The organism is Rhodopseudomonas rhenobacensis (assembly GCF_014203125.1).
GTDB lineage: Bacteria > Pseudomonadota > Alphaproteobacteria > Rhizobiales > Xanthobacteraceae > Rhodopseudomonas_A > Rhodopseudomonas_A rhenobacensis.
Genome location: NZ_JACHIH010000002.1, coordinates 168,638 through 224,312, shown reverse-complemented (window position 1 = coordinate 224,312; position 55,675 = coordinate 168,638). Strand labels below are relative to the sequence as shown.

Genomic DNA, 55,675 nt, shown 5'->3' with positions numbered 1-55,675 from the left:
CGCTGAAGAATCTGTCGCGGCGCGGTCCGCCGATTCCCGACGACGGCCTTGCGGTCAACATCGTGGCGACCGGGGCGATGATCCATCCGGTCGACGACATGCCGTCGATCCGCGACGGCGATCTCAAGGCCCGGGTCACCGGCCGCACCGCGACGGTGACGATCGGGCAGGCGGTCGCCGACACCCCGCAGGCGCGCCGCTTCAACCTCTCCGATATCGTGTTCGAGGTGCCGGACATGGCGCCGAAGCCGGCGCCGGCGCGGGTCAGGTTCAAGATCGACGGCCCGGTGGCGGCGGTCGCGGAAATCCTGGCGTCGGATCGGCTGAGCGAATTCGCCGTGCCGATCGATCCGAATTCCGCCAAGGGCAATGTCACCGCGCAGGTCGCGCTCGGCATGCCGATCAAGCGCGAACTGACCAAGGCCGACACCAGCTACAACATCAGCGCCGACCTCAGCGGCTTTGTCGCCGACAAGCTGGTGATGAACCAGAAGCTCGAGGCCGCCGCGCTGAAGGTGAGCGCCAACAATCAGGGCTATCAGGTCAAGGGCGACGTCAAGATCAACGGCCAGGCGGCGTCGCTCGACTATCGCAAGCCATCTGACGGCGACGCCGACATCAAGCTGCAGGCGACGCTCGACGACGCCAGCCGCGCCAAGCTCGGCTTCGATCTCGGCACCGCGGTGACCGGCGCGATGCCGATCAAGCTCTCCGGCAAGATCGGCGGACCGGACAAAGAAAACCGGCTCGGCATCGAGGCGGACCTCACCGCGATGAAGCTCGACAACATCCTGCCGGGCTGGGTCAAGCTATCGGGCAAGGCCGGCCGCGCGGTGTTCAATCTGGTGCAGAAGCCGCAGTCGACGCGGCTGGAAGACATCGTCATCGAGGGCAGCGGCGCCAGCATCAAGGGCTCGATCGAAATCGATCAGAACGGCGATCTGCTGAATGCCACATTCCCGAACTACGCGCCGTCCGACGGCGACAAGGCCTCGCTGAAGGCCGAGCGCGCGCCCGATGGGGTGATGAAGGTGACGGTGCGCGGCGACGTGTTCGACGGCCGCGGCTTCATCAAATCCGCGATGTCCGGCAAGGAGACCGACCCCAAGAGCAAGACCAAGTCGATCGACTACGACATCGACGTCAAGCTCGGCGCGGTCGCCGGCTATTTCGGCGAGGCGGTGCGCAGCGTCGACGCCAAATTGTCGCGCCGCAACGGCGCGATCCGCACGTTCTCGCTGAGCGGCAAGCTCGGCCGCGATACGGCATTGACCGGCGACCTGCGCGGCCGCGGCCAGGGCCGCGAAGTGCTCTATCTGGAAACCAACGACGCCGGCGCGTTCTTCCGCTTCACCGACACCTACGCCAAGATGTTCGGCGGGCAGTTGTCGCTGGCGATGGACCCGCCGATCGCCGAACCGCGCGAGCGCGAAGGGCTGCTCAACGTCCGCGATTTCACCATCAAGGGCGAGTCCGCGCTGGAGCGCGTCGCCGCCAGCGGCACCAACGGGGCGCCGTCCAACGTGGCGTTCTCGCGGATGCGGGCGGAGTTTACCCGGCAGAACGGCCAGCTCACGATCCGCGAAGGCGTGGTCAAGGGGCCGATGGTCGGCGCCACCATCGAAGGCAACATCGATTATCCGGCCAACCAGGTGCGGATGAGCGGCACCTTCGTGCCGATGTACGGGCTGAACAACATGTTCGGCCAGATCCCGATCGTCGGGCTGTTCCTCGGCGGCGGCAACGAGGGGCTGATCGGCATCACCTACGAGATCGTCGGCTCGCCGGGCCAGCCGGTGTGGCGCATCAACCCTATCTCGGCGATGGCGCCGGGCGTGCTGCGCAAGATCTTCGAGTTCGGCACCGGCAAGCAGAACAACAACAACGATTTCCCGATGCCGAACAACTGACGCCCGGCCGACCGGCCGGGCGCAGTGATCAGCTAGAGACTGTTCGAGTTTGATTGATGCGCTTCAATATTCCCAGGCTGTCATTCCGGGGCGCGAGCAGCGATAGCTGCGAGCGAGCCCGGAATCCATAACCCCTGCAGGGGATATGGATTCCGGACTTGCTCGTTCTTGCGAACTCGCAATCCGGAATGACGACAGCATTTGTATTGGATGCTTCAATCCCAACCGAAAGTGCTCTAGGCAGCGCGGACGCCGGCCAGGAAGGTGTTGACCTCGCCGGAGAGCTGCCCGGCCTGCTTCGACAGGTTGGCGGCCGAGCTCAGCACCAGATTGGCGGCGCCGCCGGTCTCGTTGGCCGCGCTGCTGACGCCGCCGATATTGGTGGTGACGGCCTGGGTCGCCTGCGCGGTCTGGGTGACGTTGCGGGCGATCTCGGCGGTCGCGGCGCCTTGTTCCTCGATCGCCGAGGCGATGGTGGTGGCGATCGCGCTGACCTCTTCGATGGTGGCGGTGATGCCTTCGATGGCGCTGACGGCCTCCTTGGTGGCGGCCTGGATCTGTGCGATCCGGTTGCCGATCTCCTTGGTGGCCTCCGCGGTCTGTCCGGCCAGGCTTTTGACTTCGGAGGCGACCACCGCAAAGCCGCGGCCGGCGTCGCCGGCGCGCGCCGCTTCGATGGTGGCGTTCAGCGCCAGCAAATTGGTCTGACCGGCGATGTTGGAGATCAATTCGGCGACGTGCTCGATCTGCTGCGCGCCGTCCGACAGCGCGCGCACGATGGTGTCGGTGCGCCGCGCGCTTTCCACGGCGTGGCCGCTGATCTTGGCGGATTGCGCGACCTGACGGCTGATCTCGGTGATCGACGAGGTGAGTTCTTCGGCGGCCGAGGCCACGGTTTGCACCCGCGTGCTGGCTTCTTCGGCGGCCGAGGACACCACGGTGGCCTGCTGATTGGTGCGTTCGGCGGTGCCGGTCATCGACCGCGCGGTGGTCTCCAGGTCCGACGAGCTCGAAGCCATCAGCCCGACCAATTGTCCGACCGAGGCGTCGAAACGATCGGCCAGCGCCAGCAGCGCTTCGCGCTTTTCGGCTTCGCTGCGCTCTTTGTGGACCGCCTGTTCGCTCTCCAAAGTGCGCGCGGTGAGGGCGGTCTTGCGCAGCATCTCCAGGGTCTCGGCCATCCGGCCGATCTCGTCGCCGCGATCGGTCTCGCCGACCACCTCGTCGAGCGAGCCGTTGGCGATGTTCTGCATCCGGGTCTGCTGCCGCTTCAACGCGCCCAGCACATCTCGGGCGATCAGCCAGGACAACAGCCCGATCAGCGCCAGCACGCCGGCGCCGATCGAGCTGAGCTTGATCAGCAGCGCACGGACGTCGGCCTCGAGATCGTCGACATAGAGGCCCCCGGCAATCGCGATATTCCACGGCTGAAACACCCGTGTGAACACCAATTTCGGGATCGGCGTGGCCTGGCCCGGACGCGGCCACAGATAGGTCGTGGTGCCGCCCTCGCTGTTGGATCGCGCGGCGTCCACGATGGCTCGGGTGATTTCGACGCCGTTGGCATCCTTCGTGCCGGTGATCTTGTCTTCGAGTTTCGCGTCGGAGGCGTTCATCATCACGCTGAAATCAGACACCCGGTAAGCGGCCGGATAGCCCTGGCCGTTGCTGAACCGCATGCCCGCGGCGCGGGCGCGAAACTGCAGTTCCGCTTCCGCCCGCGTCAGCTTGCCGGCGACAACCTCGTTCTGCAGCGACTGCGCCATGCCGGTCACGATGTCCACCGCGGTCTGCAGCTGCGCCATGCGGTCGTGCAGCATGCGACTCTGGTTGAGCGAAGCCGCCACGGCGACGGTGGCACAAACGGCCGCAGCCGACAGCGCCACCATGCTGGAGATCTTGGTGCGAATAGTGAAGCGGCTGAGCAAGTTCATCGTGACCTCAAATCCAGAACTTGCGGAAACTACGTGGTGAGTTCCTTCCGAATCGTGAAATTACCGCTGCAACTCATCGGCATCCGTGATTGTACGGAGGCGGACCCACGACGCGGCGTCGTGTGGAGCGGATAATGCAGCGCTTAGTTGTGCGTCGTGGCCACTGTTGGCGAGAAAGTATTAAGCATTGCGCGGCTCGCGTGCATGGCGTCCTGAGAGCCTGACCGAAAAAGCACCGAGCAAAACCAGGGGTCTTTTGTCATTGCGAGCCGAGGACGGCGCGTAGCGCCGGCCGAAGGGCGAAGCAATCCAGGGCTTCTTGCGTGGCCCTGGATTGCTTCGTCGCAAGAGCTCCTCGCAATGACGCGTTGAATGCCTGATTTCATTGATCGCTTTTTGAGTCAGACTCTGAGGCGGCGCTTCGTCACGCCGGCTCGCGCCCGCGCGGGACGTCCAACGTGAAGCGATCGTCCAGCAGCGGGCGCCGCGCAATCGTTGGTGCTGGCCGCGGCGTTACGCCGGGCGCAGCAGCACGTGCTTCTTCTTGCCCATCGACAATTTGATCACGCCGTCGGCGGTGAGGTCGGCCGCGGTCAGCGCCATCTTCTCGTCGGTCACCGCGATGTCGTTGACCTTGAGGCCGCCGGCCTTGATCTGGCGCCGCGCCTCGCCGTTGGAGGCAACCAAGCCGGTCTTCTCGGCGAACGCCACCAGCACGCCGAGCCCGGCGTCGAGTTCGGCGCGCGGCAGTTCGACGGTCGGCAGGTCGCTGGCGGTGCCGCCTTGCTCGAACGTGGTGCGGGCAGTGGCTTCAGCCTTGTCGGCGGCGTCGCGGCCATGGATCAGCGCGGTGGCTTCGGTCGCCAAGATCTTCTTGGCTTCGTTGATGTCCTGGCCCTTCAGCGCCGCGAGCCGCGCCACTTCGTCGAGCGGCAGCAGCGTGAACAGCTTGAGAAAGCGCTCGACGTCGGCGTCCTCGGTGTTGCGCCAGTACTGCCAGTAGTCATAGGCCGACAGCATGTCGCCGTTGAGCCAGACCGCGCCGGCGGCGGTCTTGCCCATCTTGGCGCCCGACGAGGTGGTGAGCAGCGGGCAGGTCAGCGCGTGCAGCTGATGCGTGCCCATGCGGCGGCCGAGATCGACGCCGTTGACGATGTTGCCCCATTGGTCGGAGCCGCCCATCTGCAGATTGCAGCCGTAGCGCCGCGCCAATTCGACGAAATCGTAGGACTGCAGGATCATGTAGTTGAATTCGATGAACGACAGTTCCTGCTCGCGCTCGAGCCGCATCTTCACCGAGTCCATGGTGAGCATGCGGTTGATCGAGAAATGCCGGCCGACGTCGCGCAGCATTTCGATGTAGTTGAGTTTGGTCAGCCATTCGGCATTGTCGGCCATGACGGCGTCGCTCTTGCCGTCACCGAACTCGATGAACTTGGCGAAGGTGCCCTTGATCGAGTCCTTGTTGGCGTCGATCTGCTCGTAGGTCAGGATCTTGCGGGTTTCGTCGCGGCCCGACGGGTCGCCGACCCTTGTGGTGCCGCCGCCCATCAGCGCGATCGGCTTGTTGCCGGTGGCCTGCAGCCAATGCAGCATCATGATCGACAACAGATGGCCGACGTGCAGCGAGGCCGCGGTGCAGTCGTAGCCGACATAGGACACCACTTCGCCGCGCGCCGCCAAGGCGTCCAGCGATTCCGGATCCGAAATCTGATGGATGAAGCCGCGGCTTTGCAGAACATTCAGAAAATCTGATTTAAATGCAGTCATCGCTGTGGGACCCGGCTCATTCTTAGTTCACGTTGTCGGCAATGAATCGCGGCGCGTGTCGGGAGGAAGACTGCCGAATGGCGGCGCCCCGTGGCATTATAAGATGTGGTTGCGCGACACAAGTTGGACGTTGGCGCGCGACAGCGCCACTGCCGGGAGGTGCCCATGCTGATGACCGCGATCGGACTGATGAGCGGCACCTCGCTCGACGGGGTCGACGTCGCTTTGGTCAAGACCGACGGCCGGCGGGTGGCCGCGCTCGGCCCCTCGGGCTACCGGCCCTACAGCGAGGTCGAACGCGCGCTGCTGCGCCAGGCGCTGGCCGAGGCGGTGCATCTCACGCGGCGCGAGGACCGGCCAGGCGTGCTGTTCGAGGCCGAACGGGTGGTCACGCTCGCCCATGCGGAGGCGGTGGCCAGCTTCACCGCGCAACACGGCATCGCCCGCGAGGACGTCGATATTGTCGGATTTCACGGCCAGACCGTGCTGCACCGCCCGGCGCAGCGGCTCACCGTGCAGATCGGCGACGCCGCGGCGCTCGCCAAGGCAATTCGGGTTCCGGTGATGCATGATTTCCGCGCCGCCGACGTCGCGGCCGGCGGCCAGGGCGCGCCGTTCGTGCCGGTCTATCATCGGGCGCTGGCGCAGTCGCTGGACCGCGCGGGCCCGATCGTGGTGGTGAATATCGGCGGGGTCTCCAACATCAGCTATATCGACGGCGATGTGCTGATCGCCTGCGACACCGGCCCGGGCAATGCGCTGCTCGACGACTTCGTGTTCCGGACGACCGGCCAGCCGTTCGACAGCGAGGGAAGGCTGGCGGCGCAGGGCGCGATCGATCAGGCCTTCGTCGCCGCCGCGCTGCAGCTGCCGTTCTTCGCCGCGCCGCCGCCGAAGTCGCTGGACCGTAACGAGTTTGCGGCTCTGGCCTTGCCGAAGCTGGCGCCGGCCGATGGCGCCGCGACGCTGACCGCGTTCACCGCGGCGGCGATCGCCGCGGTCGTGCCGCTGTTGCCGAAGCCGCCGCTGAGCGTCGTCGTCACCGGCGGCGGCGCGCGCAATCTGACCTTGCTGCGGATGTTGCGCGAGCAGCTTTCGCCGGCGAGCGTGGAGAACGCCGACGCGCTCGGCTGGTCGGCCGACGCCATGGAGGCGCAGGCATTCGGCTTTCTCGCCGCGCGCGGGCTGAAAGGCCTGCCGCTGACCTATCCGCAGACCACCGGGGTGGCGATCCCGATGACCGGCGGGCTAATCGCGCGGCCGTAGATTTGCGAGGCGTAACGTAGGGTGGGGCAAAGCGAAGCGTGCCCACCGCGGATGCGGCTGGTGGGCACGGCGCAAGAGCGCCTTTGCCCACCCTACACGTCGTCCGAACTCAGCGGACGTTGGCGAGGCGCATGTCGAGATAGCCGGTGACCGACTCCATCAGCGGCTGCAGCTTGCCGTCGAAGAAATGGTTGGCGCCGGGAATGATGTGCTGGTCGATGACGATGCCCTTCTGGGTCTTCAGCTTTTCGACCAGGGTGTTGACGTCCTTCGGCGGCACCACCGCGTCCTTCTCGCCATGCACGATCAGGCCCGAGGACGGGCAGGGTGCCAAGAACGAGAAGTCGTAGAGATTGGCTGGCGGCGCGATCGAGATGAAGCCTTCGACCTCGGGCCGGCGCATCAACAGCTGCATGCCGATCCAGGCGCCGAACGAGAAGCCGGCGACCCAGCAGGCGCGGGCTTCGGGATTGATGGTCTGCGCCCAGTCCAGCGCCGAGGCGGCATCGGACAATTCGCCGGTGCCGTGGTCGAACGAGCCCTGGCTGCGGCCGACGCCGCGGAAGTTGAAGCGCAGCACCGAAAAACCACGATGCACGAAGGCGTAATAGCATTGGTAGATGATCTGGTGATTCATGGTGCCGTGGAACTGCGGATGCGGATGCAGCACCATGGCGATCGGCGCATTCTTCTGCTTGGCCGGATGATAGCGGCCTTCCAATCGACCTGCGGGACCGGTGAAAATGACTTCAGGCATTGATTTTCCTTGGCAGACTCAGCCGACGTGGGGCGGGCTCTTAAGGCTCTGCGCAGACCAGGCCGTGCGAATAAGGTGCGATCAGCGCCATGACAGCGGGCCAAAGGCGATGGAACGGAGGCCGCGTTCTAGCATGGGGCCAGGGGCCAATTGCAAGCATATTGAGCACGGCGGCCGCCAACCGCCGGGTTCCGTTGGCATCTTCCGCGCGGCTGCCTAGATGTGGGGAAGCCATTGACCGGAGTCTGATTTGACGGGACGGGTTTATCTCGACTGGAATGCGACGACGCCGCTGCGCGAGGAAGCCCGCGCGGCGATGGCGGCGGCTTTCGAGCTCGGCAATCCGTCGGCGGTTCACGCCGAGGGCCGCCGCGCGCGCGGCGCTGTCGAAGAAGCTCGCGCCGCCGTCGCAGCCGCTGTCGGCGCCCGGCCGCAGGACGTGATTTTCACCTCCGGCGGCACCGAGGCGAATGCCCTGGCGCTCACGCCGGGGTTGAAGACTTTCGGCAAGCCCCTTGATCGCTTGATCATTTCGTCGATCGAGCATGCCTCTGTGCTGGCTGGTGGGCGGTTCGCCACCGATCGCATCAGCGCGATGGCGGTCGACCGCAGCGGCGTCGTCGACCTGGAACATCTCAAGCTGCTGCTGGAAGCTGACGGACCGGCGCTGGTGTCGGTGATGCTGGCCAATAACGAGACCGGCGCAATCCAGCCGATCGCCGCGGTGGCTGAGCTGGTGCATCGGGCGGGGGGCTTGCTGCATGTCGATGCGGTGCAGGCATTCGGAAAAATTCCGATCGATATCAAACAATTAGGCGCCGATCTGGTCTCGGTCTCGGCGCACAAGATCGGCGGTCCGAAGGGTGTCGGCGCCTTGATTCTCGCCGAGGGGGTCGCGATCTCCGAGCCGCTGCTGCGCGGCGGCGGGCAGGAGCAGGGCCGCCGCGCCGGAACCGAGAACGTCGCCGGCATCGTCGGCTTTGGCGCCGCGGTCAAGGCGGCGATCGCGGCGCTTCCGGGCGACGCCGAGCGGATGCAAAAGCTGCGTCAAAAGCTGGAAAAAATCTTGCGGCAAACCCAAGGCAGCGTGATTTTCGCAAGCGACGTGCCGCGGCTGCCCAACACCACGCTGGTCGGGCTGCCCGGGCTGAAGGCGGAGACCGCGGTGATCGGCTTCGACCTCGCCGGGATCGCGGTGTCGTCGGGCTCGGCGTGTTCGTCGGGCAAAGTGCAACCCTCGCATGTGCTGCGGGCGATGCAGGTCGACGAGGCGCTCACCCGCAGCGCGATTCGCATCAGTTTGGGTTGGACCACCACAGAAGGCGACGTCGAACGCTGCGCCGAGGCTTGGCGAAAGCTGATCGGATCATTAATTACAAGGGATGATGAAACAGAGCTTGAACGGTTCCAAACTAGCTGATTTCATGCTCGCAGTTGCGTAATACACTTTAACCATTCCACCGCGGTCCTTGAAACCGCGAGCGGAGGATAGAATGCCGGCTGAACAAGAGACGGTCGAACGGGTGCGCCGTGTCGACGTCGATCAGTATAAGTATGGTTTCGAGACCGACATCGAATCCGACAAGGCCCCAAAGGGTCTCTCGGAAGACACCGTCCGGTTCATCTCAGCCAAGAAGAACGAACCCGACTGGATGCTGCAGTGGCGGCTGGAAGCCTACCGCCGCTGGCTGACCATGACCGAGCCGACCTGGGCGCGGGTCGACTATCCGAAGATCGACTACCAGGATCTGTATTACTACTCAGCGCCGAAGAAGAAGCCGCAGCTGTCCTCGATCGACGAGATCGATCCGCAGATCCTCGACACCTACAAGAAGCTCGGGATTCCGCTGCGCGAAGTCGAGGTGCTGGAAGGCGTGGTGCGGCCCGAGGGCGAGCGCCGCGTCGCCGTCGACGCGGTGTTCGATTCGGTCTCCGTCGCCACCACCTTCCAGAAAGAGCTGAAGGCGGCCGGCGTGATCTTCATGCCGATCTCGGAGGCGATCCGCGAACATCCCGATCTGGTGAAGAAATATCTCGGCACCGTGGTGCCGACCACCGACAATTACTTCGCGACGCTGAACTCCGCGGTGTTCTCCGACGGCTCGTTCGTGTATGTGCCGCCGGGCGTGCGCTGCCCGATGGAGCTATCGACCTATTTCCGGATCAACGAGCGCAACACCGGACAGTTCGAACGCACGCTGATCATCGCCGACCAGGGCGCCTATGTCAGTTATCTGGAAGGCTGTACCGCGCCGCAGCGCGACGAGAACCAGCTGCACGCGGCGGTGGTCGAACTCGTCACCCACGACGACGCCGAGATCAAATATTCGACGGTGCAGAATTGGTACCCCGGCAATTCCGAGGGCGTCGGCGGCATCTACAACTTCGTCACCAAGCGCGGCGATTGCCGCGGCAAGAACTCGAAGATCTCGTGGACGCAGGTCGAGACCGGCTCGGCGATCACCTGGAAATATCCCAGCTGCATTCTGCGCGGCGACGGCTCGCGCGGCGAGTTCTACTCGATCGCGATCTCCAACGGCTATCAGCAGGTCGATAGCGGCACCAAGATGATCCATCTCGGCAAGAACACCACCAGCCGGATCATCTCCAAGGGCATCGCGGCGGGCAAATCGCAGAACACCTATCGCGGCCTCGTCACCGCGCACCGCAAGGCCACCGGCGCGCGCAACTTCACCGCCTGCGATTCGCTACTGATCGGCGATCAGTGCGGCGCGCACACCGTGCCTTACGTCGAGGCGAAGAACTCCTCGGCGCTGTTCGAGCACGAAGCCACCACCTCGAAGATCTCCGAGGACGTGCTGTTCTACTGCGTGCAGCGCGGGCTCAGCCAGGAGGAGGCGGTCGGCCTGGTGGTCAACGGCTTCGTCAAGGACGTGCTGCAGCAATTGCCGATGGAGTTCGCCGTCGAGGCGCAGAAGCTGATCTCGATCTCGCTGGAGGGGAGCGTGGGATGAGCGGTTCGGACGACGTCATGCAGGTTTGGCTTGATGTTGGTCTGGACGGCAGCGTGACTCTGCCGGCCGCGTGTCTCGCTGCGGCGCAGTTGGAGCCGGGCGGTCGGGTCATGGTTCGTGTCGTTGACGGTGTCGTCCAGATTCTATCGCACATGACTCTGGCGATGGAAATTCAGCGCATGATCGAAAAGGGGATCGACCCCGGTCCGGTGCTGAAGGATCTGCCCGGCGTTGACGGACTGATCGTGGAACGTCGACTTGAATTTTTGCGAGAGAAACCGGAGTTCGGCGCACAACATCATGCCGCGGAGTAGCAAGCCGATCGTGTTGGATGCCTCTGCGGTGCTGGCGGTCGCGCTGCAGGAGCCCGGGTACCGCGCGCTTCGTGGGCTTGAAAGTGTGGGCCTGGTCTCCGCGGTCAATCTCGCTGAAGTGCGAACACGGCTCTGGGATAAGGCGGGTTCGGCGAGCGCGATCGACGGGATGTTGGCGGGGATCGAAATGTCGATCGTCGCCTTCGACGAGAAGCAGGCGAGACTTTCCGCGGAATTGCGGCCGGCGACGCGGGCGCTGGGATTGTCGCTGGGTGATCGGGCCTGCCTCGCACTGGCGATGCAGACCGGCGCGGTGGCCTACACGGCGGATCGGGCATGGGCAAAGATCGATCTGCCCATCGAAGTTCGCGTCATAAGGTAACGGAATGAATTGTGGCACTGCGCAACTTGAGAACAAGGCCACGAGTTAGTTGGAGAAATGGTGCAAGACTTGCAACGTCACAACTTACGATAGCTCATCGCCCGGGATGGTCGCAAAGCGGACATTCCGGACCATGAACGACGAACTTAGACGAACTCAGACCAAGCCGAACTCGAACTAAGACGAACTAAGTGAGCGACGGAATCTACGATCATCCCGTGGGGGCGTTGAGGCGCACCGCGGAATGGCGCCGAGCATAAAGGACGGACGACACCATGGCATTGCTTGAAGTCAAAAATCTCCAGGTCCGGGTCGAGGAACGCGAGATCCTTCACGGCCTGACGCTCTCCGTCAACGCCGGCGAGGTGCACGCCATCATGGGGCCGAACGGCTCCGGCAAATCGACGCTCAGCCACGTCATCGCCGGCAAGCCGGGCTACGAAGTCACCGGCGGCGAAATCCTGTTCAAAGGCGAGGACCTGTTGGAGATGGCGCCGGATATGCGCGCCGCCAAGGGCGTGTTCCTGGCGTTCCAATATCCGGTCGAAATCCCCGGCGTCGCCACCATGACCTTCCTGCGCACCGCGCTGAATGCGCAGCGCAAGGCGCGCGGCGAGGGCGAATTCTCCACTCCGGACTTTCTGAAGAAGGTGCGCGAAGTCGCGGCCTCGCTCGGCATTCCGCAGGAGATGCTGCGCCGTGGCGTCAATGTGGGGTTTTCCGGCGGCGAGAAGAAGCGCAACGAGGTGCTGCAGATGGCGCTGTTCCAGCCGAGCCTGTGCATCCTCGACGAGATGGATTCCGGGCTCGACATCGATGCGCTCAGGGTCGCCGCCGACGGCGTCAACAAGCTGCGCTCGCCGGACCGCGCCATGGTGGTGATCACGCATTATCAGCGGCTGCTCGACTACATCGTGCCCGACGTCGTGCACGTGATGTCGAAGGGCCGCGTGGTGAAGAGCGGCGGCAAGGAACTGGCGCTCGAACTCGAAGCCACCGGCTACGCGCAATACGCCGATGCCGCGGCCTGACCTTGGTCGACTGAAACGGATTTTGTAATGAATGTTGCAGCGACACAGATAGATCCCGCCCCGGTGGCCAGCGCGTTCGACGCGGTGCGCGCCCGGCTGCCGGGAACCGAATCGGTGACCGAGCGGCGCCAGGCGTCGTTCGACGCCTATGCCAGCAAGGGCTTGCCGAACCGCCGGATCGAGGACTGGAAGTACACCGATCTGCGCGTCCTGATGCGCGAGGTGCTGCCGCTGGCGGCGGCGCCGGATCAGGCCGCACTGCAGCGCGCCGGCACGGCGCTGGCGCATCTTGCGACGCGCGACACCACCAAGCTGGTGCTGGTCGACGGCGTGTTCGCGCCGTCCTTGTCCGACCTCGCCGGGCACGAGGCCGCGGTCGAGATCCGCTCGCTGGCCGAGGTGCTGCGCGACGACGGCAACGGCAACCGCGCCGATCTGTTGAATATCAATGCCAGCGCCGACGCGATGATTTCGCTGAACGCGGCGATGGCGACCGACGGCGTGCTGATCACCGTCGCCGACGGCGCGAGCGTCGGCAGGCCGATCCACATCGTCCATGTGGCGACGCAGTCGAAGGCGGCAACTTACAGCCGGTCGTTCCTCAAGCTCGGCAGCGCGGCCCGCGCCACCTTCGTCGAGAGCTTTGTCGCAGCCGAAGGTGCCGCGGCCTATCAGGCCAACGACGCGGTGGTGATCTGGCTCGGCGACGGCGCCGAACTCCAACACGTCCGGCTGATGGAAGACGCGCTGGATGCGATCAACATTTCCACCGCGGTGTTCACGGTCGGCGCCAAGGCCAAGCTCAACACCTTCAACCTGACCTCGGGCGGCGGCGTCAGCCGCTACCAGGGCTTCGTTAGTATCGGTGGCGAGGGCGCCCATGTCGCCACCAACGGCGTTAATTTGCTGAAGGGTACGCAGCACGGCGACACCACGCTGGTGCTCAATCACCTGGTGCCGCATTGCACCAGCCGCGAGGTGTTCCGTGCGGTGCTGGACGGTCGCGGCCACTCGGTGTTCCAGGGCCGCATCAACGTGCATCAGGCGGCGCAGAAGACCGACGCCAAGATGATGACGCGGGCGCTACTGCTGTCCGACGAGGCCGAGGCCGACAACAAGCCGGAGCTGGAGATCTTCGCCGACGACGTCACCTGCGGTCACGGCTCGACCACCGGCGCGTTGGACGAATCGTTGTTGTTCTATCTGCGGGCGCGCGGGCTGAGCGAAAAGGACGCGCAGTCGCTGCTGATCCAGGCCTTCATCGGCGAGGCGATCGAATCGATCGCCGACGACGGCTTGCGCGATCTGGCGATCGCCGCCGGCGAACGCTGGCTGGAGGCACGCTCATGACGACACATCCCGCGGTTTCCAACGGAAGCTATGACGTTGCGCGCGTGCGCGAGGATTTCCCCGCGCTGGCGCTCAAGGTCTACGGCAAGCCGCTGGTGTATCTCGACAACGCCGCCTCGGCGCAGAAGCCGCGCGCGGTGCTCGACCGCATGACGCAGGCCTATGAGAACGAATACGCCAACGTGCATCGCGGGCTGCATTATCTCGCCAACGCCGCGACCGAAGCTTATGAGGGCGGCCGCGCCCGGGTGACCAGCTTCCTCAACGCACGCCGGACGGAAGAAATCATCTTCACCCGCAACGCCACCGAGGCGATCAACCTCGTGGCGTCGTCGTGGGGTGCGCCGAATATCGGCGAGGGCGACGAGATCGTGCTCTCGATCATGGAGCACCATTCCAACATCGTGCCGTGGCATTTCCTGCGCGAACGCCAGGGCGCGGTGATCAAATGGGCGGAGGTCGACGACGACGGCAACTTCCTGCTCGAGGAATTTGAAAAGCAGCTGACGGCGAAGACCAAGCTGGTGGCGATCACCCAGATGTCGAACGCGCTCGGCACCGTGGTGCCGGTCAAGGAGGTGGTGCGGATCGCGCACGCCCGCGGCATTCCGGTTCTGGTCGACGGCAGCCAGGCCGCGGTGCATATGGCGATCGACGTCCAGGACATCGATTGCGACTTCTACATCATGACCGGCCACAAGCTGTACGGCCCGACCGGGATCGGCGTGTTGTACGCCAAATACGATCACCTGGTGGCGATGCGGCCGTATTGCGGCGGCGGCGAGATGATCCGCGAAGTGTCGCGGAACGTCGTTACTTATGGCGATCCGCCGCACAAATTCGAGGCCGGCACGCCGGCGATCGTCGAGGCGGTCGGGCTTGGCGCCGCGATCGACTACGTCAATTCGATCGGCAAGGCGCGGATCGCGGCGCACGAACACGATCTGTTGGACTACGCCCAGGCGCAGCTGCGCGAGATCAACTCGCTGCGGATCATCGGCACCGCGCGCGACAAGGGCCCGGTGATCTCGTTCGAGATGAAGGGCGCGCATCCGCACGACATCGCCACGGTGATCGACCGCTCCGGCATCGCGGTGCGCGCGGGAACTCACTGCGTGATGCCGCTTTTGGAACGATTCCAAGTCACCGCGACATGCCGGGCCTCATTTGGGATGTATAACACCCGCGAGGAAGTCGACCAATTCGTACAGGCGCTGATCAAGGCGCGGGATTTGTTCTCATGACAGATACTGTCGAAGCCCGAACCAGCAACATGCAGACCTCGTCGGCGCTGCCGCCCGAGGAAACCGAACGGCTCGGCAGCGACATCGTCGCGGCGCTGAAGACGGTGTTCGATCCGGAAATTCCGGCTGACATCTACGAGCTCGGGCTGATCTACAAGGTCGACATCAAGGACGACCGCACCGTCGACGTCGAGATGACGCTGACCACGCCGAACTGTCCGGCCGCGGCCGAACTGCCGATCACGGTGGAGAACGCGGTCGCCAGCGTGCCCGGTGTCGGCGTCGTCACCGTCAACATCGTCTGGGAGCCGCCGTGGACCCCGGAGCGGATGACCGACGAAGCGCGGCTCGTGCTGAACATGTGGTAGAGCGGCGCGCCCTGCGGCGCGACGCGGTCGAGACAACCCGGCGGCCTTGAACCGCTGCGAGGATGACGTAGATGACCGACTTGGCTGCAACTACTCCGACGCCCGCGAAGCCCGCGCCACGCCCGCGCCCGCAGGTGATGCGGCTGACCGATGCGGCCGCGCAGCGCGTGCGTGAACTCACCCAGCGCGCGGATTCTGAGATCATCGGGCTGCGGGTCGGGATCAAGAACGGCGGCTGCGCCGGGCAGTCCTATACGGTGGAATACGCCCACGACGTACGGCCGTCCGACGAAGTGGTCGAGGACAAGGGCGTCAAGATCCTGGTCGAGCCGAAGGCGGTGCTGTTCCTGCTCGGCACCGAGATGGACTACAAGGTCGACAAGATGTCGGCGACCTTCGTGTTCAACAACCCGAACCAGATCAGCGCCTGCGGCTGCGGCGAATCGGTGCAGCTGTCGCCGGCCAAGATCGACGGCTGAGCCGAGGCCGCGCACGGCTGGCGCCGACGTCGCTGCGATGCTTGCTGCTACACGAACACGACGTAGCTTCTCCACAGCTCAACAACGGCGCAGAGGTTGGAGTTGCGCTTCAGGAGCAGCCGCGGGCCTCACGCCACCTGCACTTGGTCGCGGCGCAGGTCGTCGCGGTCGACCTCGCAGACCACGCGGTTGCGGCCGTTGCGCTTGGCGGCGTAGAGGCAGGTGTCGGCGCGTTCGATCAGCGCGTCGGTGTCGTCATCGGCGCGCAGCGTCGACACCCCGACCGAGATGGTGACGCGGCCCAGGATCTCGCCGGTGGATTTCTTCTTCAGCTCTTTCGAGGTCACGGTCTGCCGGATGTTCTCGGCGACCGCGATCGCCTGCAGCAGCGTGGTGTTCGGCAGCACCACGGCGAACTCCTCGCCGCCGTAGCGCGCCATGATGTCCTGGCCGTTGATGCTCTGCTTCAGCGACAGCCCGACCAGCCGCAGCACCTGATCGCCGGTGAGGTGGCCGTAGGTGTCGTTGAAGGTCTTGAAGTGATCGATGTCGATCATCAATAGCGCCAGCGGCTGCCGGCTCGCCGCGGCGCAGCGCACCGCGTCGTCGACCGCGCGGTCGAAATGCTTGCGGTTGCTGAGCCCGGTGAGCGGATCGGTCAGGCTCTCGGCGCGGATCGCCTCGAGATTGTGCTGCAGATTGTTGATCTCGAGCTTGGAGGTCATCAGCCGGTTTTCCAACGCGCTGTTGGCCTGCTGCATCTCCCGGGTCGAGGCCACCAGCCGTTCGACCACCGTATTGATCTGGTCGCGATCGGTGGCGAGCGACAGCTTCTGATTGGCGCCGTTGAGATTGTCGCCGAAGCTCGCGGTGAGGCCGAGCGCGTCGGTGATCAGCGTCATCACGTCCTCGATCTCGCTGACCACGCGGGCGCCGATCTTGTCGATGCGGTCGGTGGCGCGGCCGTAGGACAGATAGGCGTCGTAGATCTGTTCGATATCGGCGTCGGTCAGCCGGCCGTTGCGGTCCAGCGTTTCGTTGATGATCTTGTTGAGCGGCGGGTTGTGCCCGGTGGCGTAGATGTACCAGACCTCGTAGTTGCGCGGCACCGCCTCCTGACGCAACGACCTGATCTGCCGCAACGCCACCTCGGCATACGCCATGGTGCGTTCGTGCTCATCCCTGGGTGCAACCACTTTTCGCGTCCCTGCTACGGGCGGCGTTGCCCGAAACCTCGACCGCGGCAATACAGCCGTTAGTATGAGGCCACGCTACGTGGTAGCAGTGAACGTCGGGTAAACGACTGTTGCAAACCCCAGGGGTTACCCCCAGCTTCAGCCGCGTGCGCGCACAGGCCGCAGCAGGAAGGCGGGCAGGTGGGAGTGATCGGCCGGTTCCAGATCCGGCTCGCGCGACGGCCGCGGTGCGGGAGCGCGCCCGATCGACGGGGTCTGCGACGGCGGCAACGGCACCGGCGGCACGAACGGCTTGGCGAGCGCGGGCTCTTCGCTGCGACGCGGCTCGTGGCTGCGTTCGGGGCGATCACCGCGGCTGCGCTCGCGGCGCGGCTTGCGCTCCTCGTGCCCATGCGGCTCCGCACTACGCTCTTCGCGACCGCGAGATTCGGAGGGTTTTCGCGAACTACGCGAGCGCCTTGCCGGGGCTTCTTCAACCGGGGCTTCGACGAAGTCGCTGACCCCGAGGTCGGCCTTGGGAATGTCCTGGCCGATCAGCTTCTCGATCGCGGCGATCGACTTGGTGTCGGACGGGCAGACGATCGAGATCGCGGTTCCGGCGCGGCCGGCGCGGCCGGTGCGGCCGATGCGATGCACGTAGTCGTCGGGGTGATGTGGAACGTCGAAATTGATGACGTGGCTGACCTCGGGGATGTCGAGGCCGCGGGCGGCGACGTCGGACGCCACCAGGATCGGCAGTTCGCCCTTACGGAACTGATCGAGCGCCGCGGTCCGGGCCGACTGTTCCATGTCGCCGTGCAACGCGCCGACGCTGAAGCCGTGCTTCTGCAGCGACTTCGCCAGCAATGCCACTTCGCGCTTGCGGTTGCAGAAGATGATGGCGTTCTGCAGGTCCTTGGCATCGCGCAACAGCCGGCGCAGGGTCTCGCGCTTTTCGTGCGGCTCGCGGCCGGTCGCAACCTGTGACTGGGTGACGGTGACAGCGGTCGAGGCCGGCTTGGAGACCTCGATCTTGACCGGGTTATGCAGGAAGGTCTCGGTGATGCGGCGGATTTCGTTCGGCATCGTCGCGGTGAAGAACAGCGTCTGCCGGGTGAAGGGGACCAGCTTGCAGACCCGCTCGATGTCCGGGATGAAGCCCATGTCCAGCATGCGGTCGGCTTCGTCGATCACCAGCAACTCGACGCCGGTGAGCAACAGCCCGCCGCGCTCGGTGTGATCGAGCAGGCGGCCCGGGGTGGCGATCAGCACGTCGACGCCGCGGGTCAGCTTGATGTCCTGATCGCCGAACGAGACGCCGCCGATCAGGAGCGCGACGTTGAGTTTCTGGCCGGCGCCGTATTTGTCGAACTGTTCCTTGACCTGGGCTGCGAGCTCGCGGGTCGGTTCGAGAATGAGGGTGCGCGGCATCCTGGCGCGGGCGCGGCCCTTTTCCAGCATCGTCAGCATCGGCAGCACGAAGGCCGCGGTCTTGCCGGTGCCGGTCTGGGCGATGCCGAGCACGTCGCGCCGGGCCAGTACGTGGGGAATGGCCTGGTCCTGAATCGGGGTCGGGGTGGTGTAGCCGGTGGCCGCGACGGCGGCGAGCACCTTGTCGGACAGGCCGAGATGGGTAAAAGACATTGAGCCTCTGTTATTGGGCATGATCGGCTCCGAAAACCGGAAAACCTCTTTTCGGGATCACGCCTCTGGTCGAGCCGCCGTTTGATTCTCGGACGTTCACTGTCGCGTCCAACCCCGGAACGGCACGCAAAATTGCACGGGGAATGAGCTACGCTGACAGGCGGCTTACTCGAGTAATCGCGTTTCGATACCGGGCCGCGTCAAGCCGGAACATAGGGGCGAATTGGCCAAAGTCAATCCGCCTTGTGTCCGCAGGGCGCCAAAAGCTTAATGTTTCCGGATAAATGCGCCTCTTTTAGTGGCAGCAGGGCGGCCGCCTGGCGTGCCGGAGCGGGCCGCTTCGCGGGCGACCAGCTGTAACGCCGGCAGTCAGGCGCCGCTGGCGAGCGTCCGGCTGATCCTGGTGACGACGCCGTCCCATCGCCGTTTCTCGGCGGCCGGATAGTTGATCAGCACGCAGTGCATCGCGGTTTGCCCGCGGTTGCAGCGGTTGTACCAGATCTTGCCGTTGCGCACGCTGGAGACCACGAAGAATCGCGGCGTGACCCGGCGATACAGGATGCCGGGCGGCGGGCCCTTCTTGGCGAGAAACGCCGCGGGCGTATCGCCCGACGGGTTCGGCACCGATTGCACGATGAGATCGGCGCGATGATCGGCGGTGAGGAAGCGGCGGCCCGCGCCGGTTTCGACGGCGCCAGCGTCTTCGCTGAAGATATCGGCCGGAATCTCGACGCTGGCGCCGCTTTGCGGCACTTGGTAGCGCTGCCAACCTTGCTGATGTGAACTCTGGGCCGACACCGGGCCGGTGAGGCCGAACAGGGCGATCCCGATCATCAGATGTCGCAGCCGCATGTGATCCTCCGCGCGTGTGCGGCATCAATGCGATCGCGCGGGCTTCGTTCCGGGGAGGGGCGGGCTGGGAAGGGCGCAGGCTGGCTCAGGCGTGCAGTGCCGCTAGCGTCGCGACAGCCAGATCAGCACCGCGCCGCCGAGTGCGGTCAGGCCGCCATAATAGATCCATTGCGTCTGTTTCAGCATGAAGCTGGCTTCCGGCCAGTTGATCAACCCGGCGCCTTGCCCGGTCCAGATCAGGCCCATCAGCAGGGTGAGGATACCGACGATCAGCAGCAGAATGCGCATGGGAGGCTCGCGATGTTGAGGCCAAGGCCGCAAATGATCGCGAGAGTGTAGTGCTGGAGCGGCAAAATGCAAAATGGCACACCGCGTCCTATGGTACAGTTCGGCCAAATGTCACGACGGTTAGATCGAAACAAAATGGCACCCGCATCACACCCCGGCCGGCTTCTGAAACGCGAACTCGGCGCCCGCAAGCTCAGCGCCAACCGTCTGGCGCTGGATCTCGGCGTGCCCTCCGGTCGGATCACCGACATTCTCAATGGCCGGCGGTCGATCACCGCCGACACCGCGGTGCGGCTCGGGCGCTACTTCGGCAATGCCGCGCAATTCTGGCTCGATCTGCAGAGCCAATACGACATCGCCGTGGTCGAGCGTGACAAGGGCGCGGACATCACCAAGCGGGTGCGGCCGGCGGATGCGGCGTAGTTAGCCGGATAGCGCCCCTCGCTCACACGTCCAGCAAATCCTCGCTTGCAAACTCGGCCTTTTCGCTGATGAAGGCGAACCTCGCTTCGGCCTTGGTGCCCATCAGCCGCTCCACCGAATCCGCGGTGCCTTCGCGGTCGATGTCCGCCAGCGTGACGCGCAACAGCGTGCGCTTGGCCGGATCCATGGTGGTTTCCTTGAGCTGCGCCGGCATCATTTCGCCCAAGCCTTTGAAGCGGCCGACGTCGACCTTGGCGTTGGCGTTGAATTCGCTCTTTAAGAGCTGTTCCTTGTGGGCGTCGTCGCGGGCGTAGACCGTCTTGCTGCCGTGGGTCAGGCGATACAGCGGCGGCACCGCCAGATAGAGATGGCCCTCGTCGATCAGCTTGGGCATCTGCCGGTAGAAGAAGGTGATCAGCAGTGAGGCGATATGCGCGCCGTCGACGTCGGCGTCGGTCATGATGATGATCCGCGAATAGCGCAGATCGTCCTCGCGATAATTCGCCCCACTGCCGCAGCCGATCGCCTGCATCAGGTCGGAGAGCTGCGCGTTGGCGGTGAGCTTGTCGCGGGTCGCCGAGGCGACGTTGAGGATCTTGCCGCGCAACGGCAGAATCGCTTGGGTCTTGCGGTCGCGGCCCTGCTTGGCGCTGCCGCCGGCCGAATCGCCTTCGACAATGAACAGTTCGGAGCCTTCCGCCGCGGTGTTGGTGCAGTCGGCGAGCTTGCCGGGCAGCCGCAGCTTCTTCACCGCGGTCTTGCGCGAGATTTCCTTCTCTTGCCGCCGTCGCAATCGCTCGTCGGCACGCTCCAGCACGAATTCCAGCAGCTTGTTGGCCTGCAGCGGATTGCCACTCAGCCAATGGTCGAACGGGTCCTTGATCGCCTGTTCGACGATCTTCTGCGCTTCGGCGGTGGCGAGGCGGTCCTTGGTCTGGCCCTGAAATTCCGGCTCGCGCACGAACACGGAGAGCATCACCGCGGCGCCGACCATGACGTCTTCGGAGGTGATCGACGAGGCGCGCTTGCCCTGGCCGGCGCGCTCGGCGTGATCTTTGAGGCCGCGGAGCAAAGCGGAGCGCATGCCGGCTTCATGGGTGCCGCCGTCCGGCGTCGGCACGGTGTTGCAGTAGGACGAGAGAAAGCCGTCGGCGTCGGCGGTCCACGCCACCGCCCATTCGCAGCCGCCATGGGCGCCGACCCGGCCGGAGCGGCCGGAGAAGATGTCGGGATGCACCAAGGTGTCGCTGTGGATCGCGGCGCCGAGAAAGTCCTTCAGACCGCCGGGGAAGTGGAAAGTGTCTTCGGCCGGCACTCCCTCCAGGCCCTTTAACAGTTCCGGATCGCAATGCCAGCGGATCTCGACGCCGCCGAACAGATAGGCCTTCGAGCGCGCCATCTTGAACAGCCGCTGCGGCTTGAACGCCGCCTTGGCGCCGAAAATCTCGACGTCGGGCTTGAAGCGGATCTTGGTGCCGCGGCGGTTGTTGACCTTGCCGAGGCTCTCCAGCTTGCCCTTGGGCTGGCCGCGCTCGAAGGTCATCTTGTAGAGCTGCTGGCCGCGCGCCACCTCGACTTCGAGCAGGCTCGACAGCGCGTTGACCACGCTGACGCCGACGCCGTGCAGGCCGCCCGAGGTCTCGTAGACCTTGCTGTCGAACTTGCCGCCGGAATGCAGCGTGCACATGATGACTTCGAGCGCGCTCTTCTTCGGGAATTTGGGGTGCGGATCGACCGGGATGCCGCGGCCATTGTCGGAGACGGTGAGGAAGCCGTCGGCGCTGAGTTCCACCTCGATGAAGGTGGCGTGGCCGGCCAGCGCCTCGTCCATCGAGTTGTCGATCACCTCGGCGAACAGATGGTGCAGCGCCTTCTCGTCGGTGCCGCCGATATACATGCCGGGCCGGCGCCGCACCGGCTCCAGCCCCTCCAGCACCTCGATGTCGGCGGCGGTATAATCGCCCTCGGCGCTCGGGGCGCGCGGGGCCGCCTTCGGCGCAGCCGGGAGTTTCGTCTGCGGAGCCCCGAACAGGTCCTCCGCCGCCTTCGACTTGGTGTTAGCCTTCAATGCCTTGGCCATGGGTCCTAATGTCTTGCGTGCAGCTTGCGCTGCGAATCGGTGACCCTGACTATGCCACGGAAGGGTTGCAAATGTGACGCCGCCCCCCGGCTGGGGCTATTCCGCATCCGGCTTTGTGACTTGATGTGATCGCGGCGGGCGGCGTAGCTGTTCCCGCGGCTCCGGCCGTCACAAAGCGTTCGATGAGGCGCCGGCGGTAGGCGGCGGCAGATGAGGCAAGGCAGGTATGGAAGGCGCGGTGCGCGATCTGATCGAGTTCGTGCGACTGCACCAGGCCTGGGCCGCGCCGATCGTGATGCTGCTGGCGTTCGGCGAATCGCTGGCGTTCATTTCGCTGCTGGTCCCGGCATGGGGCGCCTTGGTGGCGATCGGGGCGCTGATCGGGCCGAGCGAACTGTCGTTCTGGCCGATCTGCCTCGCCGGTGCGCTGGGCGCAGCACTTGGCGATTGGCTGTCGTACTGGTTCGGCAATCGCTACAAGCAGCAGGTGGCGCAGATCTGGCCGCTGTCGCTGTATCCGGCGCTGCTGCCGCGCGGCGAGGCCTTTGTCCGCAAATGGGGGGTGCCGAGCATCTTCCTCGGCCGGTTCTTCGGCCCGTTGCGCGCCTCGGTGCCGCTGGCGGCGGGGATTTTCGAGATGCCGTATTGGCCGTTCCAGATCGCCAATTTCGTCTCGGCGGTGGTGTGGTCCGCGGTGCTGCTGGTGTTCGGCGACGTGATTTCACTGATCGTGGCATGGGTCTGGGCCGCGCTGTAGCGGCCGTCGCCGTCGCCCTGTCACGCAAACGCTGCTAGATTCATCGTGACCAATTGGACGGGCCGCAAGCCACCGTCGCGCAAGGGAGAATTTTGCCATGAAGCTGTCACGCCGTGATGCCCTGACCGGGGCCGCCGTGCTGGCCGCCGCGCCATTGTTGTCGCGCGCGCCGGCGCTGGCCGCGGCCCCGCTCGCCGACAAGCAGGCGCCGAGTTTCTATCGCTACAAGGTCGGCGACATTCTGGTCACCGTGGTGTCCGATGGGGCGGCGACGTTTCCGCTGGCCGACAAATTCGTCGTCAACGTCGACAAGAGCGAGGTCAACGCCGCGCTGGAAAAGGCCTTCCGGCCGAAGGACAAGATCACCATCAGCTTCGGTCCCTTGGTGCTGAACAGCGGCGGCAAGACCGTGGTGGTCGACACCGGCAGTGGCGCCGCGGCGTTCGACAAGAGCAAGGGCGCGATCGGCCAGTTCGCCGCGAACAGCGCCGCTGCCGGGCTCGATCCGAAAGCGGTCGATGCCGTGGTGATCTCGCATTTCCACGGCGACCACGTCGACGGCCTCTTGACCGCCGACAACCAGCCGGCGTTTCCCAATGCCGAGATCCTGGTCCCGGCTGCAGAGTGGAAGTACTTCATGGACGACGGCGAGATGAGCCGGGCGCCGGCCGGCCGGATGCAGGCGGTGTTCGCCGACAACCGCCGGGTGTTCGACGCCTTGAAGCGCAAGGTGACGCCGTACGAATGGGGCAAGGACATAGCCCCCGGTCTGCTCGCGGTGGAGACCGCCGGCCATACCCCCGGCCACACCTCGTTCGTGCTGTCGTCGGGCAACGACCGCGTGTTCATCCAGTCCGACGTCACCAACAATCCGGACCTGTTCGCGCGCAACCCGGGCTGGCACGTCACTTTCGATCAGATCCCTGATCAGGCCGAAGCCACCCGCCGCAAGGTCTACGACATGCTGGTGGCGGAGCGGCTGCAGGTGCAGGGCTATCACTACCCGTTCCCCGGCCTCGGCAACATCGAGAAGGACGGCGCCGGCTATCGGGTGGTGCCGGCGTTGTGGAATCCGGCGATCTGAGGGCGCGCCGTCAGATCGTGACTGACGTGCGGCGGAGCTGATCAGGTACGACGCCCGACACGTCATGGCTCGTCCCGGCCATCCACGCCCACGAGCGACGCCTTGCCTGTTTCCGTGGATGGCCGCGACGAGCGCGGCCATGACGCGGAGGGGTGAGTGTCTTTCGAGACGACTTCATGAGTAGCAATCAGCAGGCGACGCACGGCGGGGTCGTGCCCCGGACGCAGCGCAGCGCGCCGCGCTTGCGGCGTGGTGCGCTGCAGATCCGGGGCCGTTACGGACCGCATGACTTGGAACGGTCCCGGCTCGCGCGCAGCGCTTGCGCGCTGCGTCGCGTCCGGGACACAGGCTGCTAGTAATCGCATGCTGCCCTTGACGCCCCGGCGCCGCGGCCGTATCAACCAGGCATGACCACCATGTCGACCGCCAAACACGCCGTCCGTCGCCGCATCTTCGCGGCAGGAGCGGTGTTGCGCGTCTTCGACTGACACGCCAGCGATCGACCTTCCTGCTGCCGGAGCTTTCCGCGGCAGGTTTTTTCCAAAAAATTCTCTCGTGGTCTGATCCGGCGGCTCCTTAACGCACCAGGAGCCTGCCATGTACACCCCGCCTAGATTTCAGCCTGACCGCGCCGCCATGCTCGGCTTTGCCGCCGCGCGCGGTTTCGGCACCGTCTGCGCCTGGGACGGCGGCAAGCCGCTCGGCGCCGCAGTGCCGTTCGCGATCGAATTCTCCTCCGACGGCACACCGCTGTTGACGTTCCACGTGGCAAGGCAGAACCCGCTGGCCCGGCTCGGCGACGGCCGCAGGCCGTGGCTGATGGCGGTGAACGGCGCCGACGCCTATGTCTCGGCCGACTGGTACGCGTCGCCCGATCAGGTGCCAACCTGGCTGTATCAGAGCGTGCATCTGAGCGGACCGGCGGCGTTGATGTCGGACCGCGAACTCGACCAGCATCTTGACGGCGTCAGCGCGGCATTCGAAAGCTCTCTGGCGCCGAAGCCGCCGTGGCGGTTTGCCAAGATGGCGGCGGGGCGGCGCGAGGCGATGAAGCGGGCGATCGTGGGCGTGATGATGCGGGTGGACGAGGTCGAGGGCAGCTTCAAGCTGAACCAGCACAAATCCGACGCCGACCATGTCGCGGTGACGACGGCGCTGTCGGCGCGTGAGGATTTTTCCGCGCGGCGCGTGGCGGCGCAGCTGCGCGCGATGCGGCCGCAACTTTTTGCAGATACCCCCAGCGACGCGGCGTTGGCCGCGGGAGAGACCAGATGACTAAGAAGAAGATCGGCATCCTCGGCGCCTCCGGGTACACCGGCGCGGAACTGGTGCGGCTGTTGCTGCGCCATCCCAAGGTGGAGCTGGTGCTGCTGACCGCCGACCGCCGCGCCGGCCAAGCGATGGGCGACGTGTTCCCGCAATTTGCGCCCTATGAGCTGCCGCAACTGGTGGCGATCGACAGCGTCGACTGGGCGGCGCTTCAGCTCGATCTGGTGTTCTGCGCGCTGCCGCACGCCACCACGCAAGTCGTGCTGAAAGACCTGCTGGCGAAAGCGCCGGACACCAAGGTGGTCGACCTGTCGGCCGACTTCCGGCTCGACGATGCCGCGGCCTACGCCAAATGGTACGGCCACGAGCACCAGGCGCTGGAGCTGCAAAAGGAGGCGGTGTACGGCCTCGTCGAAGTCTATCGCCGCGACATCAAGAAGGCGCGGCTGGTCGCCAATCCGGGCTGCTACACGTCGTGTGCGCAATTGCCGTTGGTGCCGCTGTTGAAGGCCAAGGCGATCGAGCCCGACGAGATCGTGATCGACGCCAAATCCGGCATGACCGGCGCCGGCCGCGCCGCCAAGGAAGCGATGCTGTTCTCGGAAGTCTCCGAGGGCTTCAACGCCTATGGCGTCGGCCATCATCGCCACATGGCCGAACTCGATCAGGAGTTCTCCAAGGCCGCCGGCAAGCCCGTCGTGGTGTCGTTCACGCCGCATCTGTTGCCGATCAACCGCGGCATCCTGTCGACGATCTATGTGCGCGGCCGGCGCGGCAAGACCGCGCAGGAATTGCACGCGATTCTGGTCGAGACCTACGCCAAGGAACCGTTCGTGCATGTGCTGCCGTTCGGCCAGACGCCGCATACGCGGCATGTGCGCGGCTCCAACATGACGATGATCGGCGTCGCCGCCGACCGCATCGAGGGCCGCGCCATCATCGTCAGCGTGCTCGACAATCTCACCAAGGGCGCCTCGGGGCAGGCGGTGCAGAACATGAACCTGATGCTGGGCTTTGCCGAGTCGACGGGCATCGATCAGCCAGCGATGTTTCCGTGAGCGATTTCCCCCGTCGTTTTCGTATGCGGTGCGACACCGGCTGCCGGCTCCCTCTCCCATGGGGAGAGGGCTGGGGTGAGGGGGTACGGCATATCGATAGGTCATAACCCCTCACCCGGATTGCTACGCAATCCGACCTCTCCCCATGGGAGAGGTGACCTGACGGCGCGCCCGCAACACCATCGCAGCATCAAGCGCAGGATCACCCGTGACCAACACCAGCTCCGACGACGCCACGCTCAAGTTCTATCGCGGCAATGCCGCGGCCTATGCGCAGCGGCAGCCGCGCGGCACCGAACACATGCAGCGATTCCTGGCGGCGTTGCCGCCGGGCGGATCGATCCTCGAGCTCGGCTGCGGCGCCGGCTATCAGGCGGCGCAGATGATCGCGGCCGGCTTCGACGTGCATCCGACCGACGGCTCGGCGGAGATGGCCGCGCAGGCCGCGCAGCGGCTGGGCCGCGATGTGAAGACCATGCTGTTCCACGAACTCGACGCGGACGCGGCCTATGACGGGGTGTGGGCCTATGCCTGCCTGCTGCACGTGCCGCGCGATGAGTTGGCGAGCGTGCTGGCGCGGGTGTGGCGCGCGCTGAAGCCGGGCGGCTGGTTCTATGCCAGCTTCAAATCCGGCGACGGCGAGGGACGGGACAAGCTTGCGCGCTACTACAACTATCCGTCGGAAGAGTGGCTTCGCGCGCGTTACGCGGAGGCGGGGGATTGGGCATCGATCGACGTCGCGCACGACGAAGGCAAGGGGTTCGACGGCGAGCTGGCGAGCTTCCTGCACGTCCTGGTGCAGAAGCAAGCGTAGCGGCGCGTTCGGGCGAGTCGCCGAACTGTGATCGGCGAGGGCAGCCCGCCGCGCCATCGCGGCGACAATCCGGTTGACGCGTCGCGCGCCGCATCTTTGAATAGCAACGAACGCGATCGCCACCATCAAGAGGACACCGCATGACCCCGACGCCCGTTGTCGCGTTGTTGACCGCCTCGGCGCTGCTCGGGTTGTATCTTTTGCTGTTGTATCTGCGCGGCGAGCGCAAGCAGGGCTTGGTCGCGCTGCATCTGTTGCTCGGCTTCGGCGGGCTGGAAACTCTGGTGATGCTGCTGCACGGCGCGCCGGACGGCGCCACCTTCGCCGCACCCGGCTCGTTCGCCAAGATCGCCGCGGGGCTGTTCGCGGTGTCGGCGTTTTCCGGATTCATCGCAGCACTCGCGCGGCGCTCGCCGGTGGCGGCGAACGTCGTGCTCGGCACCCACGTCACCGTGGGGATGGCCGGCTTCGCGCTGCTGCTGGCGGCGCTGTCGGCGGTGTAATCTCGCCGCTTGAGCATTCTGGTTGGGATTGAAGCATCCAACCCAAGTTCAGTCGTCATTCCGGATTGCGAGTTCGAAGAACGAGCAACTCCGGAATCCATACTCCCCACAGGGGTTATGGATTCCGGGCTCGCTCGCAGCTTGCGCTGCTCGCGCCCCGGAATGACAGCGGGGCTGTCGAAGCGCAGCAATCCGATTCGGATATTCGTCAGACGATCTGGAACACCGCCAGCGCCAGCACCACTTGGGCGGCGAAGCCGACCACGAAGGCCAGCGTGCGGGCGACCGGAATGCCGAGCGTGTAGACGATGGCGTGCACCAGCCGGGCCCAGAAATAGCTCGCCGCCGCCAGCACCGTCCATTGATTGGAATAATCGATGGTGTTGAGGATCAGCACCAGGGTGGCGAACACCACCAGGTTTTCGGCGGCGTTCTCATGCGCGAACATCATCCGGGTCGCCCACGGCGCCTGCGGCTTGTCGGTGCGCGACGGGTTGGCCATCGCGCCCGACAGCCCGCGCACCTGCACCCGGTTGAGGATGTAGGGTAGCCACATCACCCCGGTCAGCATCGCCGTCAGCGTCAGCCAGAACAATTCGCGAGTCATCGTAGTATCCTTTTCAAAGCAATTGGGAGTGTCGGTAGCGGCATGATGTGGTCATTCCGGGGCGCGCGCCCAGCGAGCCGGACCGAAACAGCGATCAAGGAAATCAGGCGTTAAATGCGTCATTGCGAGGAGCTCTTGCGACGAAGCAATCCAGGGCCGCGCGTGAGGCCCCTGGATTGCTTTGCCCTTCGTTCGGCGCTGCGCGCCGCCCTCGGCTCGCAATGACGGCCCGCGGTTGGAGGAGTCGCGTGGTTGCGACGATCGCTCAGGCGCGCACCCGGACGTAACTGCCGGGCGCGTCTTCGAGCGGCGGCAGCGCCTCGGTGCCGACGCTGCGCGCCGGGACTTGTTCGGGGTCGATGCCGGCCAGCCATTGCCGCCAGTCCGGCCACCACGAGCCCTTGTGCTCCTGCGCGCCCTTGATCCATTCGGCGACGGTCGACGCGGTGCTGGCCTCGTTGGTCCAGTACTGATATTTGCCGGCGGCCGGCGGGTTGATCACGCCGGCGATGTGGCCGGAGCCGGACAGCACGTATTTCACCGGCCCGCCGAAGAATTGCGAGCCGTACAGCACGGATTCCGCCGGCGCGATGTGGTCCTCGCGGGTGGCGAGGTTGTAGATCGGCACCTTGACCTTGGAGAGGTCGAGCAGCGTGTTGTCCAGCACCATGGTGCCGGCCGACAGCCGGTTGTCGAGATAGCAGTTGCGTAAGTAGTAGGAGTGGTTCGCCGCCGGCATCCGCGTGGAGTCGGAATTCCAATGCAGCAGGTCGAACGCCGAGGGCGGCTGGCCCTTCAGATAGTTGTTGACCACGTAGGACCAGATCAGGTCGTTGGAGCGCAGCATGTTGAAGGCCATCGCCATCTTGGAGCCTTCCAGCACGCCGCTGGTCTGCATCTCGCGCTCCAGCGCGGCGATCTGGTCCTCGTCGACGAACACCAACAGATCGCCGGCATTGCTGAAATCGACCTGGGTGGTGAGCAGCGTCGCCGAGGTGACGCGGACCCGGCGCTTTTCGGCGAGCCACGCCAGTGTCGCGGCGAGCAGCGTGCCGCCGACGCAGTAACCGATGGTGTGCACCTTCATCTCGCCGGTGACCTTCTCGACGATGTCCATCGCGGTCAGCGGACCCTGCTTCATGTAGTCGTCGAAGGTCTTGTGGCTGAGGCGCTTGTCGGGATTGACCCAGGAGATCACGAACACCGTGAGGCCCTGATCGACGCACCATTTGATGAAGGATTTGTCCGGCTTCAGATCCAGGATGTAGTATTTGTTGATCCACGGCGGCACGATCAGCAGCGGCGTGCGCAGCACCGTCTCGGTGGCCGGGTGATATTGGATGAGCTGCATCAGCTCGTTCTGGAAGATCACCTTGCCGGGCGTGGTCGCCATGTTGACGCCGACCGCGAGATTGGCCGGGTCGGACTGCCGGATCCGCAATTGGCCGTTGCCGGCGGCGATGTCCTCGGCCAGCATGGTCATGCCGCGCACCAGATTGTCGGCGTTCGACGAAAGCGTCTCGCGCAGCACCTCCGGATTGGTCAGCACGAAATTCGACGGCGCCAGCGCGTTGGTGATCTGCTGGATGTAGAATTCGGCTTTCTTCTTGATGTGCGGGTCGATGCCTTCGGCGTCGCGCACCAGCTGGTAGGCCCATTGCGTGGTCAACAGATAGGCCTGCACCAGGAAGTCGAAGAACGGGCTGGACTTCCATTCCGGCGCGCTGAACCGCTTGTCGCGCGGCGGCACTTCGATCGCCGCGGCCGCCTCTTCGCCGGCCATCCGGCGCGCCGCGGCGCCCCACAGATCGAGGTAGGACTTGCCGAGCTTGGTCTGGATCTCGGCGGCGCGGTCCTTGTCGGACAGCCAGTAGTTGGCGATCGTCGACAGCGTCTTCACCACCTCGGTGATTTCCGGCGGCGGCTTGTCGAGCGGCTCGGCGGATTCGCGCGGCTTCAGATAGGTGGCGAGCGCCTTGCCGCTGCTCTCCATGGCGCGCGCCAGATTGAGCGCAAACGCCTCGGGGTTGAAGCTCGGGGTCGCCTTGGTTTCAGGAGTCGCCTTGGTTTCGGTAATGATCTCACTCATTTCGCGCCACTCACATGGGTCCGTCTCGAAATCCCAACGCGGTCTGTCACCGCTTGCTGCAATGATGGCACAGTTCGCGGATTGTCGCTGATCTCAATGTATGGCAGTGCGACAAAATGCTCGGTTTCGGTCATAATGGCGACCTGTTGCCCGGTTCTGCTGAGTTTGCCTGACGGGTCAAAGCCGGGATCGTTGCGGTATCGCGGTGAACGGCGGGTTGAGGCGGGCTTGGCAGTATTCCGCGACAAGGTTATTGAGGCACGATGCGAAACGATGTGACACCGAGCGTGATCGGCTTCAAAGGGCGAGGGCGGCTCGCCGTCGCGGCGCTGCTCGCCGCCGTGGCGCTCGGCGGCTGCTCGATGCCGCTCTCCGAGTTCGGCAGCACCGACGCCTCCACGGCCAGGGATAGCGACGGCTTTCTGGCGGTGAACGCGCTGCCGGCCGGGCGGGAAGAAAAGGCCATGGAACCCGGCGAACGCAGCAAGCTGGAAGGCGAGCTGGTCGCCGCACGCGAGAAGCAGACCGCCGCGGCCGCAGCCGCCGTCGCCGCCGGCTCGATCACCGCCAACGCCGCGCCGCCGGCCGCGAAATAGCACCGGCACTCACTGGTATCGCAGCTTCGACGTGGTAAGATTGTTCCGGCTCGGCGAAGTCCGGGCCACCTCCGCGACGCATGCCAGCCACGCCGGCCAAGCTGCGCCAAATCGCGAAAACTGCGCGATTCTTCGAACGAATCGGATTCCCCTTCGGGTAAGAACGCGCTAACGATCCTGCCGCCAAGGTTCGGGAGTCACGACTATGGAAGAATTTTACCGCATCCGCCGTTTGCCGCCCTATGTGTTCGAACAGGTCAATCGGGCCAAGGCCGCTGCGCGCAACGCCGGTGCGGACATCATCGACCTCGGGATGGGCAATCCCGACCTGCCGGCGCCGGCGCATGTCATTGAAAAGCTTAAAGAGACCCTCGGCAAGCCGCGCACCGATCGGTATTCGGCGTCGCGTGGCATCACCGGGCTGCGCCGCGCCCAGGCCGCCTATTACGAGCGCCGGTTCGGCGTCAAGCTGAACCCCGACACCCAGGTGGTGGCGACGCTCGGCTCCAAGGAAGGCTTTGCCAACGTCGCCCAGGCGATTACCGCGCCGGGCGACGTCGTGCTGTGCCCGAACCCGAGCTACCCGATTCACGCCTTCGGCTTCCTGATGGCCGGCGGCGTGATCCGCTCGGTGCCCTCCGAGCCGACGCCGCAATTCTTCGAGGCTTGCGAGCGCGCGATCATCCATTCGATCCCGAAGCCGATCGCGATGATCGTCTGCTATCCGTCGAACCCGACCGCCTATGTGGCGAGCCTGGATTTCTACAAGGATCTGGTGGCGTTCGCGAAGAAGCACGAGATTTATATTCTGTCGGATCTGGCCTACGCCGAAGTGTATTTCGACGACGCCAATCCGCCGCCCTCGGTGCTGCAGGTGCCGGGCGCGATGGACGTCACCGTCGAATTCACCTCGATGTCGAAGACCTTCTCGATGGCGGGCTGGCGGATGGGCTTTGCGGTCGGCAACGAGCGCATCATCGCCGCCTTGGCGCGGGTGAAGTCCTATCTGGATTACGGCGCCTTCACCCCGGTGCAGGTGGCCGCCACCGCGGCGCTGAACGGCCCCGACGACTGCATCAAGGAGATGCGCGACACCTATCGCAAGCGCCGCGACGCGCTGGTCGAGAGCTTCGGCCGCGCCGGCTGGGAGATCCCGCCGCCGCAGGCCTCGATGTTCGCCTGGGCGCCGCTGCCGCCGGCCTTCAAGGACATCGGTTCGATGCAGTTCGCCACCCTGATGGTGGAAAAGTCCGGCGTGGTGGTGTCTCCGGGCGTCGCCTTCGGCGAGCACGGCGAAGGTTTCGTGCGCATCGCCATGGTGGAAAACGAGCAGCGGATCCGGCAGGCCGCCCGCGGCGTTCGTCGCTTCCTTGAAACCGGCATTGAAACGTTGCACAACGTCGTTCCACTCGCCACCCGGCGATAACGTGATCCCGAAACCGATCGCCTTGGGCTTGCCCCGAGGCCCGGCCGGTTTCGGACCCGTCACGCCCATGAAATGTGCTCCGGCAGGTTGATCGCGTTATGGTCGCTCCCCTGAAACTGGGTATCGCGGGGCTCGGCACCGTCGGTGCCGAGCTATTCCGTCTGATCGCCCGGCAAGACAAGGCCTTGGCGGCGCGTTGCGGCCGCTCGGTCCGCGTGGTCGCGGTCACCGCGCGCTCGAAAGCCAAGAAGCGCGGCATCGATCTGCGCGGCGTCAGCTGGGCGAAATCGCCGCTGGCGCTCGCCACCGACCCCGAGGTCGATTGCTTCGTCGAATTGATCGGCGGCGCCGACGAGCCGGCGTTGTCGGCGATCGAGGCGGCGCTCGGCCTCGGCAAATCCGTGGTCACCGCCAACAAGGCCTTGATCGCCAAGCACGGCTTGCGGCTGGCGGCGCTCGCCGAGCAGCACGGCGGCGCGCTGAATTACGAGGCCGCGGTCGGCGCCGCGATCCCGGTGATCAAGACGCTGCGCGAAGGCCTCGCCGGCACCGAAATCAATCGCATCTACGGCATCCTCAACGGCACCTGCAATTACATCCTGACCCGGATGGAGCAGGAGGGGCTGTCGTTCGACGCCTGCCTGAAGGACGCGCAAAGGCTCGGCTATGCCGAGGCCAATCCGTCGTTCGACGTCGACGGCCACGACACCGCGCAGAAACTGTCGATCCTGGCGAGCCTGGCGTTCGGCACCAAGGTCGCGCAGAACGCGGTCTATGTCGAAGGCATCTCGTCGATCGCGCCGGAAGATCTCGCCGCCGCCGACGAACTCGGCTACCGGGTCAAGCTGCTCGGCGTCGCGGTCCGCACCAAGACCGGCATCGAGCAGCGGGTGCATCCGACCATGGTGCCGCGTAGCTCGTCGATCGCCCAGGTGATGGGCGTCACCAATGCGGTGACCATCGACGGCGACGGACTGACGCCGATCACGCTGGTCGGGCCGGGCGCCGGCGCCGAGGCCACCGCATCGGCGGTGATCGCCGATATCGCCGACGTCGCCCGCGGCATCCGCGCGCTGCCGTTCGGCCGCCCGGTCGCCAAGCTCGGCACCACCCGCAAGGCGCCGATGGAGCGCCACGAGGGCGGCTACTACATCCGGCTGATGGCGCGCGACCTGACCGGCACCGCGGCGACGATCGCGACCAGGCTCGCCGAGCAGGGCATCTCGATCGAATCCATCGTGCAGCGGCATCCCAACGGCAACCGCGACGCCGCCGGCGCCGCCAAGAAATCATCGCCGGTGCCGGTGATCCTGATCACGTACGCGACCACCGAGGACGCGGTGCGGCGCGCGCTCGCCGCGGTGCAGCGCGACAAGGTGATCAGCGGTCGGCCGCAGGTGATCCGTATCGAAAAGAATTAGTCTCTCGCGGCCATCTCCATCCAGGAACATGGGCCGGACCGACGTTTGAGGAGTTGAGCCGATGTCGACGATTATTTCCGTTCCGCCGCAGCTGTTGCTGGAGCGGATTCTGACGCTGGAGATCGTGCGGGTCACTGAGCGCGCCGCGGTGTCGGCGGCGCGGCTGCGCGGCCACGGTCAGGAGAAGGCCGCCGACCAGGCCGCGGTCGACGCGATGCGTCGCGAACTCAACCGCATCCCGATCGAGGGCACCGTGGTGATCGGCGAGGGCGAGCGCGACGAAGCCCCGATGCTGTTCATCGGCGAAAAGGTCGGCATCAACGCCGGCCCGAAGGTCGACATCGCGGTCGATCCCTTGGAAGGCACCACGCTGTGCGCCAAGAACATGCCGGGCGCGATCGCCACCATGGCGATGGCGGAAGGCGGCACGCTATTGCACGCCCCCGACGTCTACATGCAGAAGATCGCGATCGGGCCGGGCTACGACAAGCACCTGATCGACATCGACGCGACGCCGGAAGAGAATATCCGCCGGGTGGCGAAGGCCAAGGGCGTGCCGATGTCGGCGATCACCGCGCTGGTGCTCGACCGCGCCCGCCACGCCGAACTGATCGCCGCGATCCGCAAGACCGGCGCCTCGGTGCGACTGATCACCGACGGCGACGTCGCCGGCGTGATCCACACCGCCGATCCGGACAACACCGGCGTCGATATCTACATCGGCACCGGCGGCGCGCCGGAAGGCGTGCTGGCGGCCGCGGCGCTGCGCTGCATCGGCGGCCAGATGTACACCCGGCTCATTCTCGACACCCACGAGAAGCGCAACCGCGCGGAATCGATGGGCGTCGCCGATCCGAACAAGATCTACGCGATCGAGGACATGGCGCAGGGCGACTGCCTGTTCGCCGCCACCGGCGTCACCGACGGCTCGCTGTTGTCCGGCGTCAAGTTCCGCAAGGACAACGTGATCCAGACCGAGACCGTGGTGATGCGCTCGGTCACCGGCACGGTGCGCTACATCAAGGCCGATCACCGCCAGCTCGACAAATTCCACCTCGATTGAGCGAGCCTGAACTAACAAGCTACTCACAACAACAACCGCGGGAGAGCGTCATGACTGCCAAATCTGATACTCCCGCGGTCAAGGCGCTGCTGTTCGACATCTTCGGCACCGTGGTGGACTGGCGCGGCAGCCTGATCGCCGACCTCACGCAATGGTCGGTGCAACGCGGCGTCAGCGGCGACTGGACCGCTCTGGTCGACGCCTGGCGGCAGGCCTATCCGCCGTCGATGAACGAGGTGCGCACCAATCCGGAGCGCGGTTTCATCATCCTCGACACGCTGCACCGGCAGTCGCTGGAGCGGCTGGTGGCGGAGTTCGGCATCCAGGGCCTCAGCGACGACGACCTCCACTATATGACGATGGGCTGGCGGCGGCTGAAGCCGTGGCCGGACGTGGTCGCCGGACTGACCCGGCTGAAGCGCGATTACATCCTGTCGCCGCTGTCGAACGGCAACGTCGCGCTGCTGACTAACCTTGCGAAGAGCGCCGGGCTGCCGTTCGACCTGATCATCGGCGGCGACATCTCCGGCCACTACAAGCCGGACCCCGAAACCTACCTCGGCGCCGCCAAGTTGCTCTGCCTGCGCCCCGACGAGGTGATGCTGGTCGCCGCGCACAACAACGATCTCGCGGCGGCGCAGGCGCTGGGTCTGAAGACCGGCTTCGTGCCGCGCGTCACCGAATACGGCCCGCTGCAGGTGCGCGACTTCGAGCCCGACCGCGCCTGGGATATCGTGGCGCGCGATTTCGGCGACTTGGCCGCGCGGTTGGGCTGCTAGTGTCGCGGATTGCGATTGTGACTTCGCGTGTCCCGGACGCGGTGCGGCGTGAGCGCGGCGATGCGTAGCATCGTCGCGAAATGCCGCGCCGCAGAGCCGGGACTGTACCAGATGCTGCCGTCGTGACGGCCCCGGCTCTGCAGCGCACCGCTTCGCGCTGCGCAGCGTCCGGGGCACGCTGAACTCTAGCGCTGTTGAAACATCATGACCCCGCCCGCCACCGCGATCCCGATCGAACAACCGCCGGCGTTTCTGGGCGTGACGCGCTCGGCGACCGGCCGGGTGTGGCGCGACCGGCTCGATCCGCGCGGCGCCGCCCGGGCGCTTGCGATCGCGCAGCGCTATCAGCTGCCGGAAATGCTGGCGCGGGTGCTGGCCGGGCGCAATGTCGAGATCGACGCCGTCGAGGATTTCCTCGATCCGACGATCCGCAGGCTGCTGCCCGATCCCTATAGCGTCACCCAGATGGAGGCCGCCGCCAAACGGCTCGCTGATGCCGCGACCGGCGGCGAGACCGTGGCGATCTTCGGCGACTACGACGTCGACGGCGCGACGTCGGCCGCGCTGCTCGCCTGGCATCTGCGGCATTGCGGGCTGGATCCGTTGATCCACATCCCGGACCGCATCTTCGAGGGCTACGGCCCGAACGTCGACGCGGTGCGGATGCTGGCGGAAAAGGGTGCGACGCTGCTGGTCACCGTGGATTGCGGCACCACCAGCCTCGAGCCGCTCGCGGAGGCCAAGCGGCTCGGCATGAGCGTGGTGGTGATCGATCATCACCAATGCGGCGACGAACTGCCCGTGGTCGACGCGCTGGTCAATCCGAACCGGCCGGATGACCTCTCCGGGCTCGGCCATCTCGCCGCGGTCGGGCTGGTGTTCGTCACGCTGGTCGCGCTCAATCGCGAATTGCGGGCGCGCGGCTTCTGGACCGCCGAGCGGCCGCAGCCGGATCTGTTGAACATGCTGCATCACGTGGCGCTCGGCACCGTCGCCGACGTGGCGCCGCTGATCGGGCTGAACCGCGCCTTCGTCGCCAAGGGGCTGATCGCGATGCGGCGGCGCGACCATGTCGGCCACACCGCGCTGATGGACGTGGCGCGGCTGAACGGCCCGCCCGACGCGTTCCACCTCGGCTTCATGCTGGGGCCGCGGATCAACGCCGGCGGCCGCATCGGCCGCGCCGATTTGGGCGTGCGGCTGCTGCTGGAGACCGACATTTCCGAAGCCGCCAAGATCGCCGCCGAACTCGACCGGCTCAACGCCGAACGCCGAGTGATCGAACAGACGGCGGAAGCCCAGGCCGAGGCCGAGGCGCTGGCGGCGCTGGGCTTCGAGGACAAGGGTTCGGTGATCGTCACCGCCTCGGAAGGCTGGCACCCCGGCGTGGTCGGCCTCGTCGCCTCGCGGCTGAAGGAGAAGTTTTCACGCCCGGCATTTGCCATTGCGTTGGAGCCCGGCGGCATCGGCACCGGCTCGGGCCGCTCGATTCCCGGCGTCGATCTCGGCAAAGCCGTGCGCCAGGCGGTGAGCGACGGCCTCTTGATGAAGGGCGGCGGCCACGCCATGGCGGCGGGCGTCACGCTGCGCAAGGAGAAGCTCGCCGAATTCCGCGCCTATATCGAAGCCGCACTCGCCGCCGACGTCGCGCGGTCGCGCCACGCCAATGAGCTCTACATCGACGGCGCGGTGTCGGCGCGCGCGGTGACGCCGGATCTGGTGGCGACGCTGCAGCGCGCCGGGCCGTTCGGCTCCGGCAACCCGGAGCCGGTGCTGGCGCTGCCGTCGCACCAGCTGGTCTATGCCGACGAGGTCGGCCAGGCGCATCTGCGGCTGCGCTTCAAATCCGGCGACGGCGCCATCGTCAACGGCATCGCGTTTCGCAGCGTGGGGCAGAAGCTCGGGAACGCGCTGCAGGAGAACCGCGGCCAACCGCTGCATGTCGCCGGCTGCCTCACGGTCGATCGCTGGCAGGGCGCCGAGCGGGTGCAGCTCCGCGTCACCGACGTCGCAGTGCCGGATCCCGGACCGGCGATGATCAGGTGAGCGACCTAACTTCGCCACCTGGTGAGCAATTACAATAGCAGCGTGCCCCGGACGCCGTGCAGCGCGCCGCGCTTGCGGCGTGGTGCGCTGCAGAGCCGGGGCCGTTACGGATGCTGCCTTCGGAACGGTCCCGGCTCGCGGCGCCGCGTGAAGGGCGCGGCTCCGCGACCGGGACACCAGGCTTTTCTCGCGGGTGCTGTTAGTTCGCTTGGTCGTCTCACACCCCGAACCGCGCCGGGATCAGTCGGCGCAATTGGCGGCCGGCGACCTCGCGAAAGGTCGGGCTGTGCAGGCAGAAGCCGCCGGCGAGGCCGACCGCGCAGCCGAGCAGCGTGTCGAACAACCGCGCCTCGATCACCGCGTGCGGTGACCCTTGGCCCAGCGAGGCGGCGTCGGCGAGGAAGATGGTCAGCGGCGTGATGAAGATCACCGCGAAGCCGTAGTGCCGCACCACGGCGCTCTCGATGATGAAGCTGAGCGCGATCACCAGCAGCGAAATGCTCCATTTCTCCAGCGGCAACGCCAGCAGGCCCCAGGCCAGCAGCAGTCCGAGCGCGGTGCCGAGCACGCGATGCAGCTGCCTTGTCCACACCGCGCGCAGCGACAGCCCCTGGATCACCGCGAGGCAGCTCACCGGCACCCAATACGGCCGCTCCAGATGGAGGAGCTGCGCCAGCGCCAGCGAGATGCCGACGCTGACGCCGATCACCACCGAGTCGAACACCACGAAATCGAACGTCGCCGGCGGCAGCGGCGGCGCCGGCTGCGACGCCCGCAGCCGCAGCAGCGCAATGCTGTAGACGAAGGCGATCAATGCTGCGAGCAGACAGCCCATGGTCAGCAGCCCGACCTTGAGCGGCACCTGCAGCACCTCGGTCGGCGAATAGGCGGCGATCGAGGCCGCCATCACGAAGAACAGGCTGCCCGGCACACCGACGCGATAGAACCGGCACACCATCGACACCAGGATCGCGACCAGCCCCAGCACCGGCGTCAGCAATAGCGGAAAGAAATGCGCGATGATGCCGAACGCGTAGCAGGCGGTCATGCCGAAGCCGACCGCCATCAGCGACACCATGCGGTGATGCAGCGGCGTCGCCGGCAGATAGATGAACGCCATGCCGCCGAGCGAGGAGATCAGCCCGTAGTCGAGGCGGTCGAACCAGGCGCCGACCAGCAGCGGCACGCCCGACGCCAAGGCGGCTGCGAACGGCATCTGCCAGGGCCGGTCGCTCGGATTGATCGTCGTCAGGTGATGCCATTCGAGCTTGAGCAGCGCGACGAACTTGTTCCACAACGAACGCCGCATCAACGTCCCTGCCGCAGCGCCGCCAGCACTTTCAAGCCGCCATAACCGTCGGCCGGCGACAGCCCGATCTTGTTCTGATAGTCGCGGATCGCCTTCATGGTGTCGTTGCCGACCCGGCCATCGGTGCCGCCGGTGTCGAAGCCGGCGCGGGTCAGCCGGGTCTGCATCTCCTGCACCTCGGCCAGCGTCAGCGCCCGTTCCGAGCCGGGGAACGGCTGCTGGAACGGCGGTGCGCCGAGAATGCGGTCGCCGAGATGGCAGATCGCCAGCGCGTAGTTCATCGACGGGTTGTAGCTCTTCACCGCGTAGAAATTCGGCCCGAGCAGGAATTTCGGTCCGCCCTCGACCGGAATCCACATCTGCGCGTTGGCCTGCGGGTCGGGGTAAGGCTCGCCGTCGATCCGCGTCACGCCGGAGCGCGACCACGCCAGATAGCTGCGGCTGCCGCTGAACGATCCGCCCGGTCCCTGCACCTCGTAGCCCCAATGCTCGCCGCGGTGATACTTGCCGCGGTTGAGCAGGAATTTGGCGCTGGAGCCGAGCGCGTCGTCGGGCCGGCCGAACGGCGACACCTTGCCGTCGCCGTCGTAGTCGATCCCGACATTGAGCCAAACTTCCGGCATCCATTGGGTGTGGCCCATCGCCCCGGCCCAGGAGCCGCGCATCTCCTGCGGCGTCGACCAGCCGCGATCGACGATCTTCAGGGCGTTGATCAGCTCGGTTTCCCAATAGACCCGGCGGCGCGGCTCCTTCCAGGCGAGAGCGGCGAGCGAGGGGAACACCGGGCGCATGTGGTTCTGCTGCACCAACGGATCGCCATAGGCGCTTTCCACGCCCCACAGCGCCAGCAGCGTGCCGCGCTCGACGCCGAAATCTCGCTCGATCCGGGCAAACAACGCGGCGTGCTGCTTCAGCGCCTCGCGGCCGTTGATGATCCGCCAGTCCGACACCCGGCGGTTGATGTATTGCCAGAGCTGCTCGTTGAATTCCGGCTGCTTCTGCATCTGCCGGAACACGCTCATGTCGGGCTCAAGCGACCCCATCACCCGCGCATAGGTGGCGTCCGAAATCCCCTTGGCGAGCGCCTTGGCGCGGAAACCGTCGCGCCATTCCGCAAAGCCGGCGGGGGCGGCGAAGGCCGCGGCCGGCGCGGCGAGCAGGGCGGCGGCGCCGAGCAGCGCGCGGCGGGTCAGGCGGGCGGGGGAATCGATGTTTGTCATGGCCGCAGTGTAGCGGCGTCGGGGGTGGTGCGGCAAAGGTTGATGACGTGCGGAACCGAACGTGCTCCGGGGCCGCCCGCGTTCCGCTAGTCGCCGCCGCCTTCTTGCGGCGCGTCGGGCTCGACCGGATCTTGCGGGGCGGTGCGGGATTGTGCCGGCAACGGCGGCGTCGGCGCGATTTCGCTGCCGCGCTGGCCGAGCAGCCGCTCATAGGCCGAGATCAGCGTGACGTAAGGATTGACCCACAGCCAGCCGTCGCGGGTGAACACCTGGACGTCGAAATGCAGGTGGGTGGTGGTGCCGCCGGGGCCGTCCTGGTAGTTCGACACCAGGCCGATCGGCTCGCCTTCGTCGACGCGGCGGCCGCTCAGCACGCCGTCGGCATCCATCGCCGAAGGACTCATATGCAGGTAGCGAAACCGGATGTGCTCGTTGCTGGTGTTCACCAACAGCGTCGCCGCCTGCTGCTTCGGCTGGCGCAACAGCACGCCGTCGCGCACCGCCACCACCTTGTATTTGTTCGGCTCGCACCGATCCGGATTGGCGCTGCGCTGCGTGCAGGACGACGGCCTGATGTCCTGGCCCTGATGGCCGAAGCCCGAGGCGCATTGCCCGACGCCGAGTTCGCGGGCCTCGCAGAAATTGTCCTGCCACGGATAGGCGTAGTTCTCGCCGGCGGCCTCGTCGTACAGCAGCGATTTGCTGCTGCCTTTGCAGTGGTAGCTAGCGCCCTTGCCGGACGGCGGCGGCACCCGGCCGCGGTGGAAACAATCGCCCCAGTTCAGGAACGACTGCGAATTGGCGTAGGCCGGCGCGCGTTCGAGCGGAAACCGGATCTGCGAATACACCGTGAGGTCGGGCCGGCCCGGCTGGCCGCGAAAGCCGCTGTCGGCGATGATCTCGCCGCTCGGCCGGTAGCTGAAATCCGGCGACGGCGTCGCCGGGCGTTCGGCCAGCCGCGACGGCAGGTAATGCCGCGGCCGGGCCGGGCCGCCGCCGACGACCCGCAGCGCCTTGAGAAACCGTTCGGCGATCGGCGAGGCCTCGCGGCAACCCAGCCGCCTGGCGCGCGGGGTGGCGTCGACGCATTGGATCGCCACCACGTAGGGCACGCCGAACCGGCTGAAGGCGTAGCGGACGTGGCCCTCGCGGATGGTGCGGCGCAGGTCGGGATAAAGTGCCGCGAGCGCCTTCACCGGCTCGCCCTTGCCGGCCAACGGATCGTTGATGTCGTAGGTCAAGAGCGAGGCGGTGATCTGCACCTCGACCGGCTTGGCGAACAGCCGGGCGGGCAGGCCGTCAGTGATCGCGACGGGCAACGAGAACACCGCGTCGTAGCCGGCGGCGCCGGCTTCGAACAAGTCGGCCGCGCGGAATCCGGACTGATAATGCGCCGCCGACAGGCTGTCCGGCGCGCCGCGTTCGCGATCGCTCAGCAGGGCCGCGGTGTCGAACGGCAGCAGCACCGGCACCGGGCTGCGGGCGATGCCGGGAAACAGCCGCGAGGTCACGGCGTTCAATTGCAGCATGGCCGGCCAGGCCCGCGGATCGGCGCCGCGAAACCGGCGCTGCGGGCCAAAGCTGAACGCGGCGGCCACCGCCGGCGGCGTGCCGATCTCGGCCTTCAACTGCTCGACCGCGGCGCGCCAATCCACCCGCATCGCCGACACCGGGACGGTGCGGAATTCGTCGGCGGGCGCGGCGGTCGCGGCGAGGCCAAGCGCCAGCCACGCCGCAGCGATGAGCTTGACGGCTCGGTCGCAGATCGGGCCGAGGTCCGTCAAACGCAATGCCAGGGTACTCCAGAGCTACGAGGTCAGTCCTTGGCGCGTTCGACGTAGGAGCCGTCTTCGGTCATGATAACGATGCGGGTTCCGGTGCCGATATGCGGCGGCACAAGGGTGCGGACGCCGTTCGACAGGATCGCCGGCTTGTAGGACGACGACGCGGTCTGCCCCTTGGTCACCGGCTCGGTGTCGACCACTTCCAGCGTGGCGCGCTGCGGCATCTGGATCGCCACCGGAACGACGCCGTGCAGCGACAGCTTCACCGTCATGTTTTCCTGCAAGTAAGGCGCGGCATTGCCGATCACGTCCTTCGGCACCTGGACCTGGTCGAAATTCTCGGTGTTCATGAAGTGGAAGCCGTCGGGATCTTCATACAGATAGTTGAAGTTGTGGTCCTCGATCGTCGCTTTCTCGACCTGATCCGTGGTCTTGTAGCGCTCCGAGATCTTCACACCGTCGCTGATTCGGCGCATTTCGATCTGGCTGACCGGAGTTCCCTTGCCGGGATGGATGTTCTCGGCGGTCAGAACCACGTAAAGCTTGCCGTCTTGCTCAATGACGTTGCCCTTGCGAATAGAACTGGCGATGACTTTCAAAGGACTGTTTCCTAAATTTCGGGCCCGGGACCGATCCGGACAACGGTGTCCTGTGGCCAGCGAAGCGGTTTCGGCCTGCAACATACTGATTTCGTATCGCGATGCCAGCGTTTTGCAGCATCCGCCGGGGCGACCTTAGTGGACGAGACCAGCCCGATTTCGCCATGGTGGGCGCCGTCCCGGCACCTCGATCGCGCCCCGCTGCTGCGGGCGCGGGCGGAAATCACCCGCGCGCTGCGGCAATGGTTCGCCACCCAGGGCTTTATCGAGGTCGAAACCGGGATTTTGCAGGCCTCGCCCGGCAACGAGACCCATCTGCACGCTCCGCGAACCGAATTGACCACGGGTTCCGGCGAGCGGCTATCGCGGTTCCTGCGGACCTCGCCGGAGTTCGCCTGCAAGAAACTGCTGGCCGCCGGCGAAGAAAAGATCGTCGAATTCGCCCGGGTGTTCCGCGACCGCGAGCGCGGCGACCTGCATCTGCCGGAATTCACCATGCTGGAATGGTACCGCGCCGGCGCGCCGTACCAGGCGGTGATCGACGATTGCGTGGCGGTGATCGGCGAAGCCGCGCGCGCCGCCGGCACCCGGCTATTCTCGTTCCGCGGCCGCATCGCCGATCCGTTCGCAGCGCCGCAGATGCTCACCGTGGCGCAGGCGTTCAGGACCTTCACCGACATCGATCTCTTGGCCAGCATCAACGGCGGCGAGCCCGACCGCGCGGCGCTGGCGGCGATGGCGCAGCGCTGGGTCAAAGTCAGCGACGACGACGACTGGTCGGACATCTTCAGCAAGGTGCTGGTCGAGCACATCGAGCCCAATCTCGGGCAGGGGCAGTTGACCGTGCTCAACGAGTACCCGGCGCCGGAAGCCGCGTTGGCGCGGACGCTGCCGGCTGATCCGCGGGTCGCCGAGCGTTTCGAGGTCTATGCCTGCGGCGTTGAACTCGCCAACGGCTTCGGCGAACTGACCGACGCCGACGAGCAGCGCGCGCGCTTCAGCAAGGCGATGGATGAGAAGCAGCGCCGCTACGGCGAGCGCTACCCGCTCGACGAGGAGTTTCTCGACGCGGTCGGGCAGATGCCGGAGGCGAGCGGCATCGCGCTCGGCTTCGACCGGCTGGTGATGCTGGCCGCCGGCGCGCGGCGGATCGACGAGGTGGTGTGGACGCCGCCGGCGGGGACGCCATGAGCAGGATTTTGAACATGCCGGCCGCGCCGACGCTGCGCCAGCCGGCGGAGCTGGTGGCGCGCGGGCTGATTGCGGCCGACGAACTGCCGGCGCTCCACGCGGTGGCGCAGCGCTACGCGGTGGCGGTGACCGACGCGGTCGCCGCACTGATCGATCCGACCGATCCCGATGATCCGATCGCCCGGCAATACATCCCGAGCGCGGCCGAGCTCGATGCGCTTCCGATCGAGCGCGCCGACCCGATCGGCGACGCCGCGCACGCGCCGGTCGACGGCATCGTGCATCGCCACCAAGATCGCGTGCTGTTCAAGCTGGTCAATGTCTGCGCGGTGTATTGCCGGTTCTGCTTCCGCCGCGAGACCGTGGGACCCGGCAAGGCGGCGACGCTGTCCGGCGACGCCTATCGGGCGGCGCTGGACTATATCCGCGCGCATCCCGAGATCTGGGAGGTGATCCTGACCGGCGGCGACCCGCTGATGCTGTCGCCGCGCCGGCTCAGCGAGGCGATGAGCGATCTCGCCGCGATTCCCCACGTCAAGATCATCCGCATCCACAGCCGCGTGCCGGTGGCGGAGCCGTCGCGGATCAGCCGCGAGCTGGTCGGGGCGCTGCAGGTCTCCGGCGCCACGGTGTGGATGGCGCTGCACGCCAATCACCCGCGCGAATTGAGCGCGGCGGCCCGTGCCGCTTGCAAGCGGATCATCGACGCCGGCATTCCGATGGTCAGCCAGTCGGTGCTGCTGCGCGGCGTCAACGACGACGCGGTGACGCTCGCGGCGTTGATGCGCGCGTTCGTGGAATGCCGGATCAAGCCGTATTACCTGCACCACGGCGATCTCGCGCCGGGCACCGCGCATCTGCGCACCACGCTCGCCGAAGGCCAGGCCTTGATGCGGTCATTGCGCGGCCGGGTGTCCGGCCTGTGCCAGCCGGATTACGTGCTCGACATTCCGGGCGGCTACGGCAAGGCGCCGGTCGGTCCGAATTATTTGACGCCGTCGGATGAACCGGCGGCGGATTCGCGCTATCGTGTCACCGATTATTGCGGCGACGTTCATCTCTATCCGCCGAACGCCGATGAGTGATCAGCAGCCGGCGGATCCGGACAGCGCCCGCAACGTTGAAAATCTGGCGTTGCTGGTGGTGTTCGGGGTGGTGGTGGCGGCGGGAATCTGGCTGCTATGGACCATGGCCGACGTTCGCAAGGTGCAGGACTGCGCCGCGCAGGGCCGACGCAATTGCGCGACGATCGAACGGCCGGAGCGCTAGCGCTCGGGCTGAGGAGAAGTGACATGCGAAGACTGATCCCATTCACGGTTGGCGTCGTCGTGGTGCTCGGCAGTGCGGCGGCGTTTGCGCAGACCGGCACCGGCACCGGCAGCGGCATGACGACACCGGGCACCCCCTCGGTGGCGCCGTCGCAGTCCTCTGAGCAGAGGGCGGTCGGCACCGCCCCGGTCGGCCACCGCCAACCGCGGCTCGATCCGTCACTGCCCGACCCCAGCGCCCGCGATCCCGCGGACGTGGCGCTGGATCGGCAACTTCGCAGCATCTGCCGCGGCTGCTAGCGCTTGATTGCGAAAACTGCATCGCAGTTTTCGCAATCAGCATCATGCGCGAGGCGGCGTCAGCGGTTCCGCGCGGCCAGCGCCATCGCGATCATCGAGGCGCCGCCGAACAACAGGTTGATGCCGACCAACAGGCCGATCGCCCACAGCGCGGTGCCGGGCAGGCCGCTGATGATGATGGCCGCCACCAACAGGTCGGCGAGCCCCGACGCCAGCATCCAGCCCCACCGCTCGGTCAATTCGCGGCGGTGCTCCAGCGCGTACATGATGGTCACCACGCCCTCGGCGAGGAAGTAGGCGCCGACCACGATGGTGAGCGTCAAGGTCGCCTCGAGCGGCTGGGCCAGCAGGATCACGCCTGCGACCAGCGCCACCACCGCGGAGGCCAGCGACCACCAGAAGCCGGGCGATTGCCGCGCCCAGAACGTCAGCGCGAGGCCCGCAACGCCACTGACAATGAACAGCCAACCCAGCGCAACTATGACAAAGACGCTCGCGAGCGGAGAAAACACCACGGCGAACAGCCCCAAGATCGCCAACAGCACGCCTTCGATCAACAGCGCCTTCCAATGGGCGTGGGCGGCGGCTTTGAATTCAGCCTCGAGGCGGGTGTTATCATCGGGAATCGTCATCGAGAGACCTCCTGTGACCGGCGCAATGTCGTCGGATACTATACCCCGCGCCCCACGCAGCGATCGTATAAATGTTCGTCACGGGGCGGCGAGCGGCAGCACAGCACAGCGTGGTGACCGCCGGATAAATACCCGACAAAGAAAAGCCCCGGATCGCTCCGGGGCCTTCTCTGCAACTGCAGCTTAGCTTGTTCAGCGCGTGCCGTTGTTGTTGCCGGCCGGGCCGACGTCGCCCTGGCTCGAGGCCGGCGGCGGGGTGGTGCGATTCATACCGGCGCTGCCGACGGTGCCCTTATGCTTGGTGCCGGTCGACTTGTGGACGCCGTTGCCGACATGCTGCGAACCCATGGCGTTGCCATTGGAATCGGTCTGGCTCTGCGCCGAAGCGCCGAGCGTGGTGGCCAACAGCGCCGCGCCGGCGATCATCGCCAGGTTGATCTTCGCCTTCATAATCAGGAGCTCCTTGTTAGATGGGACCTGGAACAAAAGCTGCGGCCGTTAATGCGTTCCGTCATAAAAGTGTGAAGTTCTCCACGCCGATACCGGAACCGGCGTGCATACAATGGGTTCAGTCCCTGCAGGGCCTCGCGGGAGGACCCCTGACGAGGAAATGGTGATGCGCAAGCTCTGGATCGGCAAGCTCTGGATCGGAGTCGCGGCGTTGACGACGATGGCGGTCGGTTTCAGCGGGTCTGCGGACGCGCGCGACTATCGCTACTGCCTGGTGTCGCCAGGGTTCGGTTACCCGGGTGAATGCAGCTATTCGACCTATCAGCAATGCGCAGCGTCGGCGTCCGGCCGCTTCGCCGATTGCGTGGTCAATCCGCGGGCCTATGGCGAACCGCGACGGACTCACCGTCGACGCCACCGCTGAGCACGTCGCGGAAGGAAGCCGCACCTCACACCGGGCATCGCGTCAAGAGGCGCGACGCCGTGTCGGTATTGCACTTGCCGCGGGCGACGCGACCGACGCTCAATGCCAGTCCTCACGACCTGCCGCTCGGATCACCGCGAGCCGGCTCTTACTTGCTTGTCGCGCGCGACCGGCTTACTTGATGCGGCGCGCGTTGACGTGAGCGCGCTGGTGCTGATGTTGCTGAACGTCGCCCAGGATCACGACGGCGAACAGGATCACGACGGTGGAGACCGCGGCGGCAGATAGCAGCAGAATATCGAGGGTCATCATGGCTGCGCATCCTCTGTAGATTTTTAATTATTCCGCCCGAATCCGTGAATTGACGTTGACGCCGATCAAATGACGTCATGGCCCGACGCGGGGCTTGCGGACGAGCCGTGCAATTCTGCGTATCTTACGATCCGCCCGGCGCAATGAGACGTCCCCCCGCGGGCGGAGGGGCGGGCGCTGACATCCCGGCGTCGCGCGCCGGGGGCTCCAATGAGCGTTACTTGGGTGCGCAGGTGAGGATGATGCGGCTGGAGCCGCCGCCGCATTTGGCCTTCAACTGACCGTTCTCGACCAGCAGCGTGTCGGTCAGCCGGGTCCCGGTGCCGTTGACGCAGAGCGCGGTGACCAGGGTTTCGGTCGGCTCGCAGGCCAGCGGACAGCCGTCCTTGGCGCATGAGGTGGAGACCACGGTCCGCAGCGCCGTGGCCGAAACGCCAGCGGGGCCTTGCGGTCCCGGTGCGCCGGGCTCGCCCTGTGCGCCCTGCAGGCTGCGGTTGTTGAGCGCGGCTACGACGACCACGATCGCGCCGATCAGCACCGTGGCCAGCATCAGCTGATTGCGGACCTGCTCCGCCGTAAAGGTCGGCAGGGTGGGGCGCTTCCAGCTCGGCACCCCGGGGAGCTTCATCTCGCTCAAAGCCAGGTAGCCGATGAAAATCGACCCGACGCCCAATACCAACACCACGAGCAACGAGGCGATCGCCGAGAGATAATCCATCTTACCGTCCACCTGAGCTGCGCACATGCCGACCGAAGCGGTCGCGGCGAGGGCAATGTTTCAATCAAAATCGAGTGCGGGATGGCATCGGCCACCCCGCGAGATTTCGTAGCAGCGCGCTGCTTTCGTTTCCTTGAGCTAAATCACTGATTCGCAAACGCCGTAAATCCGGCATTTCGCGGTGGGGCGGCCGTCGACGGCTTATTAACGATTGGACAGAAACGGTCACGCGCGCTTGTTCGCGCGTCTCGGAACGGACAGCTGATCTTGCGGTTCTCCACCTCTCAACCAACAGGAGACACCGATGCGCTCGCTTATCATCGCCGCTCTGGCCGCGACCTCCGTCGCGGCTTTGGCCGGCGCCACGTCCTCGCCGGCCGAAGCCCGGGACTACGCCTATTGTCTACAGGGACGGCAGCAGGGCTACCCCGGCGCCTGTGACTACACCAGCTTCCAGCAGTGCAAGGCGGCGGCCTCCGGCACCGAGTCCGATTGCGGCATCAACCCGCGTTTCGCCTTCGGTAACCAGGGGCGGTCGTACTATCACGCGTATCCCTACAACGCCCGCGCCCAGTGGTAAGGACCAATCAGGCCGCCCCGTCGATCCGACCGGGCGGCCTTCTCGTGTCCGGACTTCGCCTCTGCGAGCTGCGCTCATGCCTCCTGAGCACGCTTCCCATAGCGACATCGGGACCTTCCGCGCCTCCGCCTGACCCCGCCGTCTGCTGCCCTGCAGCATCGTGCTGCGCAGCCGCGAACGCAGCGCGCCAGCCAACATCAAGTCGGAAAACCCGGCTTTCCGGCGGTTCTCGACCTTTGCATCGCTAGACATCCAGGGCATTAGGGCAGAAAACCAGCCGCTGCCGGATCGGGGTGCCGATCGGCGTCGCCATGCCCCATTTCCGTTCTGGAGCTTTCTGTGCGCCCTGCAGTCATCGCCGCGACCGGTCTCTACACGCCCTCCGAGAGCATCTCGAATGCCGAGCTGGTCGAGGCGTTCAATGCCTATGTGGCGCGGTTCAACGCCGACCATGGCGCGGCGATCGCCGCCGGCGAGATTGCGCCGCTGCAGCCGTCATCGGCCGAGTTCATCGAAAAGGCCTCCGGCATCAAGTCGCGCTACGTGATGCAGAAGTCCGGCATCCTTGATCCGCAGGTGATGCGGCCGGTGATTCCGGAGCGCTCCAACGACGAGCTGTCGATCCTGGCCGAGATGGCGGTGCGGGCGGCCGAGCAGGCGCTGCAGCGCTGGGGCAAGCCGCGCGAGCGGATCGGCGCGGTGCTGTGCGCCTGCTCCAACATGCAGCGGGCCTATCCGGCGATGGCGGTCGAGGTGCAGGCCGCGCTCGGCCTCGGCGGCTTCGCCTTCGACCTCAACGTGGCGTGCTCCTCGGCGACCTTCGGCATCAAAACCGCGACGGATTTCGTCGCCACCGGCTCGCTCGACGCGGTGCTGATGGTCAACCCGGAGATCTGCTCGGGCCATCTCAATTTCCGCGACCGCGACAGCCATTTCATCTTCGGCGACGTCGCGACCGCAGTGATCGTCGAACGCGCCGATGAGGCCGCAGGCGGCTGGGACATTCTCGGCACGAGGCTGAAGACGCAGTTCTCCAATGCGATCCGCAACAATGCCGGGTTCTTGAACCGCGCCGCGCCCGAGGGTCGCGACCTGGCGGACAAGCTGTTCGTGCAGCAGGGCCGCAAGGTGTTCAAGGAAGTGGTGCCGATGGTGTCGGAGCTGATCCTCGACCACGCCGCTTCGCTCGGGCTCGATCCGCACGCCTTGAAGCGGCTGTGGCTGCACCAGGCCAACATCAACATGAACGAGATGATCGGCCGCCGCGTGCTCGGCCGCGATCCCTCGCCGGAAGAAAACGTCATCATCCTCGACCGTTATGCCAACACCTCGTCGGCGGGCTCGATCATCGCCTTCCACCAGCACTCCGACGACATGGCAGCCGGCGAGCTCGGGCTGATCTGCAGCTTCGGCGCCGGCTATTCCGCCGGCACGGTGTTCGTGCGCAAGCGCTGATCGGCAAGCGTCGCCCCTCAGGGATGCCAGTCCAGCACCGTGGTGCGGTTGCCGTACTGGGAGTTGAAGTTGATGGCGTGGCGCTGCATCGCCAGCAGCGACGATTCATCGTCGCTGCGCGGACATTGCACGGTGTAGTTCTCCAGATGCGAGCGCTTGAGCAGGTCGCGGAAAGCGGTTTCCGCGCGGAGCCAATCATCCGACGTGAAGAACGGCGCCGAGACATAGACCTTGTGATCGGCGTCCGAGGCGGCGAGGCAATAGCGCCAATCGGCGGCCGACGCCGGCCCCGCGGCGGCAGCGAGCCACACAGCCGTCAGCAGTCCCCTGCGAAGCGTCATCCTTCAACCCCTGGTTCGCCGCGGGCGGGTAAGGTTGCGGATGATCGTCGAGGTTGGATTAAGGCCGCGTAAACCGTGGCCAGCGGGCGGCCGGCGGATCGCTAACGTCGCTTCAGGATTTGCCGGGCGGCGGGGCAGGCGGGGCAGGGTGGCCGTGCTCGAGGATGCGCGCCGTGTCGGAGACGTCGCCGGTGGCGCCGTCGATCATGATCTGGCCGAGATCGACGGTGCGGACGCCGTCCGCCTCGGAGGCGTCCGGGGTGATCAGATTCCACGGAATGAAGAGATTCTTGATGGTCTTCCAGAGGGCCACTTGATGCCTCCGTCGCTTCGGACAATGCCCTAGGCACAAAGCGGGCCGCAGGATTGCCGGGCGGATAGAGCCGCGGCGGGCGCGGCGGAACAGCGATTTTCGGACGAGGCCATCCAATGATGGCGCTCCCTAGCGGAATCGAACCGCTCTCTCCACCGTGAAAGGGTGGCGTCCTAACCGATAGACGAAGGGAGCCAAACGTTGGTCCCGACACTCCCGGAGGCAATGCAGGGTCCGCGTTTTCAAGGCTGTATAAAACGAGTCTTGCCGATCGATCAATGCCTTATCGCCACCGACCGGCGCCGCCATCAGGCCGTTCGGCGGCTGATTTGGCGAGCGCGGGCGAACGTATAGTGGCGTTTTCCGAGCCGGGCAAGCGCTCTGCGCGACGTTGAGCCAATTGTAACCAGAACCTTTCCCGGACGCCGCGGTTTTTAGCGGTTTCCACCAATCATTCCTCAAGGCCCGCCCGCTAAAACTTGCATCGATTTGGAGGCTTGGCGATGGCGACGAGCAACAGGAAGCGGGACAGCCGCAAAGCGGTGCACGAGACCGGATGGATCACGCTGGAAGGCGGCTTCGCGGCGCGTCGCTGCGTGGTGCTCGATCTGTCCGCTTCGGGGGCCAAGATCACTTTGGATTCGCCGCAGGCGCTGAATGCGAAGTTGCGGCTGGCGTTCTCGCGCGACGCGCGCCAAGGCCGTAACTGCGAAGTGGTGTGGCGACGCGGCAGCACCTTCGGGGTCAAATTCACGCCGTAACGAAGTCACGGCGAAGTTTCGTGCGCTCACGTACGTCACGCGTCACTCAAGACGAAGCCTCAACGCAAAACAGGAGACGCCGCGGTGCGAGGCCTCCTGTCGTAGCTATGTGGTGCAGCCGTGGCGCGAGCCTAGCGGCCCAGGAACAGCCACAGCAGAATGATGACCGGAATCGGCACACCAATCAGCCAAAGCAAAAGTCCGCGTCCCATCGTCAGCCTCCCATACAAATCAGCGTCGGTGGGAGAACGCCACGACCCCCGCCGGGTTCCGCGTATGAAACGGATTTCCGCGGCTGCGAATGCGCGCGCGCAAAGTGTGTAGTTGGGCGCGCGCAGGGAGAACGTCGGCGAGCCGCAGCAGGTAGCGCGTTTCAGCTCACCGCGAGCGATATATCGCTGCGCTCACCAATGCCCGGTGTTCGGCATCGAGGCCCACGGCTCCTGCGGCGGCAACGCATCGCCCTTCTGCAGCAGTTCGATCGAATGCAGATCGGGCGAGCGCACGAACGCCATCTGGCCGTCGCGCGGCGGACGGTTGATGGTGATGCCGAGCTTCATCAGCCGATCGCAGGTGGCGTAGATGTCGTCGACCTCATAGGCGAGGTGGCCGAAGAAGCGATCTTCGCCGTATTTTTCCTCATCCCAATTGTAGGTCAGTTCGACCAGCGGCGCGCCGCGGCCCGCGCTTTGCGCCAACAGACCTTCGTCCTCGGGCGCGCAGAGAAACACCAGACTGAACTTGCCCTTGTCGTTGTCGATCCGCCGAACCTCCTTGAGGCCGAGCGCATCGCTGTAGAATTTCAGCGCGGCGTCGAGATTGCGGACGCGCAGCATGGTGTGCAGATAACGCATGGGGTTGCTCCGTTGCGGATGACGCCGGAGTTGTCGGCGAAAACCCGTCGCCGGGCAAGCCTGCGAAGCGCCGGCCCGCGGCGCGCGTCGTGCACGCTGCAACGAAAAGAGCCCCGCCTTGGAGGGAACGGGGCTCTTTGGGTCGATCGGGACGGGTCATGTCATGGTCTGCACGCTCAAGATAGCGCGGCGGCGCCGCGGCGCAATTCACATCCCCGTGCACCCGAGGACGGGGCTTTGGTAGGCCTTGCCGCGCGCGGCGCAACCTGCGAAGCCTCAAGCCATGAGCGGGTTTTGAGTCATGATCGCAACCGATCTTCGCAGCGGTGTCGAGCAGCTCGGTGACATGATCGCGGAAGCATCGGTCATCGTGCCGTTCACCGGCGCCGGCATTTCCACCGAAAGCGGCATCCCGGATTTCCGATCCCCCGGCGGGCTGTGGAGCCGCAACCAGCCGATCCCCTACGACGCCTTCGTGGCGCGACAGGACGCCCGCGACGAAGCCTGGCGGCGGCGCTTCGCGATGCAGCCGACGTTCGGCGCGGCGCGGCCGTCGCGCGGCCACCGCGCGCTGGCTGCGCTGTACCGCGCCGGCAAAATTCCAGCAGTGTTGACTCAGAACATCGACAACCTGCACCAGGCCTCCGGCTTCGCCGAGCAGGACGTGATCGAACTGCACGGCAACACCACTTATGCGCGCTGCATCGGCTGCGGCCGACGCCACGAACTGGAATGGGTCAAGGCCTGCTGGGAGCGCACCCATCACGCGCCGGTCTGTACCGTGTGCGACGAGCCGGTGAAGACCGCGACGATCTCGTTCGGTCAGCCGATGCCGGAGGAAGCGATGCAGCGCGCCGCCGAGCTGGCGCAGAACTGCGACCTGCTACTCGCGATCGGCTCGTCGCTGGTGGTGTGGCCGGCGGCGGGATTTCCGCTGCTGGCGAAGCAGAGCGGCGCCAAGCTGGTGATCATCAACAACGAGCCGACCGATCAGGACCAAACCGCCGATCTGGTGATCCGCTACGACATAGGAGAAATACTGGGTCCGTTTGTGGGAAACTGATGCGCGGATGATTCGCCAATCAGCAAGATGTTCATAGTTCCCTAACGCGCTGTTTTTTGTCTTTGCCGGGCACGGCAGAATGTTATCTTCGAATCAGAAGATTCGCGTGGGCTGCAGGTCGTTTTGACGTGGGAACCCGCGAACCGCCGTTGTCGCACCGATGACGCGCTGTAGAAGATGATGTGGGGTCCGGGGTCATGGGGTCGGACGGTTTTGAGTCCAAAAGGCCAGGCGCGTCGCTGGCAAGCGGGGCGGGTACCGTGAAGCGCGGCCCGGGAGATTTTTCCTCCGACCTCGATCGCGACCACACGCTGGACCCGATCGGCGCGCTGGGCGATTCGGCGAATCTCGTCGAGATCAGCGGCGTCATCAAATGGTTCGACGCATCAAAGGGCTACGGCTTCATCGTGCCGGACAATGGCGCCCCCGACGTGCTGCTGCACGTCACCGTGCTGCGCCGCGACGGCTACCAGACCGCCTATGAGGGCGCCCGCATCATCTGCGAATGCGTGCAGCGCGCCAAAGGCTATCAAGCGTTCCGCGTGGTCTCGATGGACGAGTCGACCGCGATCCACCCGGCGCAGATGCTGCCGCCGCGCACCCATGTCAACGTCACGCCGACCAGTGGATTGGAGCGCGCGCAGGTCAAATGGTTCAACCGGCTGCGCGGCTTCGGCTTCCTGACTTGCGGCGAGGGCACGCCGGACATTTTCGTCCACATGGAGACGCTGCGCCGCTTCGGCATGACCGAATTGCGCCCCGGCCAATATGTGCTGGTGCGGTTCGGGCCGGGTTCCAAGGGCATGATGGCCGCCGAGATCCAGCCCGAGGGCGGCGCGCCCGGATTGTCCTCGCACTAAACGCTCGCATCCATGACAATTGCGCCGCGTTCGCAGCTCCATGCGCCCGCGGCGGGCGCCGCTGCGGAAAATGCGCTGCCGCGCGCGCCCGCCGATCTGCTAGCGTCGGCGCAACGATGGGACGCGAGTCCTGAGCCAACCAGACAAGCGGGCGTTGCGCATGAGTGAGCAGGGAATGGGATCGAAGCTGCGCGGCCTGGTGGCGCGCGGCGCGGCGGTGCTGGCGATGTCGCTGTGGCTCGGCGCCGCGGCCTCCGCCGCGGAGATACAGACGCTGGAGATCGTCACCAAATCCGGTGTCCAGGTGTTTGCCGTCGAGGTCGCCACCACCGAGCAGGAGAAGACCACCGGGCTGATGTATCGCAAGGAACTCGCCGACGGCCGCGGCATGCTGTTCGACTTCTCGCCGGAGCAGCCGGTGTCGATGTGGATGAAGAACACCTTCATCCCGCTCGACATGATCTTCATCCGCGCCGACGGGCGGATTTCGCGGATCGCCGAGAACACCGTGCCGCAATCGCTCGCCATCATCGCCTCGGGGCCGCCCGCCAAGGGCGTGCTGGAGGTGATCGCCGGCACCGCCAGGAAATACGGCATCGCGCCGGGCGACCGGGTGGCGCATCCGTTGTTCAACGGTCGCTGAAACCCCAGCTTGCCGGTTTCGCCGCAAGCGTGTAACGACAACGCTTCGCAGAGCTCGGGGTATAGCGCAGCCTGGTAGCGCGGCAGTTTTGGGTACTGCAGGTCCACGGTTCGAATCCGTGTGCCCCGACCATTCCAATCAAAAGACTCGGCCGGAACGTCCGCGCTTTGGTTCGCGGCTCGAGAGGCGATGGCGCGGAGGGGCGATGAAACTGGCTTGGTCGATCGGGCTCGCGCTGGCGCTGTTGATGCCGGCTGCGGCTTTCGCACAGCCCGCCGCGGCACCGGCCCAGCCGGCGCCTGCGGCGCCCGCCGAGATGATCTCCACGTTCCGGCTGGCGCACGGGCAGGGGCGGGTGACGCTGGACTCCAAGCTCACGCAAATCGCCCATGACCAGGCAGAGGCGATGGCGGCCAAAGATGTGCTCAGCCACGAGGTGCTCGGCCCGTTCGTCAGCCGCGTGGCGCCCGCCCACGCCGGCCAGGCCGCGGAGAATGTCGCTTACGGCAATGACGGTTTTCCGAAGACGCTGACCCAGTGGATCAATTCGCCGGGGCATCTGAAGAACCTGCTGATGCCGGGCGCATCCCGGGTCGGGGTCGCCAGCGCACGCAGCGCCGCGACCCGACGAACCTATTGGGCGATGGTGATTGCCGGCGGCTACGAAAAAGCCGCGCCGCAGCGACCGGCCAAGAAGGCTGCGGCGAAATCGGCGGCAAAACCCGGCGCAAAATCCGCCGGCAAGGCCGCGCCGAAGCCGACTCCGCAGCACGCGCCGCGCGATGCCTGCCACATGAAACTTCTCGGTCTTTGCCTGTAAGCGGCGCCGCGTGACTCCGTTCTG

General features: G+C 65.9%; 57 protein-coding genes and 2 tRNA genes (1 of these 59 only partly in view). 37 read left to right on the top strand and 22 right to left on the bottom strand.

The window, feature by feature from the left end; translation table 11 throughout:
* Positions 1-1,910: the 3' portion of a YhdP family protein gene (locus HNR60_RS02970; protein WP_184254121.1), read on the top strand. It extends 1,795 nt beyond the left edge of the window; the window shows 1,910 of its 3,705 coding nt (coding positions 1,796-3,705); its start codon lies off the left edge, out of view; the stop codon is at positions 1,908-1,910.
* 236 nt (positions 1,911-2,146) lie between these two features.
* On the opposite strand, the gene HNR60_RS02965 is transcribed toward HNR60_RS02970, so the two are convergent.
* Together HNR60_RS02965 and tyrS are read right to left on the bottom strand one after the other, a co-directional pair.
* Positions 2,147-3,844: a methyl-accepting chemotaxis protein gene (locus HNR60_RS02965; protein WP_184254120.1), complete on the bottom strand. Its 1,698-nt coding sequence runs from the start codon at positions 3,842-3,844 to the stop codon at positions 2,147-2,149.
* 513 nt (positions 3,845-4,357) lie between these two features.
* Positions 4,358-5,614 carry a tyrosine--tRNA ligase gene (gene tyrS / locus HNR60_RS02960; RefSeq protein ID WP_184254118.1) on the bottom strand — a complete coding sequence of 419 codons (1,257 nt, stop codon included), beginning with the start codon at positions 5,612-5,614 and terminating at the stop codon, positions 4,358-4,360.
* Positions 5,615-5,779: 165 nt separating this feature from the next.
* On the opposite strand from tyrS, the gene HNR60_RS02955 reads away from it, so the two are divergent.
* A complete protein-coding gene (locus HNR60_RS02955) occupies positions 5,780-6,880 on the top strand; it encodes an anhydro-N-acetylmuramic acid kinase (protein ID WP_184254117.1) in 1,101 nt (366 codons plus the stop codon).
* Between the two features lie 109 nt (positions 6,881-6,989).
* On the opposite strand, the gene HNR60_RS02950 is transcribed toward HNR60_RS02955, so the two are convergent.
* Positions 6,990-7,637, bottom strand: a complete 648-nt coding sequence (locus HNR60_RS02950) for an alpha/beta hydrolase (protein WP_011473287.1) — start codon at positions 7,635-7,637, stop codon at positions 6,990-6,992.
* 250 nt (positions 7,638-7,887) lie between these two features.
* Between HNR60_RS02950 and HNR60_RS02945 the strand changes: the two genes are divergently transcribed.
* From HNR60_RS02945 to HNR60_RS02905, 9 genes are all read left to right on the top strand, one after another.
* The gene (locus HNR60_RS02945; protein ID WP_184254116.1) at positions 7,888-9,057 is read left to right on the top strand and encodes a cysteine desulfurase family protein; all 1,170 of its coding nucleotides are present in this window, start codon (positions 7,888-7,890) and stop codon (positions 9,055-9,057) included.
* A gap of 73 nt (positions 9,058-9,130) precedes the next feature.
* On the top strand, positions 9,131-10,612 hold the full coding sequence (sufB, locus tag HNR60_RS02940) for a Fe-S cluster assembly protein SufB (RefSeq protein ID WP_184254115.1): 1,482 nt from the start codon (positions 9,131-9,133) through the stop codon (positions 10,610-10,612).
* Entirely contained in the window at positions 10,609-10,926 is a 318-nt protein-coding gene (locus tag HNR60_RS02935; protein ID WP_184254114.1) for a hypothetical protein, read from the top strand. Before sufB ends, HNR60_RS02935 begins: the two co-directional genes overlap by 4 nt.
* Before the next feature lie 10 nt (positions 10,927-10,936).
* Entirely contained in the window at positions 10,937-11,308 is a 372-nt protein-coding gene (locus HNR60_RS02930) for a PIN domain-containing protein (RefSeq protein WP_184254112.1), read from the top strand.
* Between the two features lie 275 nt (positions 11,309-11,583).
* Positions 11,584-12,339 carry a Fe-S cluster assembly ATPase SufC gene (gene sufC, locus HNR60_RS02925; protein WP_184254110.1) on the top strand — a complete coding sequence of 252 codons (756 nt, stop codon included), beginning with the start codon at positions 11,584-11,586 and terminating at the stop codon, positions 12,337-12,339.
* A 27-nt stretch (positions 12,340-12,366) separates the two neighbouring features.
* Positions 12,367-13,689 (top strand): Fe-S cluster assembly protein SufD, encoded by a 1,323-nt coding sequence (gene sufD, locus HNR60_RS02920; RefSeq protein ID WP_184254108.1) that lies wholly within the window; start codon positions 12,367-12,369, stop codon positions 13,687-13,689.
* The gene (locus HNR60_RS02915; protein ID WP_184254106.1) at positions 13,686-14,933 is read left to right on the top strand and encodes a cysteine desulfurase; all 1,248 of its coding nucleotides are present in this window, start codon (positions 13,686-13,688) and stop codon (positions 14,931-14,933) included. Before sufD ends, HNR60_RS02915 begins: the two co-directional genes overlap by 4 nt.
* Entirely contained in the window at positions 14,930-15,301 is a 372-nt protein-coding gene (locus HNR60_RS02910) for an SUF system Fe-S cluster assembly protein (RefSeq protein WP_184254104.1), read from the top strand. The genes HNR60_RS02915 and HNR60_RS02910 overlap by 4 nt, the downstream gene beginning before the upstream one ends.
* 71 nt (positions 15,302-15,372) lie before the next feature.
* Entirely contained in the window at positions 15,373-15,780 is a 408-nt protein-coding gene (locus HNR60_RS02905) for a HesB/IscA family protein (protein WP_184254102.1), read from the top strand.
* A 128-nt stretch (positions 15,781-15,908) separates the two neighbouring features.
* On the opposite strand, the gene HNR60_RS02900 is transcribed toward HNR60_RS02905, so the two are convergent.
* The 4 genes from HNR60_RS02900 to HNR60_RS02885 all read right to left on the bottom strand — a co-directional run bounded on the left by HNR60_RS02900 (position 15,909) and on the right by HNR60_RS02885 (position 19,739).
* Positions 15,909-16,976: a diguanylate cyclase gene (locus HNR60_RS02900; RefSeq protein ID WP_184254100.1), complete on the bottom strand. Its 1,068-nt coding sequence runs from the start codon at positions 16,974-16,976 to the stop codon at positions 15,909-15,911.
* 138 nt (positions 16,977-17,114) lie between these two features.
* Positions 17,115-18,599: a DEAD/DEAH box helicase gene (locus HNR60_RS02895; RefSeq protein WP_184254098.1), complete on the bottom strand. Its 1,485-nt coding sequence runs from the start codon at positions 18,597-18,599 to the stop codon at positions 17,115-17,117.
* A 369-nt stretch (positions 18,600-18,968) separates the two neighbouring features.
* Positions 18,969-19,451: a hypothetical protein gene (locus tag HNR60_RS02890; protein WP_184254096.1), complete on the bottom strand. Its 483-nt coding sequence runs from the start codon at positions 19,449-19,451 to the stop codon at positions 18,969-18,971.
* 102 nt (positions 19,452-19,553) lie between these two features.
* Positions 19,554-19,739 carry a hypothetical protein gene (locus HNR60_RS02885; RefSeq protein ID WP_184254094.1) on the bottom strand — a complete coding sequence of 62 codons (186 nt, stop codon included), beginning with the start codon at positions 19,737-19,739 and terminating at the stop codon, positions 19,554-19,556.
* Between the two features lie 135 nt (positions 19,740-19,874).
* On the opposite strand from HNR60_RS02885, the gene HNR60_RS02880 reads away from it, so the two are divergent.
* Positions 19,875-20,162, top strand: a complete 288-nt coding sequence (locus HNR60_RS02880) for a HigA family addiction module antitoxin (RefSeq protein ID WP_184254092.1) — start codon at positions 19,875-19,877, stop codon at positions 20,160-20,162.
* Between the two features lie 22 nt (positions 20,163-20,184).
* On the opposite strand, the gene parE is transcribed toward HNR60_RS02880, so the two are convergent.
* The gene (parE, locus tag HNR60_RS02875; protein WP_184254090.1) at positions 20,185-22,242 is read right to left on the bottom strand and encodes a DNA topoisomerase IV subunit B; all 2,058 of its coding nucleotides are present in this window, start codon (positions 22,240-22,242) and stop codon (positions 20,185-20,187) included.
* Positions 22,243-22,468: 226 nt separating this feature from the next.
* On the opposite strand from parE, the gene HNR60_RS02870 reads away from it, so the two are divergent.
* The 6 genes from HNR60_RS02870 (at position 22,469) to HNR60_RS02845 (ending at position 27,727) form a co-directional block, all read left to right on the top strand.
* A complete protein-coding gene (locus HNR60_RS02870) occupies positions 22,469-22,999 on the top strand; it encodes a DedA family protein (protein ID WP_184254088.1) in 531 nt (176 codons plus the stop codon).
* Between the two features lie 97 nt (positions 23,000-23,096).
* On the top strand, positions 23,097-24,083 hold the full coding sequence (locus HNR60_RS02865; RefSeq protein WP_184254086.1) for an MBL fold metallo-hydrolase: 987 nt from the start codon (positions 23,097-23,099) through the stop codon (positions 24,081-24,083).
* A 597-nt stretch (positions 24,084-24,680) separates the two neighbouring features.
* On the top strand, positions 24,681-25,358 hold the full coding sequence (locus tag HNR60_RS02860; RefSeq protein ID WP_184254084.1) for an FMN-binding negative transcriptional regulator: 678 nt from the start codon (positions 24,681-24,683) through the stop codon (positions 25,356-25,358).
* Entirely contained in the window at positions 25,355-26,410 is a 1,056-nt protein-coding gene (argC, locus tag HNR60_RS02855; RefSeq protein WP_184254082.1) for an N-acetyl-gamma-glutamyl-phosphate reductase, read from the top strand. Before HNR60_RS02860 ends, argC begins: the two co-directional genes overlap by 4 nt.
* Positions 26,411-26,618: 208 nt before the next feature.
* Positions 26,619-27,224, top strand: a complete 606-nt coding sequence (locus HNR60_RS02850) for a methyltransferase domain-containing protein (protein WP_184254080.1) — start codon at positions 26,619-26,621, stop codon at positions 27,222-27,224.
* A gap of 140 nt (positions 27,225-27,364) precedes the next feature.
* A complete protein-coding gene (locus HNR60_RS02845; RefSeq protein WP_184254078.1) occupies positions 27,365-27,727 on the top strand; it encodes a hypothetical protein in 363 nt (120 codons plus the stop codon).
* Between the two features lie 208 nt (positions 27,728-27,935).
* On the opposite strand, the gene HNR60_RS02840 is transcribed toward HNR60_RS02845, so the two are convergent.
* Positions 27,936-28,334 (bottom strand): MAPEG family protein, encoded by a 399-nt coding sequence (locus tag HNR60_RS02840; RefSeq protein WP_184254076.1) that lies wholly within the window; start codon positions 28,332-28,334, stop codon positions 27,936-27,938.
* Between the two features lie 265 nt (positions 28,335-28,599).
* The gene (locus tag HNR60_RS02835) at positions 28,600-30,423 is read right to left on the bottom strand and encodes a PHA/PHB synthase family protein (RefSeq protein ID WP_184254074.1); all 1,824 of its coding nucleotides are present in this window, start codon (positions 30,421-30,423) and stop codon (positions 28,600-28,602) included.
* Positions 30,424-30,710: 287 nt separating this feature from the next.
* On the opposite strand from HNR60_RS02835, the gene HNR60_RS02830 reads away from it, so the two are divergent.
* From HNR60_RS02830 to recJ, 6 genes are all read left to right on the top strand, one after another.
* Complete coding sequence (locus HNR60_RS02830; protein WP_347339293.1) at positions 30,711-31,019, top strand: transposase; 309 nt, start codon at positions 30,711-30,713, stop codon at positions 31,017-31,019.
* Positions 31,020-31,224: 205 nt separating this feature from the next.
* Complete coding sequence (locus tag HNR60_RS02825) at positions 31,225-32,445, top strand: LL-diaminopimelate aminotransferase (RefSeq protein ID WP_184254070.1); 1,221 nt, start codon at positions 31,225-31,227, stop codon at positions 32,443-32,445.
* 98 nt (positions 32,446-32,543) lie between these two features.
* Positions 32,544-33,866, top strand: a complete 1,323-nt coding sequence (locus tag HNR60_RS02820) for a homoserine dehydrogenase (protein ID WP_184254068.1) — start codon at positions 32,544-32,546, stop codon at positions 33,864-33,866.
* Between the two features lie 61 nt (positions 33,867-33,927).
* Positions 33,928-34,929, top strand: coding sequence for a class II fructose-bisphosphatase (gene glpX / locus HNR60_RS02815; protein ID WP_184254066.1), 1,002 nt, complete (start codon positions 33,928-33,930; stop codon positions 34,927-34,929).
* A 50-nt stretch (positions 34,930-34,979) separates the two neighbouring features.
* On the top strand, positions 34,980-35,708 hold the full coding sequence (locus tag HNR60_RS02810; RefSeq protein WP_184254064.1) for a haloacid dehalogenase type II: 729 nt from the start codon (positions 34,980-34,982) through the stop codon (positions 35,706-35,708).
* Positions 35,709-35,912: 204 nt separating this feature from the next.
* Positions 35,913-37,754 carry a single-stranded-DNA-specific exonuclease RecJ gene (recJ, locus tag HNR60_RS02805; RefSeq protein ID WP_184254062.1) on the top strand — a complete coding sequence of 614 codons (1,842 nt, stop codon included), beginning with the start codon at positions 35,913-35,915 and terminating at the stop codon, positions 37,752-37,754.
* Positions 37,755-37,971: 217 nt separating this feature from the next.
* Here the strand turns inward: recJ and HNR60_RS02800 are convergent, their stop codons facing one another.
* From HNR60_RS02800 to efp, 4 genes are all read right to left on the bottom strand, one after another.
* Complete coding sequence (locus HNR60_RS02800) at positions 37,972-39,063, bottom strand: FUSC family protein (protein WP_184254061.1); 1,092 nt, start codon at positions 39,061-39,063, stop codon at positions 37,972-37,974.
* Positions 39,063-40,283 carry a lytic murein transglycosylase gene (locus HNR60_RS02795; protein WP_184254059.1) on the bottom strand — a complete coding sequence of 407 codons (1,221 nt, stop codon included), beginning with the start codon at positions 40,281-40,283 and terminating at the stop codon, positions 39,063-39,065. Before HNR60_RS02795 ends, HNR60_RS02800 begins: the two co-directional genes overlap by 1 nt.
* 86 nt (positions 40,284-40,369) lie before the next feature.
* Positions 40,370-42,073: a M23 family metallopeptidase gene (locus HNR60_RS02790; protein ID WP_184254057.1), complete on the bottom strand. Its 1,704-nt coding sequence runs from the start codon at positions 42,071-42,073 to the stop codon at positions 40,370-40,372.
* 26 nt (positions 42,074-42,099) lie between these two features.
* Positions 42,100-42,666 carry an elongation factor P gene (gene efp, locus HNR60_RS02785; protein ID WP_184254056.1) on the bottom strand — a complete coding sequence of 189 codons (567 nt, stop codon included), beginning with the start codon at positions 42,664-42,666 and terminating at the stop codon, positions 42,100-42,102.
* Between the two features lie 138 nt (positions 42,667-42,804).
* Between efp and epmA the strand changes: the two genes are divergently transcribed.
* From epmA to HNR60_RS02765, 4 genes are read left to right on the top strand one after another with little or no spacing between them, the layout of a single operon-like run.
* Positions 42,805-43,857 (top strand): EF-P lysine aminoacylase EpmA, encoded by a 1,053-nt coding sequence (epmA, locus tag HNR60_RS02780; protein WP_184254054.1) that lies wholly within the window; start codon positions 42,805-42,807, stop codon positions 43,855-43,857.
* Complete coding sequence (locus tag HNR60_RS02775; RefSeq protein WP_184254052.1) at positions 43,854-44,942, top strand: lysine-2,3-aminomutase-like protein; 1,089 nt, start codon at positions 43,854-43,856, stop codon at positions 44,940-44,942. Before epmA ends, HNR60_RS02775 begins: the two co-directional genes overlap by 4 nt.
* The gene (locus HNR60_RS02770; protein WP_184254050.1) at positions 44,935-45,126 is read left to right on the top strand and encodes a hypothetical protein; all 192 of its coding nucleotides are present in this window, start codon (positions 44,935-44,937) and stop codon (positions 45,124-45,126) included. Before HNR60_RS02775 ends, HNR60_RS02770 begins: the two co-directional genes overlap by 8 nt.
* A 23-nt stretch (positions 45,127-45,149) precedes the next feature.
* Positions 45,150-45,425, top strand: coding sequence for a hypothetical protein (locus tag HNR60_RS02765; protein ID WP_184254048.1), 276 nt, complete (start codon positions 45,150-45,152; stop codon positions 45,423-45,425).
* A gap of 59 nt (positions 45,426-45,484) precedes the next feature.
* Here HNR60_RS02765 and HNR60_RS02760 read toward each other — a convergent pair whose 3' ends face one another.
* Complete coding sequence (locus tag HNR60_RS02760; protein WP_184254046.1) at positions 45,485-46,057, bottom strand: HdeD family acid-resistance protein; 573 nt, start codon at positions 46,055-46,057, stop codon at positions 45,485-45,487.
* A 192-nt stretch (positions 46,058-46,249) separates the two neighbouring features.
* Entirely contained in the window at positions 46,250-46,507 is a 258-nt protein-coding gene (locus HNR60_RS02755) for a hypothetical protein (protein ID WP_184254044.1), read from the bottom strand.
* 166 nt (positions 46,508-46,673) lie between these two features.
* On the opposite strand from HNR60_RS02755, the gene HNR60_RS02750 reads away from it, so the two are divergent.
* Positions 46,674-46,931: a DUF3551 domain-containing protein gene (locus HNR60_RS02750; RefSeq protein WP_184254042.1), complete on the top strand. Its 258-nt coding sequence runs from the start codon at positions 46,674-46,676 to the stop codon at positions 46,929-46,931.
* Positions 46,932-47,105: 174 nt separating this feature from the next.
* On the opposite strand, the gene HNR60_RS02745 is transcribed toward HNR60_RS02750, so the two are convergent.
* Together HNR60_RS02745 and HNR60_RS02740 are read right to left on the bottom strand one after the other, a co-directional pair.
* On the bottom strand, positions 47,106-47,243 hold the full coding sequence (locus tag HNR60_RS02745) for a hypothetical protein (RefSeq protein WP_184254040.1): 138 nt from the start codon (positions 47,241-47,243) through the stop codon (positions 47,106-47,108).
* 217 nt (positions 47,244-47,460) lie between these two features.
* A complete protein-coding gene (locus HNR60_RS02740) occupies positions 47,461-47,961 on the bottom strand; it encodes a hypothetical protein (protein ID WP_184254038.1) in 501 nt (166 codons plus the stop codon).
* Positions 47,962-48,265: 304 nt separating this feature from the next.
* Here HNR60_RS02740 and HNR60_RS02735 point away from each other — a divergent pair, with 304 nt between their 5' ends.
* Positions 48,266-48,541, top strand: a complete 276-nt coding sequence (locus tag HNR60_RS02735; RefSeq protein WP_184254036.1) for a DUF3551 domain-containing protein — start codon at positions 48,266-48,268, stop codon at positions 48,539-48,541.
* Between the two features lie 339 nt (positions 48,542-48,880).
* Positions 48,881-49,996, top strand: coding sequence for a beta-ketoacyl-ACP synthase III (locus tag HNR60_RS02730; RefSeq protein WP_184254034.1), 1,116 nt, complete (start codon positions 48,881-48,883; stop codon positions 49,994-49,996).
* Positions 49,997-50,013: 17 nt separating this feature from the next.
* Here the strand turns inward: HNR60_RS02730 and HNR60_RS02725 are convergent, their stop codons facing one another.
* The 3 genes from HNR60_RS02725 to HNR60_RS02715 all read right to left on the bottom strand — a co-directional run bounded on the left by HNR60_RS02725 (position 50,014) and on the right by HNR60_RS02715 (position 50,845).
* Positions 50,014-50,337: a hypothetical protein gene (locus tag HNR60_RS02725; protein WP_184254032.1), complete on the bottom strand. Its 324-nt coding sequence runs from the start codon at positions 50,335-50,337 to the stop codon at positions 50,014-50,016.
* Between the two features lie 112 nt (positions 50,338-50,449).
* Positions 50,450-50,650: a hypothetical protein gene (locus HNR60_RS02720; RefSeq protein ID WP_184254029.1), complete on the bottom strand. Its 201-nt coding sequence runs from the start codon at positions 50,648-50,650 to the stop codon at positions 50,450-50,452.
* Positions 50,651-50,770: 120 nt separating this feature from the next.
* Positions 50,771-50,845, bottom strand: a tRNA-Glu gene (locus HNR60_RS02715).
* A 308-nt stretch (positions 50,846-51,153) separates the two neighbouring features.
* Here HNR60_RS02715 and HNR60_RS02710 point away from each other — a divergent pair.
* Positions 51,154-51,411, top strand: coding sequence for a PilZ domain-containing protein (locus HNR60_RS02710; protein ID WP_184254027.1), 258 nt, complete (start codon positions 51,154-51,156; stop codon positions 51,409-51,411).
* Positions 51,412-51,815: 404 nt separating this feature from the next.
* Here the strand turns inward: HNR60_RS02710 and HNR60_RS02705 are convergent, their stop codons facing one another.
* The gene (locus tag HNR60_RS02705; protein ID WP_184254025.1) at positions 51,816-52,265 is read right to left on the bottom strand and encodes a VOC family protein; all 450 of its coding nucleotides are present in this window, start codon (positions 52,263-52,265) and stop codon (positions 51,816-51,818) included.
* Positions 52,266-52,566: 301 nt separating this feature from the next.
* Between HNR60_RS02705 and HNR60_RS02700 the strand changes: the two genes are divergently transcribed.
* The 5 genes from HNR60_RS02700 to HNR60_RS02680 all read left to right on the top strand — a co-directional run bounded on the left by HNR60_RS02700 (position 52,567) and on the right by HNR60_RS02680 (position 55,651).
* Complete coding sequence (locus HNR60_RS02700) at positions 52,567-53,328, top strand: SIR2 family NAD-dependent protein deacylase (protein ID WP_184254023.1); 762 nt, start codon at positions 52,567-52,569, stop codon at positions 53,326-53,328.
* A gap of 197 nt (positions 53,329-53,525) precedes the next feature.
* Positions 53,526-54,188 carry a cold-shock protein gene (locus tag HNR60_RS02695; protein ID WP_184254021.1) on the top strand — a complete coding sequence of 221 codons (663 nt, stop codon included), beginning with the start codon at positions 53,526-53,528 and terminating at the stop codon, positions 54,186-54,188.
* Between the two features lie 226 nt (positions 54,189-54,414).
* Positions 54,415-54,831 (top strand): DUF192 domain-containing protein, encoded by a 417-nt coding sequence (locus HNR60_RS02690; RefSeq protein ID WP_246432792.1) that lies wholly within the window; start codon positions 54,415-54,417, stop codon positions 54,829-54,831.
* A 55-nt stretch (positions 54,832-54,886) separates the two neighbouring features.
* Positions 54,887-54,963: transfer RNA gene (locus HNR60_RS02685), tRNA-Pro, on the top strand.
* A gap of 73 nt (positions 54,964-55,036) precedes the next feature.
* Positions 55,037-55,651 carry a CAP domain-containing protein gene (locus HNR60_RS02680; protein WP_184254017.1) on the top strand — a complete coding sequence of 205 codons (615 nt, stop codon included), beginning with the start codon at positions 55,037-55,039 and terminating at the stop codon, positions 55,649-55,651.
* The last annotated feature ends 24 nt before the right edge of the window (positions 55,652-55,675 follow it).

Bases quoted from the DNA above. Each gene is read 5' to 3' on its own strand.
- HNR60_RS02710 (WP_184254027.1), top strand. From the start codon at position 51,154: ATGGCGACGAGCAACAGGAAGCGGGACAGCCGCAAAGCGGTGCACGAG.
- HNR60_RS02870 (WP_184254088.1), top strand. From the start codon at position 22,469: ATGGAAGGCGCGGTGCGCGATCTGATCGAGTTCGTGCGACTGCACCAG.
- HNR60_RS02765 (WP_184254048.1), top strand. From the start codon at position 45,150: ATGCGAAGACTGATCCCATTCACGGTTGGCGTCGTCGTGGTGCTCGGC.
- HNR60_RS02915 (WP_184254106.1), top strand. From the start codon at position 13,686: ATGACGACACATCCCGCGGTTTCCAACGGAAGCTATGACGTTGCGCGC.
- parE (WP_184254090.1), bottom strand. From the start codon at position 22,242: ATGGCCAAGGCATTGAAGGCTAACACCAAGTCGAAGGCGGCGGAGGAC.
- HNR60_RS02825 (WP_184254070.1), top strand. From the start codon at position 31,225: ATGGAAGAATTTTACCGCATCCGCCGTTTGCCGCCCTATGTGTTCGAA.
- HNR60_RS02770 (WP_184254050.1), top strand. From the start codon at position 44,935: ATGAGTGATCAGCAGCCGGCGGATCCGGACAGCGCCCGCAACGTTGAA.
- HNR60_RS02885 (WP_184254094.1), bottom strand. From the start codon at position 19,739: ATGCGCATTCTGCTGCTGATCGTCGGTATCCTCACCCTGCTGATGGGC.
- HNR60_RS02750 (WP_184254042.1), top strand. From the start codon at position 46,674: ATGCGCAAGCTCTGGATCGGCAAGCTCTGGATCGGAGTCGCGGCGTTG.
- HNR60_RS02950 (WP_011473287.1), bottom strand. From the start codon at position 7,637: ATGCCTGAAGTCATTTTCACCGGTCCCGCAGGTCGATTGGAAGGCCGC.
- sufB (WP_184254115.1), top strand. From the start codon at position 9,131: ATGCCGGCTGAACAAGAGACGGTCGAACGGGTGCGCCGTGTCGACGTC.
- HNR60_RS02820 (WP_184254068.1), top strand. From the start codon at position 32,544: ATGGTCGCTCCCCTGAAACTGGGTATCGCGGGGCTCGGCACCGTCGGT.
- HNR60_RS02860 (WP_184254084.1), top strand. From the start codon at position 24,681: ATGTACACCCCGCCTAGATTTCAGCCTGACCGCGCCGCCATGCTCGGC.
- HNR60_RS02795 (WP_184254059.1), bottom strand. From the start codon at position 40,283: ATGACAAACATCGATTCCCCCGCCCGCCTGACCCGCCGCGCGCTGCTC.
- HNR60_RS02760 (WP_184254046.1), bottom strand. From the start codon at position 46,057: ATGACGATTCCCGATGATAACACCCGCCTCGAGGCTGAATTCAAAGCC.
- HNR60_RS02935 (WP_184254114.1), top strand. From the start codon at position 10,609: ATGAGCGGTTCGGACGACGTCATGCAGGTTTGGCTTGATGTTGGTCTG.
- HNR60_RS02910 (WP_184254104.1), top strand. From the start codon at position 14,930: ATGACAGATACTGTCGAAGCCCGAACCAGCAACATGCAGACCTCGTCG.
- HNR60_RS02835 (WP_184254074.1), bottom strand. From the start codon at position 30,423: ATGAGTGAGATCATTACCGAAACCAAGGCGACTCCTGAAACCAAGGCG.
- HNR60_RS02965 (WP_184254120.1), bottom strand. From the start codon at position 3,844: ATGAACTTGCTCAGCCGCTTCACTATTCGCACCAAGATCTCCAGCATG.
- HNR60_RS02735 (WP_184254036.1), top strand. From the start codon at position 48,266: ATGCGCTCGCTTATCATCGCCGCTCTGGCCGCGACCTCCGTCGCGGCT.
- HNR60_RS02810 (WP_184254064.1), top strand. From the start codon at position 34,980: ATGACTGCCAAATCTGATACTCCCGCGGTCAAGGCGCTGCTGTTCGAC.
- HNR60_RS02865 (WP_184254086.1), top strand. From the start codon at position 23,097: ATGAAGCTGTCACGCCGTGATGCCCTGACCGGGGCCGCCGTGCTGGCC.
- HNR60_RS02725 (WP_184254032.1), bottom strand. From the start codon at position 50,337: ATGACGCTTCGCAGGGGACTGCTGACGGCTGTGTGGCTCGCTGCCGCC.
- tyrS (WP_184254118.1), bottom strand. From the start codon at position 5,614: ATGACTGCATTTAAATCAGATTTTCTGAATGTTCTGCAAAGCCGCGGC.
- HNR60_RS02745 (WP_184254040.1), bottom strand. From the start codon at position 47,243: ATGATGACCCTCGATATTCTGCTGCTATCTGCCGCCGCGGTCTCCACC.
- HNR60_RS02895 (WP_184254098.1), bottom strand. From the start codon at position 18,599: ATGTCTTTTACCCATCTCGGCCTGTCCGACAAGGTGCTCGCCGCCGTC.
- HNR60_RS02775 (WP_184254052.1), top strand. From the start codon at position 43,854: ATGAGCAGGATTTTGAACATGCCGGCCGCGCCGACGCTGCGCCAGCCG.
- HNR60_RS02705 (WP_184254025.1), bottom strand. From the start codon at position 52,265: ATGCGTTATCTGCACACCATGCTGCGCGTCCGCAATCTCGACGCCGCG.
- recJ (WP_184254062.1), top strand. From the start codon at position 35,913: ATGACCCCGCCCGCCACCGCGATCCCGATCGAACAACCGCCGGCGTTT.
- HNR60_RS02695 (WP_184254021.1), top strand. From the start codon at position 53,526: ATGGGGTCGGACGGTTTTGAGTCCAAAAGGCCAGGCGCGTCGCTGGCA.
- HNR60_RS02845 (WP_184254078.1), top strand. From the start codon at position 27,365: ATGACCCCGACGCCCGTTGTCGCGTTGTTGACCGCCTCGGCGCTGCTC.
- HNR60_RS02800 (WP_184254061.1), bottom strand. From the start codon at position 39,063: ATGCGGCGTTCGTTGTGGAACAAGTTCGTCGCGCTGCTCAAGCTCGAA.
- HNR60_RS02690 (WP_246432792.1), top strand. From the start codon at position 54,415: ATGTCGCTGTGGCTCGGCGCCGCGGCCTCCGCCGCGGAGATACAGACG.
- HNR60_RS02740 (WP_184254038.1), bottom strand. From the start codon at position 47,961: ATGGATTATCTCTCGGCGATCGCCTCGTTGCTCGTGGTGTTGGTATTG.
- glpX (WP_184254066.1), top strand. From the start codon at position 33,928: ATGTCGACGATTATTTCCGTTCCGCCGCAGCTGTTGCTGGAGCGGATT.
- HNR60_RS02890 (WP_184254096.1), bottom strand. From the start codon at position 19,451: ATGCGGCTGCGACATCTGATGATCGGGATCGCCCTGTTCGGCCTCACC.
- argC (WP_184254082.1), top strand. From the start codon at position 25,355: ATGACTAAGAAGAAGATCGGCATCCTCGGCGCCTCCGGGTACACCGGC.
- sufC (WP_184254110.1), top strand. From the start codon at position 11,584: ATGGCATTGCTTGAAGTCAAAAATCTCCAGGTCCGGGTCGAGGAACGC.
- sufD (WP_184254108.1), top strand. From the start codon at position 12,367: ATGAATGTTGCAGCGACACAGATAGATCCCGCCCCGGTGGCCAGCGCG.
- HNR60_RS02840 (WP_184254076.1), bottom strand. From the start codon at position 28,334: ATGACTCGCGAATTGTTCTGGCTGACGCTGACGGCGATGCTGACCGGG.
- HNR60_RS02755 (WP_184254044.1), bottom strand. From the start codon at position 46,507: ATGAAGGCGAAGATCAACCTGGCGATGATCGCCGGCGCGGCGCTGTTG.
- HNR60_RS02680 (WP_184254017.1), top strand. From the start codon at position 55,037: ATGAAACTGGCTTGGTCGATCGGGCTCGCGCTGGCGCTGTTGATGCCG.
- HNR60_RS02880 (WP_184254092.1), top strand. From the start codon at position 19,875: ATGGCACCCGCATCACACCCCGGCCGGCTTCTGAAACGCGAACTCGGC.
- HNR60_RS02955 (WP_184254117.1), top strand. From the start codon at position 5,780: ATGCTGATGACCGCGATCGGACTGATGAGCGGCACCTCGCTCGACGGG.
- HNR60_RS02905 (WP_184254102.1), top strand. From the start codon at position 15,373: ATGACCGACTTGGCTGCAACTACTCCGACGCCCGCGAAGCCCGCGCCA.
- HNR60_RS02700 (WP_184254023.1), top strand. From the start codon at position 52,567: ATGATCGCAACCGATCTTCGCAGCGGTGTCGAGCAGCTCGGTGACATG.